Origin of the sequence: Thermomonas sp. S9, assembly GCF_024704365.1 — a bacterium.
Lineage (GTDB): Bacteria > Pseudomonadota > Gammaproteobacteria > Xanthomonadales > Xanthomonadaceae > Thermomonas.
The window spans coordinates 1,460,846-1,518,516 of sequence record NZ_JAJDFY010000001.1; the positions used below are offsets into that span (position 1 = coordinate 1,460,846).

General features: G+C 69.7%; 38 protein-coding genes, 10 pseudogenes and 1 riboswitch (2 of these 49 running past the window's edge). Of the genes and pseudogenes, 29 read left to right on the forward strand and 19 right to left on the reverse strand.

What is annotated here, in order from left to right:
* Window positions 1-630, forward strand: a pseudogene (locus LJB71_RS07260) (phosphoglycerate mutase); it begins 284 nt to the left of the window's first position.
* Window positions 627-2,324 carry a single-stranded-DNA-specific exonuclease RecJ gene (gene recJ, locus LJB71_RS07265; RefSeq protein WP_259303659.1) on the forward strand — a complete coding sequence of 566 codons (1,698 nt, stop codon included), beginning with the start codon at window positions 627-629 and terminating at the stop codon, window positions 2,322-2,324. Before LJB71_RS07260 ends, recJ begins: the two are co-directional and overlap by 4 nt.
* Here recJ and LJB71_RS07270 read toward each other — a convergent pair.
* Window positions 2,269-2,499: a hypothetical protein gene (locus tag LJB71_RS07270; protein WP_259303660.1), complete on the reverse strand. Its 231-nt coding sequence runs from the start codon at window positions 2,497-2,499 to the stop codon at window positions 2,269-2,271. The two genes, recJ and LJB71_RS07270, sit on opposite strands and share 56 nt — an antisense overlap.
* 66 nt (window positions 2,500-2,565) lie before the next feature.
* On the reverse strand, window positions 2,566-2,784 hold the full coding sequence (locus LJB71_RS07275) for a DUF2945 domain-containing protein (protein WP_259303661.1): 219 nt from the start codon (window positions 2,782-2,784) through the stop codon (window positions 2,566-2,568).
* Between the two features lie 131 nt (window positions 2,785-2,915).
* On the opposite strand from LJB71_RS07275, the gene prfB reads away from it, so the two are divergent.
* Window positions 2,916-4,044, forward strand: a protein-coding gene (prfB, locus tag LJB71_RS07280; RefSeq protein ID WP_259303662.1) for a peptide chain release factor 2 whose coding sequence is annotated in 2 segments (ribosomal slippage) — window positions 2,916-2,990 and window positions 2,992-4,044 — 1,128 coding nt in all. Because the reading frame shifts where the segments join, the coding sequence is not laid out codon by codon here.
* 18 nt (window positions 4,045-4,062) lie between these two features.
* Here the strand turns inward: prfB and LJB71_RS07285 are convergent.
* Window positions 4,063-5,100 carry a GGDEF domain-containing protein gene (locus LJB71_RS07285; RefSeq protein WP_259303663.1) on the reverse strand — a complete coding sequence of 346 codons (1,038 nt, stop codon included), beginning with the start codon at window positions 5,098-5,100 and terminating at the stop codon, window positions 4,063-4,065.
* Between the two features lie 179 nt (window positions 5,101-5,279).
* On the opposite strand from LJB71_RS07285, the gene LJB71_RS07290 reads away from it, so the two are divergent.
* From LJB71_RS07290 to LJB71_RS07305, 4 genes and pseudogenes are all read left to right on the forward strand, one after another.
* Window positions 5,280-5,468, forward strand: coding sequence for a hypothetical protein (locus LJB71_RS07290; RefSeq protein WP_259303664.1), 189 nt, complete (start codon window positions 5,280-5,282; stop codon window positions 5,466-5,468).
* 66 nt (window positions 5,469-5,534) lie between these two features.
* Window positions 5,535-7,046 carry a lysine--tRNA ligase gene (lysS, locus tag LJB71_RS07295; RefSeq protein WP_259303665.1) on the forward strand — a complete coding sequence of 504 codons (1,512 nt, stop codon included), beginning with the start codon at window positions 5,535-5,537 and terminating at the stop codon, window positions 7,044-7,046.
* A 126-nt stretch (window positions 7,047-7,172) separates the two neighbouring features.
* Window positions 7,173-8,231: a two-component system response regulator gene (locus LJB71_RS07300; protein WP_259303666.1), complete on the forward strand. Its 1,059-nt coding sequence runs from the start codon at window positions 7,173-7,175 to the stop codon at window positions 8,229-8,231.
* A 4-nt stretch (window positions 8,232-8,235) separates the two neighbouring features.
* Window positions 8,236-10,424: pseudogene (locus LJB71_RS07305) on the forward strand (ATP-binding protein).
* A gap of 9 nt (window positions 10,425-10,433) precedes the next feature.
* Here the strand turns inward: LJB71_RS07305 and LJB71_RS07310 are convergent.
* The 3 genes and pseudogenes from LJB71_RS07310 to acnA form a co-directional block, all read right to left on the reverse strand.
* Window positions 10,434-11,329: pseudogene (locus LJB71_RS07310) on the reverse strand (crotonase/enoyl-CoA hydratase family protein).
* A gap of 192 nt (window positions 11,330-11,521) precedes the next feature.
* Entirely contained in the window at window positions 11,522-13,198 is a 1,677-nt protein-coding gene (locus LJB71_RS07315; protein ID WP_259303667.1) for an AMP-binding protein, read from the reverse strand.
* Between the two features lie 159 nt (window positions 13,199-13,357).
* Window positions 13,358-16,130, reverse strand: a pseudogene (gene acnA, locus LJB71_RS07320) (aconitate hydratase AcnA).
* Window positions 16,131-16,259: 129 nt separating this feature from the next.
* Here acnA and LJB71_RS07325 point away from each other — a divergent pair.
* The 4 genes from LJB71_RS07325 to acnB all read left to right on the forward strand — a co-directional run bounded on the left by LJB71_RS07325 (window position 16,260) and on the right by acnB (window position 20,371).
* Window positions 16,260-17,045, forward strand: coding sequence for a GGDEF domain-containing protein (locus LJB71_RS07325; RefSeq protein ID WP_259303668.1), 786 nt, complete (start codon window positions 16,260-16,262; stop codon window positions 17,043-17,045).
* Between the two features lie 98 nt (window positions 17,046-17,143).
* Window positions 17,144-17,347, forward strand: a complete 204-nt coding sequence (locus tag LJB71_RS07330; RefSeq protein WP_259303669.1) for an AbrB/MazE/SpoVT family DNA-binding domain-containing protein — start codon at window positions 17,144-17,146, stop codon at window positions 17,345-17,347.
* Entirely contained in the window at window positions 17,344-17,742 is a 399-nt protein-coding gene (locus LJB71_RS07335; protein WP_259303670.1) for a type II toxin-antitoxin system VapC family toxin, read from the forward strand. Before LJB71_RS07330 ends, LJB71_RS07335 begins: the two co-directional genes overlap by 4 nt.
* Before the next feature lie 37 nt (window positions 17,743-17,779).
* Window positions 17,780-20,371: a bifunctional aconitate hydratase 2/2-methylisocitrate dehydratase gene (gene acnB / locus LJB71_RS07340; RefSeq protein WP_259303671.1), complete on the forward strand. Its 2,592-nt coding sequence runs from the start codon at window positions 17,780-17,782 to the stop codon at window positions 20,369-20,371.
* A 128-nt stretch (window positions 20,372-20,499) separates the two neighbouring features.
* Here the strand turns inward: acnB and hflD are convergent, their stop codons facing one another.
* From hflD to LJB71_RS07355, 3 genes are read right to left on the reverse strand one after another with little or no spacing between them, the layout of a single operon-like run.
* Window positions 20,500-21,111: a high frequency lysogenization protein HflD gene (hflD, locus tag LJB71_RS07345; protein WP_259303672.1), complete on the reverse strand. Its 612-nt coding sequence runs from the start codon at window positions 21,109-21,111 to the stop codon at window positions 20,500-20,502.
* A gap of 7 nt (window positions 21,112-21,118) precedes the next feature.
* Entirely contained in the window at window positions 21,119-22,228 is a 1,110-nt protein-coding gene (mnmA, locus tag LJB71_RS07350; RefSeq protein WP_259303673.1) for a tRNA 2-thiouridine(34) synthase MnmA, read from the reverse strand.
* Window positions 22,225-22,677: an NUDIX hydrolase gene (locus LJB71_RS07355; RefSeq protein WP_259304760.1), complete on the reverse strand. Its 453-nt coding sequence runs from the start codon at window positions 22,675-22,677 to the stop codon at window positions 22,225-22,227. Before LJB71_RS07355 ends, mnmA begins: the two co-directional genes overlap by 4 nt.
* Before the next feature lie 77 nt (window positions 22,678-22,754).
* Here LJB71_RS07355 and clpS point away from each other — a divergent pair, with 77 nt between their 5' ends.
* From clpS to LJB71_RS07385, 6 genes and pseudogenes are all read left to right on the forward strand, one after another.
* The gene (clpS, locus tag LJB71_RS07360) at window positions 22,755-23,087 is read left to right on the forward strand and encodes an ATP-dependent Clp protease adapter ClpS (RefSeq protein ID WP_259303674.1); all 333 of its coding nucleotides are present in this window, start codon (window positions 22,755-22,757) and stop codon (window positions 23,085-23,087) included.
* A 74-nt stretch (window positions 23,088-23,161) separates the two neighbouring features.
* A pseudogene (clpA, locus tag LJB71_RS07365) lies at window positions 23,162-25,440 on the forward strand (ATP-dependent Clp protease ATP-binding subunit ClpA).
* A gap of 6 nt (window positions 25,441-25,446) precedes the next feature.
* Window positions 25,447-26,157, forward strand: a complete 711-nt coding sequence (locus tag LJB71_RS07370) for a 4'-phosphopantetheinyl transferase superfamily protein (RefSeq protein ID WP_259303675.1) — start codon at window positions 25,447-25,449, stop codon at window positions 26,155-26,157.
* 16 nt (window positions 26,158-26,173) lie between these two features.
* A riboswitch (cobalamin riboswitch) is annotated at window positions 26,174-26,395 on the forward strand.
* Between the two features lie 186 nt (window positions 26,396-26,581).
* Complete coding sequence (locus LJB71_RS07375) at window positions 26,582-28,975, forward strand: ribonucleoside-diphosphate reductase subunit alpha (protein ID WP_259303676.1); 2,394 nt, start codon at window positions 26,582-26,584, stop codon at window positions 28,973-28,975.
* Window positions 28,976-28,992: 17 nt separating this feature from the next.
* Window positions 28,993-29,991 (forward strand): ribonucleotide-diphosphate reductase subunit beta, encoded by a 999-nt coding sequence (locus LJB71_RS07380; RefSeq protein WP_259303677.1) that lies wholly within the window; start codon window positions 28,993-28,995, stop codon window positions 29,989-29,991.
* A complete protein-coding gene (locus tag LJB71_RS07385) occupies window positions 29,981-30,394 on the forward strand; it encodes an acyl-CoA thioesterase (protein WP_259303678.1) in 414 nt (137 codons plus the stop codon). The genes LJB71_RS07380 and LJB71_RS07385 overlap by 11 nt, the downstream gene beginning before the upstream one ends.
* Here LJB71_RS07385 and LJB71_RS07390 read toward each other — a convergent pair.
* The 5 genes and pseudogenes from LJB71_RS07390 to LJB71_RS07410 form a co-directional block, all read right to left on the reverse strand.
* Window positions 30,373-30,561, reverse strand: a complete 189-nt coding sequence (locus LJB71_RS07390; protein WP_259303679.1) for an oxidoreductase-like domain-containing protein — start codon at window positions 30,559-30,561, stop codon at window positions 30,373-30,375. The genes LJB71_RS07385 and LJB71_RS07390 overlap by 22 nt on opposite strands.
* Window positions 30,558-32,885: a Tex family protein gene (locus LJB71_RS07395; protein WP_259303680.1), complete on the reverse strand. Its 2,328-nt coding sequence runs from the start codon at window positions 32,883-32,885 to the stop codon at window positions 30,558-30,560. Before LJB71_RS07395 ends, LJB71_RS07390 begins: the two co-directional genes overlap by 4 nt.
* Window positions 32,886-32,994: 109 nt before the next feature.
* Window positions 32,995-34,278, reverse strand: a pseudogene (locus LJB71_RS07400) (MFS transporter).
* A 44-nt stretch (window positions 34,279-34,322) separates the two neighbouring features.
* Complete coding sequence (gene dinB / locus LJB71_RS07405; RefSeq protein WP_259303681.1) at window positions 34,323-35,411, reverse strand: DNA polymerase IV; 1,089 nt, start codon at window positions 35,409-35,411, stop codon at window positions 34,323-34,325.
* 19 nt (window positions 35,412-35,430) lie between these two features.
* Window positions 35,431-36,834 carry a GntP family permease gene (locus LJB71_RS07410; RefSeq protein WP_259303682.1) on the reverse strand — a complete coding sequence of 468 codons (1,404 nt, stop codon included), beginning with the start codon at window positions 36,832-36,834 and terminating at the stop codon, window positions 35,431-35,433.
* A gap of 154 nt (window positions 36,835-36,988) precedes the next feature.
* Between LJB71_RS07410 and LJB71_RS07415 the strand changes: the two are divergent.
* From LJB71_RS07415 to LJB71_RS07430, 5 genes and pseudogenes are all read left to right on the forward strand, one after another.
* Window positions 36,989-39,219, forward strand: a pseudogene (locus LJB71_RS07415) (TonB-dependent receptor).
* A 120-nt stretch (window positions 39,220-39,339) separates the two neighbouring features.
* Window positions 39,340-40,776: a hypothetical protein gene (locus LJB71_RS14555; protein WP_310649402.1), complete on the forward strand. Its 1,437-nt coding sequence runs from the start codon at window positions 39,340-39,342 to the stop codon at window positions 40,774-40,776.
* On the forward strand, window positions 40,764-42,692 hold the full coding sequence (locus LJB71_RS14560; RefSeq protein ID WP_310649403.1) for a PAS-domain containing protein: 1,929 nt from the start codon (window positions 40,764-40,766) through the stop codon (window positions 42,690-42,692). The genes LJB71_RS14555 and LJB71_RS14560 overlap by 13 nt, the downstream gene beginning before the upstream one ends.
* A gap of 22 nt (window positions 42,693-42,714) precedes the next feature.
* A complete protein-coding gene (locus LJB71_RS07425) occupies window positions 42,715-43,203 on the forward strand; it encodes an 8-oxo-dGTP diphosphatase (protein WP_259303683.1) in 489 nt (162 codons plus the stop codon).
* A gap of 77 nt (window positions 43,204-43,280) precedes the next feature.
* On the forward strand, window positions 43,281-44,333 hold the full coding sequence (locus LJB71_RS07430; protein WP_259303684.1) for an NAD(P)-dependent alcohol dehydrogenase: 1,053 nt from the start codon (window positions 43,281-43,283) through the stop codon (window positions 44,331-44,333).
* A 275-nt stretch (window positions 44,334-44,608) separates the two neighbouring features.
* On the opposite strand, the pseudogene LJB71_RS07435 reads toward LJB71_RS07430, so the two are convergent.
* Window positions 44,609-45,276 (reverse strand): annotated as a pseudogene (locus LJB71_RS07435) (response regulator transcription factor).
* A gap of 4 nt (window positions 45,277-45,280) precedes the next feature.
* Window positions 45,281-46,102 (reverse strand): 3-hydroxybutyrate dehydrogenase, encoded by an 822-nt coding sequence (locus LJB71_RS07440; RefSeq protein ID WP_259303685.1) that lies wholly within the window; start codon window positions 46,100-46,102, stop codon window positions 45,281-45,283.
* Between the two features lie 122 nt (window positions 46,103-46,224).
* On the opposite strand from LJB71_RS07440, the gene LJB71_RS07445 reads away from it, so the two are divergent.
* From LJB71_RS07445 to LJB71_RS07460, 4 genes are all read left to right on the forward strand, one after another.
* The gene (locus tag LJB71_RS07445; RefSeq protein WP_259303687.1) at window positions 46,225-48,030 is read left to right on the forward strand and encodes a D-(-)-3-hydroxybutyrate oligomer hydrolase; all 1,806 of its coding nucleotides are present in this window, start codon (window positions 46,225-46,227) and stop codon (window positions 48,028-48,030) included.
* A gap of 194 nt (window positions 48,031-48,224) precedes the next feature.
* A complete protein-coding gene (locus LJB71_RS07450) occupies window positions 48,225-49,208 on the forward strand; it encodes a poly(R)-hydroxyalkanoic acid synthase subunit PhaE (RefSeq protein WP_259303688.1) in 984 nt (327 codons plus the stop codon).
* 35 nt (window positions 49,209-49,243) lie between these two features.
* Complete coding sequence (locus LJB71_RS07455) at window positions 49,244-50,281, forward strand: class III poly(R)-hydroxyalkanoic acid synthase subunit PhaC (protein WP_259304761.1); 1,038 nt, start codon at window positions 49,244-49,246, stop codon at window positions 50,279-50,281.
* A 2-nt stretch (window positions 50,282-50,283) separates the two neighbouring features.
* On the forward strand, window positions 50,284-50,739 hold the full coding sequence (locus LJB71_RS07460) for a hypothetical protein (RefSeq protein WP_259303689.1): 456 nt from the start codon (window positions 50,284-50,286) through the stop codon (window positions 50,737-50,739).
* 242 nt (window positions 50,740-50,981) lie between these two features.
* On the opposite strand, the gene LJB71_RS07465 is transcribed toward LJB71_RS07460, so the two are convergent.
* From LJB71_RS07465 to LJB71_RS07475, 3 genes are all read right to left on the reverse strand, one after another.
* Entirely contained in the window at window positions 50,982-51,242 is a 261-nt protein-coding gene (locus LJB71_RS07465; protein ID WP_259303690.1) for a DUF4859 domain-containing protein, read from the reverse strand.
* A 179-nt stretch (window positions 51,243-51,421) separates the two neighbouring features.
* Window positions 51,422-51,856 (reverse strand): c-type cytochrome, encoded by a 435-nt coding sequence (locus tag LJB71_RS07470; protein ID WP_259303691.1) that lies wholly within the window; start codon window positions 51,854-51,856, stop codon window positions 51,422-51,424.
* An 8-nt stretch (window positions 51,857-51,864) separates the two neighbouring features.
* Window positions 51,865-52,236 carry a cytochrome c gene (locus LJB71_RS07475; protein ID WP_259303692.1) on the reverse strand — a complete coding sequence of 124 codons (372 nt, stop codon included), beginning with the start codon at window positions 52,234-52,236 and terminating at the stop codon, window positions 51,865-51,867.
* A gap of 441 nt (window positions 52,237-52,677) precedes the next feature.
* Here LJB71_RS07475 and LJB71_RS07480 point away from each other — a divergent pair.
* The 3 genes and pseudogenes from LJB71_RS07480 to LJB71_RS07490 all read left to right on the forward strand — a co-directional run.
* Window positions 52,678-53,649: pseudogene (locus LJB71_RS07480) on the forward strand (efflux RND transporter periplasmic adaptor subunit); the annotation flags it as partial.
* The gene (locus LJB71_RS07485; protein WP_259303693.1) at window positions 53,646-57,140 is read left to right on the forward strand and encodes an efflux RND transporter permease subunit; all 3,495 of its coding nucleotides are present in this window, start codon (window positions 53,646-53,648) and stop codon (window positions 57,138-57,140) included. The pseudogene LJB71_RS07480 and the gene LJB71_RS07485, both read left to right, overlap by 4 nt.
* Before the next feature lie 7 nt (window positions 57,141-57,147).
* Window positions 57,148-57,671, forward strand: a pseudogene (locus tag LJB71_RS07490) (efflux RND transporter permease subunit); it runs 2,558 nt beyond the window's last position.

The window sequence follows — 57,671 nt, forward strand, 5'->3', positions numbered from 1 at the left end:
CCTCGGGCTGGAGCCGGCCGATGCCGAGGCCCTGCTGCCGGCGCTGCGGCCGCTGTTCGGGGATGCCGGGTTCGCGCTGGATGCGCCGCACCCGGCGCGCTGGTACCTGCGGCTGCCGCCGGGCACGCCGCTGCCGGCATTCGCTTCGCCGGACATCGCGCTGGGCGACGATGTGTTCGAGCATGCCGCGCAGGGCGAGAGCGCACGCCGCTGGCGCGCGCTGGAAAGCGAGGCGCAGGTGATCCTGCACCACCATCCGCACAATGCCGTGCGCACGGCGGCCGGACGGGTGGCGATCAACGCATTGTGGTTCTGGGGGGCGGGGCCTTGCCTGATGCGGTGTCGGGGCATGCGCCGATCATCTATTCCGACGACCCCGCGGTGCTCGGCGCAGCGCGGCTTGGCAAGCTGCAGGGCATGGGCGTGCAGGCGTTCCGGGCCGAGGTGGAGGACGCGCTGGTGGATCTGCGCGGCCAGCGTGATGTGCGTGCCCTGGTGTACGAGTGGCTGGAGCCGGCGTTGCGGCGCGCGGAGGCGGTCTTCGATTTCGCCGATGGCCAGGTGTTCCACCTGCATCGCGGCCAGCGCTGGCGGCTGTGGCGGCGGGCGCTGGCGGTCGTCCCGGCATGAGCACGCGGCGTCGCATCCTGCGCCGCCCGGCGGTGGCGCCGGTGGGCGACTGGCCGGCGCACTGGCCCGAGCTGCTGCGGCGGGTGCATGCCGCGCGCGGCAGCGATGCCCGCAGCGCGCTGCCGCGGCTGGCCGATCTGCCGCCGCCGTCGGGCCTGCGCGGGATCGATGCCGCCGTTGCGCTGCTGCGTGATGCCATCGCCAGCGATGCCCACATCCTCGTCGTGGGCGATTTCGATTGCGACGGTGCCACCGCCTGCGCGGTCGGCGTGCGCGGGCTGCGCCTGCTCGGCGCGCGCCGGGTTTCGCACGCGGTGCCCAACCGCCTCGTCCACGGCTACGGGCTGACCCCGGGACTGGTGGAGGAACTGGCGGCGCTGCGGCCCGATCTGGTGGTGACGGTGGACCACGGCATCGCCTGCCACGCCGGCATCGCGGCCGCCAAGGCGCGCGGCTGGCAGGTGCTGGTGACCGACCACCACCTGCCGGGGCCGACGCTGCCGCCCGCGGATGCCATCGTCAATCCCAACCAGCCCGGCTGCAGCTTTCCGGGCAAGGCGCTGGCCGGCGTCGGGGTGGTGTTCTACCTGCTGCTGGCGCTGCGCGCCGCGCTGGAATCGAAGGCGGACCTGGCGGTGCTGCTGGACCTGGTGGCGGTCGGCACGGTCGCCGACCTGGTGCCGCTGGATGCCTGCAACCGCGCCCTGGTCGGCGCCGGCCTGCGCCGGTTGCGCGCGGGTCAGGGCTGCGCCGGGCTGCGCGCGTTGATCGAGGTGGCCGGGCGCCGCGCGGAGGCGCTCACCACTGCCGACATCGGCTTCGCCATCGGCCCGCGGATCAACGCGGCGGGGCGACTGGAGGACATGGGCATCGGCATCGACTGCCTGCTCACCGACGACCCGGCGCATGCGCGACGGCTGGCCGCGGCCCTGCATGCGATCAACGAGGAGCGCCGCGCGCTGCAGGCCGGCATGCAGGATGGCGCCGAGGCGCGGCTGGACGGGATCGACGCCGCGCATGCCGCCTGCCTGTTCGATCCCGACTGGCATCCCGGGGTGGTCGGACTGGTGGCCTCGAAGGTGAAGGAGCGCCTGCACCGGCCCGCGATCGCCTTCGCCCCGGCCGAGCCAGGCAGCGACCTGCTGCGCGGCTCGGCGCGCTCGATTCCCGGTTTCCACGTGCGCGACGCGCTGGCGCTGGTGGAGGCGCGCCATCCGGGGCTGATTCCGCGCTTCGGCGGGCATGCGATGGCGGCCGGCCTGAGCCTGCCGCGCGATGCGTTTCCGACGTTCCGCGACGCCTTCGTGCGGGTCGCGCGCGAGTGGCTGTCCCCGGAGCTGCTGACCGAGGAACTGCACAGCGACGGCGAACTGCGTGCGGGCGACTTGCGGGCGGATGTCGCGCTGGCACTGCGCGACGGCGGCCACTGGGGCCAGGGCTACCCCGAGCCGCTGTTCGACGGCATCTTCGCGGTGCGGGATTTCCGGGTGCTGAAGGAGCGCCACCTCAAGCTGGAACTGGAATTGGACGGCGTGCGCTGCAATGCCATCCATTTCAACGGCTGGGACGGCCAGGCGCCGGCAGGGCGGGTACGGATCGCCTACCGGCTGGTGCCGGACGATTGGCGCGGCGGCGATGCTATCCAGCTTGTGGTGGTGCATCGGGAAGCGGCAGCCGCCTGGCCTCCCGCCTGAGGTCGAACGGCGGCCGCCGCACCGGTGCCCGGCGGATCAGTTCGTAACCGCCGAAACACGCCGCGAAGGTCAGCACCACCAGCAGCGGGCCCTCCAGCAGCGGCGGCAGGGCCCGCGGTTTGGCCGTATGCGCCAGCGCGATGATGACGGTCTGGTGCAGGATGTAGGCCGGCAACACCGCCGACGCCAGGTAGCGCAGGGCGGGCTGTCGATATCGCGCAGGCGGTAGGCAACGTCGATCTCAGTCGATCCTGGTCAGTGCCGCCCCATAGTGCGCGGCCACGTGGTCGCTCTTGTCGCTCTTGATCTCGTACTGCGGCCTGTCCTTGCTGGCGCGATGGGTGTGGCCCTTGTAGTCGAAGTCCGCCGTGTGCACCTTGACGATATGGCCGCTGACGTAGCCGGCCTCGGAATTCCAGCGCACGTGGTCGCCCACCTTGAAATGCGTTGTATGGCTCATGTTCGTCTCCTCGAAACTCGCGCCCAGTCTGATCGAAGAGGCGAAAAGCGCGCGTGAGCGCCGGGGGGCGGCGGCGTGACGGGCTGCCTGCACTGCTAAAATGCCCCATTCACCCGAATACGCGGTTTCCCATGATCGAGCTCAATCCCATCCGAGCACGCATCGCCGACCTGACCGGCCGGCTGGATGCGCTCCGGGGGTATCTTTGACTACGACGCCAAGCGCGAGCGCCTGGAAGAAGTCGAACGCGAACTGGAACACCCCGATGTCTGGAACGACCCCGCCCGCGCGCAGGCGCTGGGCCGCGAGCGCTCGCTGCTGGACAAGACCGTCAACGGCATCCGCGACCTGACCGAGGGCCTGGCCGGCGCCGGCGAGCTGCTGGACCTGGCCGAGATGGAGAACGACGAGGAGACCGCGCTGGCGGTGATGGCCGACGTCGACCGCTACCAGAAGGGCGTGGAGCAGATCGAGTTCCAGCGGATGTTCTCCGGCAAGATGGATGCCGCCAACGCCTTCGTGGACATCCAGGCCGGCGCCGGCGGCACCGAGGCGCAGGACTGGGCCGAGATGCTGCTGCGCATGTACCTGCGCTGGTGCGAATCGCGCGGCTGGAAGGCCGAGCTGATGGAGGTCAGCGGCGGCGACGTGGCTGGCATCAAGTCCGCCACCTTCCGGGTCGAGGGCGACTATGCCTACGGCTGGCTGAAGACCGAGATCGGCGTGCACCGGCTGGTGCGCAAGAGCCCGTTCGACTCCGACAACCGCCGCCATACCAGCTTCACCAGCGTATTCGTCTCGCCCGAGGTGAACGACGACATCGACATCGAGATCAACCCGGCCGACCTCAAGACCGACGTGTACCGTTCCTCGGGCGCGGGCGGCCAGCACGTCAACAAGACCGAGTCGGCGGTGCGCATCACCCACGTTCCCACCGGGGTGGTGGTGGCCTGCCAGACCGAGCGCAGCCAGCACGCCAATCGCGATCGCGCGATGCAGATGCTCAAAGCCAAGCTGTACGAGCTGGAAGTGCAGAAGCGCAACGCCGAGAAGGACGCGCTGGAAGCCAGCAAGTCCGACATCGGCTGGGGCAGCCAGATCCGCAACTACGTGCTCGACCAGAGCCGGATCAAGGACCTGCGTACCGGGATCGAGCGTTCCGACACCCAGAAGGTCCTGGACGGCGACCTCGACGAGTTCGTCGAGGCCAGCCTGAAGATGGGCCTGGAAGCCGGTGCCAAGCGCACCGACGCGGCCTGATCCACCCGGTCCGCGCGCTCAGTGCTGCGCGCGCAGCGCGCGCAGGCTGCGGGCGCGCGCGATCTCGGAGGCGCCGGTCACGATGCGCGGCACGCTGGACATCACGCTGACGATCCCCGGCGCCGCTTCCGGCTGCTCCAGCACCGCCTCGGCGGTGGCGTCGTCCGGCAGCTGCGCACCCCAATAGCCGACCCAGGCGTCACGGTGGCGTTTGGCGGCGTACAGGGCGCGGTCGGCCATGCGCAGGGCGTAATCCCAGCGGCTGGCGGCGGAAGTGCCCGCACCGGCATCGAAGAACGGGATCGGCGCCAGCCCCAGCGAGACCGTCACCGGGCGCGCGGTGTGCGCGGTTTCCAGGGTGTAGGCCATGGCCCGGCGCAGGCGTGCGGCGACCTGCTCGGCCTGCTCGCGGGTGAGGTTGGTGCAGGCCACCAGGAACTCCTCGCCGCCCCAGCGCGCCACCAGGTCGGTGGGGCGGCAGGCCGCCTTCAGGCGCTGCGCCAACGCCACCAGGACCTCGTCGCCGGTATGGTGGCCGTGGCCGTCATTGATCTGCTTGAAGTGGTCCACGTCGATCAGGAACAGCACGTGGCGGGTCCCCTCGGGGCCCGGCTGGGCGGCCATGGCGTTGAGCATGGCGGTGGCCGCGTGCCGGTTGTTCAGGCCCGTCAAGGTGTCCACCTCGCTCAGCCGGCGCAGTTGGCGATGGCGCTTGCGCAGCAGCACCCCGAACCCGGTGGCCAGGCCCAGCAGCAGGGCGAGGATGGCGATTGCGGCCACATAGGCCAGCTGGCGCTTCTCGTTTTGCAGCTGCTCGATCTGGTGGGCATGACGCAGCTGCTCCAGTTCGCGCTGGCTGGCGCTGATACGGGTGCGCGCCTGCAGGTCGGCCAAGGCCCGCGACTGCCGGTTGAGATTGCTCTGCAGGCTCAGGCATTGCGCCAGCTGCAGTTCCGTGGCATCGCCTTGAGGGCCGGGGGCGGCCACCGGCGTCGCCGGCAACAGCAGGGCCAGCACCAGCAGCGGGGCAAAGCGCAAGGCGGGGAAGGGGGCCATGGCGTCGGAAACCGGTGGGATCGGGATGTTTCAAGCAAGAACGGTGCCAACCTGGTGTCGATTCCATGGCACGGGCACGGCGAATTCGTTGCAGGGCGCGCCTCTGCTATGCTTCCGGGCCCTCTCCCCACCTGCGACCGCCGGCCCCGCGCGCTGCCGCGGCAGGCCCCGGATGCCCGATGAACGACCCTGCCGCCCCCCAGCCCGTCGATGAAAACCACCCGATCGCCGGGCGCCGCGCCAAGCTGGCCGCGCTGCGCGCGCAGGGCGTCGCGTTTCCCAACGACTTCAAACGCCGCCAAGCGCAGCGACGCGATCTGCTGTTTTCTGCTGCGATTCCCGCGAAAGCGGGAATCCAGCGACCTTGATCCTTCCCGCAACAAGACACTGGATTCCCGCCTCCGCGGGAATGACGAGCCCAAAAGCGAACCGTCATGACCGATTCCAACACGCCGCATGCGGCCGACGAAAATCACCTGATCGCCGAGCGCCGCGCCAAGCTGGCCGCCCTGCGCGCGCAGGGCGTCGCGTTCCCCAACGACTTCAAGCGCACCGACTACGCCGGCGACCTGCAGGTGGCCTACGCCGACGCCGCGCAGTGGACGGGCGAGGCGCTGGAAGCCGAAGGCCGCCAGGTGGCGATCGCCGGGCGCATGCTGGCCAAGCGGGTGATGGGCAAGGCGGCGTTCGCCACCGTGCAGGACATGAGCGGGCGGATCCAGCTGTTCCTGCAGGCCACCGCGCTGGGCGCGGCCTACGAGGCCTTCAAGGGCTGGGACATCGGCGACATCGTGGCGGCCGAGGGCCGCCTGATGCGCACCAGGACCGGCGAGCTGTCGGTGAAGGTGGAATCGCTGCGCCTGCTGGTGAAGGCGCTGCGGCCGTTGCCGGACAAGTTCCATGGCCTGGCCGACGTCGAGCAGCGCTACCGCCAGCGCTACGTGGACCTGATCGTGACGCCCGAGGCGCGCGAGGTGTTCGTCGCGCGCTCGCGCATCGTCGCCGCGATCCGCCGCTGGCTGGACGCGCGCCGGTTCCTGGAAGTGGAGACGCCGATGATGCATTACATCGCCGGCGGCGCCACCGCGCGTCCGTTCACCACCCACCACAACGCGCTGGACATCGACCTGTTCCTGCGCGTGGCGCCCGAGCTGTACCTCAAGCGCCTGGTGGTTGGCGGCCTGGAGCGGGTGTACGAGATCAACCGCAACTTCCGCAACGAGGGCGTGTCCACCCGCCACAACCCCGAGTTCACCATGCTGGAGCTGTACGAGGCCTACGCCACGTACACCGAGGTGATGGACCTGACCGAGGCGATGCTGCGCGATGTCGCCGTGGAGGCGATGGGCACCACCGTGTTCGAATGGGACGGCCACAGCATCGACCTCGGCCCGGCGTTCCGCCGCTGGAAGCTGGAGGAGGCGGTGCGCGCGTTGAACCCGGAGATTTCCGTCGCCGACTGCCGCGACCGCGAGGCGCTGGCCGCGCACTGCGCGCGCCTGAGGATCCCGGTCAAGCCCGGCGACGGCTGGGGCAAGCTGCTGCTGGAGATCTTCGAGAAGACCGTCGAGACCGGCCTGATCCAGCCGACCTTCATCACCCACTACCCGGTGGAGGTCAGCCCGCTGGCGCGCGAATCCGACAGCGAGCCGGGCATCACCGACCGCTTCGAGCTGTTCGTCGGCGGCAAGGAGCTGGCCAACGGCTTCTCCGAATTGAACGATCCCGAGGACCAGGCCGCGCGGTTCCGCGCCCAGGTCGCGGCCAAGGAGGGCGGAGACGACGAGGCCATGCATTACGACGCCGACTACATCCGGGCCCTGGAAGTGGGGCTGGCCCCTACCGGTGGGCTGGGCGTGGGCATCGACCGCTTGGTGATGCTGCTGACCGGCTCCAGCTCGATCCGCGACGTGCTGCTGTTCCCCTACATGCGCCCGGCCCAGTGAGGCCCCGGGAACCCGCGACCGCGCGCACTGGCCGGGCGTTCTTCACTTGCCAATGTCCGCCGATGCGGTAAGGATGGCCGAGCGGCATGGATTCCCGCGTTCGGCCATGAAGAGAGAGGGCGCTGCATGGACGTGGTAATCGTTGATGACCAACCTTCTGCCCGCACATTGATGCGGCATGTCCTGGCGGACCTTGGTCCGCAGGTGGCGGCGTACGACTTCGGCACGCCGGAGGATGCGTTGCGATGGTGCGAGGCCAACCGGCCCGACCTGCTGCTGCTGGATTACCGCATGCCGGGCATGGACGGGCTGCAGCTGGCGCGGGCGATCCGCAAACCGCTGCACAACCGCGACGTGCCGATCGTGCTGGTGACCGTGGTCGGCGACGAGCCGGTGCGGCAGGCGGCGCTGGACGCCGGCGTGATCGATTTCATCGTCAAGCCGATCCGCCCGCGCGACGTGCGTGCGCGCTGCCGCAACCTGCTGCAGCTGCGCCAGCAGACCGAATCGGTCAAGCAGCGTGCGCTGTCGCTGGAAGAGCGCCTGCTGGCGAGCATGCACGAAGTGGAGGAGCGCGAGCGCGAGACCCTGCACCGGCTGGCGCGCGCCATCGAGTTCCGCGATGCCGGCACCAGCGCCTATCTGGAGCGCATGGCGCACATCGCCGGGCTGATCGCGGAAGGGCTGGGCCTGCCCGAGGAGCAGGTGCGGCTGATCGAGCTGGCGGCGCCGCTGCATGACATCGGCAAGATCGCGATCCCCGATGCCATCCTGATGAAGCCGGGCGCGCTGGACGAGGCCGAGCGCGGGCGCATGATGCAGCACCCGCGGATCGGCTACGAGTTGCTGCAGGACAGCCAGAACCGTTTCATCCAGATCGGCGCCCAGATCGCCCTGCGCCACCACGAGCACTGGAACGGCGGCGGCTATCCCGACGGCCTGGCCGGCGAGCAGATCCCGCTGGAGGCGCGCATCGTCACCGTGGCCGACGTGCTGGATGCGCTGCTCTCGCCGCGCCCGTACAAGCAGCCGTGGAGCCTCGAGCAGGCGCTGGACTTCATCGCCTCGCGCAGCGGCACCATGTTCGACCCGGCCTGCGTGCGCGCGCTGACCGCCGACCTGCCGCGCCTGCGCGAGATCTGCGAGCGGTATTCGCACATCACCCCGCGCCCGGAGTGGCGCTGACCCCATGGCTGGCCTGCGCGCACTGCGCGATCTGCGCAACTGGGTGCTGGCGCGCCTGCGCGGCCGCAGCGACAGCGAGCACGGGCAGGTGGTGGTGCGGATCGCCATCACCTTCCTGTTCGCCATCTACCTCGGCTGGGAAGTGGGGGGCGGCGACTCGCGGCCGGCGCTGGTCGCCACCTGGCTGATCCTGGTCGGGGAACTGGTGCTGTCACTGGGCCTGCTGGCGGCCATCCTGGCCGCGCCGGCGCCTTCGCACGCGCGCCGCTGGATCGGCATGCTGGCCGACTACGCGGCGCTGGCCGGGGTGATGCACCTGCAGGGCGAGCAGGCGGCGCCGCTGTACGCGGTGTACCTGTGGGTGACGATCGGCAACGGCATGCGCTATGGCCCGCGCTACCTGTACGCCGCCACCCTGCTGGCGGTGGCCTCGTTCGCGGCGGTGATGTTCACCACCGCGTACTGGCAGGAAAACGACTACCTGTCCGGCGGCCTGCTGGTCGGCCTGGGCGCGGTGCCGCTGTATTTCGCCTCGCTGCTGCGTGCCTTGACCGCGGCGGTGGAGGACGCACGCCGCGCCAACCAGGCCAAGAGCCGCTTCCTGGCCAATATGAGCCACGAGTTCCGGACCCCGCTGAACGGCCTGTCCGGGATGTCCGAACTGCTGGCCAGCACCCGCCTGGACGCCGAGCAGCGCGGTTATCTGGAGACCATCCAGGCCGCCACCCGCGCGCTGCTGGCGCTGGTGGAGGACGTGCTGGACATCGCGGTGATCGAAGCCGGCAAGCTCAAGTTGCGGGTGGAGGCGTTCGACCTGCACGCGCTGCTGGAGCAGATCAACCTGATGCTGCGCCCGGAGGCGCGCTCCAAGCAGCTGGAATACGAGGTCGCGGTGGCGCCGGACGTGCCCGCCCGCCTGCGCGGCGACGCCGGCCACCTGCGCCAGGTGCTGGTGAACCTGCTGAGCAATGCAATCAAGTTCACCACTTCCGGCGAAGTGCGGATGCGGGTGGAAAGGTCGGCGAGGCCGGACCCGGCCAGGTGCGGCTGCGCTTCACCGTATCCGATACCGGCATCGGCATCCCCGCCTCGGCGCGCGCGCGCCTGTTCGAGGCGTTCGAGCAGGCCGACAGCAGCCTGTCGCGCAAGCACCAGGGCACCGGCCTGGGCACCACCATTGCCAAGGGCCTGACCGAGGCGATGGGCGGCAGCATCGGCTTCGAGAGCAGCGAGAACGTCGGCAGCCGGTTCTGGGTGGAGCTGCCGTTCGAGAGTGCGGTGGGGTTCGTGCCGATGATGGCGGCCGATGCCGAGGCCGCGCCGCCGCCGGAGGCGCTGGAAACCCCGAACGTGATCGCCTTCAGCGACCCGTTCCTGCGCCACCGTGCGCGGGTGCGCTCACTGCGGGTGCTGGTGGCCGACGATCACGCCGCCAACCGGCTGCTGCTGCAGGGCGTGCTGCAGAAGGCCGGGCACCGGGTGATGACGGTGGACGATGGCGAGGCCGCGCTGGATGCGCTGGCGGAAGGCGAATTCGATCTCGCGCTGGTGGACCTGCACATGCCCTCGCTGAGCGGGATCGACCTGCTGCGCCAGCTGCGGGTGATGCAGGCCGGCGCGCAGATCCGCACCCCGGTGGTGGTGGTCAGCGCGGACGCCTCGCCGGAGGCGGCGCAGACCTGCCGCGACGCCGGTGCACGCGCCTTCATCACCAAGCCGTTCACCGCGGGGCAACTGCTGGACACGATCGCCGGGATCGCCGCGGGCGAGGCGCCCGCCACCGCGACCGCCGAACCTGCGCGCGCACTGCTGCACGCCTCGGGCGAGCAGGTGCTGGACGCCTCGGTCCTGGATGAATTCGCGGCGCTGGGCATGGGCAAGGCCTTCGAGGTCGAGTTCGTCGCCCAGTGCATGACCGATGCGCGGGTTGCGCTGGCGCGCATGCAGGCCGCCGGCGAGGCCGGCGATTGGGACCAGTACCGCGAGCAGGCGCATGCGCTGAAGGGCGTCACCGGCAATCTCGGCCTGCTGCAGTGCGCCAGCCTCAGCGGCGCCTTGATGCGGATGACCGGGTTCGAGCTGGCGCGCGACTGGCAGCGGCATTTGCAGGCGCTGGTGCAGCGCCTGCGGCAGGGTGAACAGGCGCTGGCCGCGCGCGGGAGCTGGACGCCCGCGCGCGAGGACAGCCCCTGAGCCCGGGCCTCATGCCTGGCAGGCGGTGCTGCCTGCGTGCCGGCGGTACTGCGCGCGCACCAGCCGCTCCATCGTGCGCATCGACTTTTCGCCGAGCTGCAGGGCGGTATCCACCCAGGTCTCGGTGATCGCCAGCATTTCCTCCAGCGACACCGGCTGCGCCATCGCCCGGACCTTGTGCATCGCGCTGCGGGCATGCGGGATACGGCGGTTGCGGCGGATCACTTCCTCCACCGCCTGCACGCCCTGGCCGCGCGGCGCCAGCACGTCCACCAGGCCCATCCGGTGCAGTTCCTCGCTGGACAGCACCTCGCCGCTGAGCATCAGCTGCTCGGCCTTGTGCGGCGGGATGCGCTTGCACAGGAAGGAATACGCGCCCATGCCGGGGAACAGGTCGAACAGTACTTCCGGCAGGCCCATGCCGACGCCTTCCTCGGCCACGATGGTGTGGCAGCTCAGCGCGGCCTCGAAGCCGCCGCCCAGCGCGTCGCCCTGCACCAGCGCGATGCTGTGCGCGCCCGCGCCGAGGCCGTCGTGGAAAGCGTGCACGCCGCGCACGCACTGGGTGGCGTAGTGCAGCAGGGCCGAGCGGTCCTGGCGGCGGATCGCGTCGCAGAAATACCGAGGTCGCCGCCGAGGTTGAAGGCATCGCAGTCGGAGGCCAGCACCACGTGCTTGAGGCCGGCATCGCCCTGGCGGCGCTCGCGCCACAGGCGCTCGCCCAGGGACTGCTGGTAGCGCAGGATGTCATCCACCAGCGCGGGCTTGAAGCAGGCGCGCCCGGGCGCGTGGGCGAGGTCGGCGTGCATATGGCACCAGTGCACCTCGCCGGCGGCATCGGTGGTGGTGCGCAGGGTGGGATAGCGCGGGACGGGAGTCAGTTTTTCGAGGGTCGCGGTGGCCATGATCGCTCCAGACAGGATGGGCCGGCCCGGGCCATGCCGGCAGGACAGGGGAATGGGGAATGCGCCCGTGCCGCCTCTATGCGCCTAAAACCACGCAAGTGCAAGGAACTCCAGCAAAAAAGCCCCGGCGCGAACGCCGGGGCTTGCCGAATGCGGCGACGCCCGGAATCGGGAGCGCCGGCAGGCGCGGGTTCAGCCTGCGGCCGGTTCGCGCAGTTCCTTGCGCAGGATCTTGCCGACGTTGCTCTTCGGCAGTTCGCTGCGGAATTCCACGTACTTCGGCTGCTTGTAGCCGGTCATGTTCTCGCGGCAGAAGGCCTTCACCGCGTCGGCGGTCAGCGCCGGATCCTTCTTGACGATGAACACCTTCACCGCCTCGCCGGATTTCTCGTCGGGTACGCCGATCGCCGCCACTTCCAGCACGCCCGGCATCATCGCGATCACGTCCTCGACTTCGTTTGGATACACGTTGAAACCGGACACCAGGATCATGTCCTTTTTGCGGTCCACGATGTAGAAATAGCCCTGCGCGTCCATCCTGGCCATGTCACCGGTGTGCAGCCAGCCATCGGCGTCGATGACCTTGGCGGTCTCCTCGGGGCGCTGCCAGTAGCCCTTCATCACCTGCGGGCCCTTCACGCACAGCTCGCCGATCTCGCCGGCGGGCAGCACCTTGCCGTCGTCATCCTTGATGCAGACGTCGGTGGACGGCACCGGCAGGCCGATCGAGCCGTTGTATTCGCGCAGGTCGAGCGGATTGATGCACACCGCCGGCGAAGTCTCGGTGAGCCCGTAGGCCTCGGCCAGGGTGACGCCGGTCACCTGCTTCCACTTGTCGGCCACCGCGCGCTGCACCGCCATGCCGCCGCCCAGGGTCAGGTGCAGGCGCGAGAAGTCCACCTGTTCGAAGCCCGGGGTGTGCAGCAGCCCGTTGAACAGGGTGTTGACGCCGGTGATCGCGGTGAAGCCGGAATGCTTGAGCTCCTTCACGAACCCGGGCATGTCGCGCGGGTTGGTGATCAATAGGTTCTGCGCGCCGAACTTGATGAACACCAGGCAGTTCGCGGTCAGTGCGAAGATGTGGTACAGCGGCAGCGCGGTGACGATCTTTTCATCGCCGAGGCGGATGTTGGCGCTCACCCACGAGGCCGCCTGCTGCATGTTGGCCACCATGTTGCGGTGGGTCAGCATCGCGCCCTTGGACACGCCGGTGGTGCCGCCGGTGTACTGCAGGAAGGCAAGGTCCTCGGGCGCGTTGCGGATCTCGGGCAGCGCGTGCATCCGGCCCAGGGTCAGCGCGTCGCGGAAGCGCACGGCGCCCGGGATGGCGTAGTCGGGCACTATCTTCTTGACGTGCTTGAGCACGAAATTGACGATCGCGCCCTTGGGGAAGCCCAGCATGTCGCCAAGGCCGGTGGTGATGGCGCGCACGCCCGGCATTTCCGCCAGCACGTCCTGCGCCACGTGGCCGAAATTGTCCATCACCAGCAGCGCGCTGGCGCCGGAGTCGGTGAGCTGGTGCTTGAGCTCGCGCGGGGTGTACATCGGGTTGGTGTTCACCACCGTCAGGCCGGCGCGCAGCACGCCGAACAGGGCGATGGGGTACTGCAGGCAGTTGGGCATCATGATCGCCACCCGGTCGCCCTTCTTCAGCTTCAGCTCGCCCAGCAGGTAGCCGGCAAAGTCGCGGCTCAGGCGATCGAGATCGCCATAGCTGATCGCCTTGCCCATGTTGATGAAGGCGGTGTTGTCTCGGTACTTCTGCAGCGCGAAATCGAAGACGTCGTTGATCGACGCGAACTCGTCGAGATCGATCTGGGCGGGCACGCCTTTGGGGTAGTGGGCCAGCCAAGGACGTTCGAGACTCATGCGCTACTCCCCTGCAGTCTGATCCGGCGCGAGAATGCGGCGGCGTATGGATTTGCCCGATTTCAGCACAGCGTCCCGTGGCTGGCAAGGCGAGCGGCATCATGCGCTGCGGGGTCCGGCCGCGGCGGCCGGATGCTGGGGTGCGCGCGCGGGCCGGCCTCAGGCCGCCTTGCCTGCCAGCTGCCGCAGCACGTACTGCAGCAGGCCGCCGTGGCGGGCGTATTCCACTTCCTTGGGAGTGAGCAGCAGTACGTCCACGTCGAACTGCACCTGACTGCCGTCGGCGCGGGTGGCGGTGACGGTCGCCGTCTTCGCTTCGCCGTCGGCCAGCCCGCTGACGGCGTAGGTTTCGCTGCCGTCCAGGCCCAGCGACGGCGCGGTCTGGCCGTCGCGGAAGCGCAGCGGCAGCACGCCCATGCCGACCAGGTTGCTGCGGTGGATGCGCTCGAAGCTTTCGGCGATCACCGCTTTCACCCCCAGCAGGAGGGTGCCCTTGGCCGCCCAGTCGCGGCTGGAGCCGGTGCCGTATTCCTTGCCGGCGATCACCACCAGCGGCACGCCGTCGGCCTTGTATTTCATCGCCGCATCGTAGATCGCCAGCTTCTCGCGGCGGCCATCGCGGCCGAAATACAGGGTGTTGCCGCCTTCCTCGCCACCCAGCATCAGGTTCTTGATGCGGATGTTGGCGAAGGTGCCGCGCACCATCACGTCGTCGTTGCCGCGGCGGCTGCCGTAGCTGTTGAAGTCCACCGGTTGCACCCCGCGCGCGATGAGGTAACGGCCGGCCGGGGAATCCTTCTTGATGCTGCCGGCGGGGCTGATGTGGTCGGTGGTGATGGAGTCGCCGAACAGCCCCAGCACGCGCGCGCCGGTGATGTCATCGATCCGCCCCGGCTGCATGGTCATGCCCTCGAAGTAGGGCGGGTTCTTGATGTAGGTGGAGGCCGCGTCCCAGGCATACCGCTCGCCGTCCGGGGGAGGCGATCCCGTTCCAGCGTGCATCGCCCTGGAACACATGGGCGTAGTTGCGGCGGTACAGGTCCGGGCCGAGGGTGGCGGCGATGGTGTCGGCCACCTCGCGCGCGCTGGGCCAGAGATCCCTCAGGAACACCGGGGCGCCGTTCTGGTCGTGGCCGAGCGGCTCGCTGCCGAGATCGATTCCGGTGCTGCCGGCCAGCGCATAGGCGACCACCAGCGGCGGGCTGGCCAGGTAGTTCATCTTCACTTCGGGGTGGATGCGCCCTTCGAAATTGCGGTTGCCGGACAGCACCGCGGCCACGCACAGGTCGCCGGCGGCGATGGCGGCGCTGACTTCCTGCGGCAGCGGGCCGGAATTGCCGATGCAGGTGGTGCAGCCGTAGCCGACCACGTCGAAGCCCAGCTGTTCCAGCGCCGGTATCAGGCCGGCCTTCTGCAGGTAATCGGTCACCACCCGCGAGCCGGGCGCCAGCGAGGTCTTGACCCACGGCTTGCGGCGCAGGCCGCGCGCGACCGCATTGCGCGCCAGCAGACCGGCGGCCACCATCACCGCGGGGTTGGAGGTATTGGTGCAGGAGGTGATCGCGGCGATCACCACCGCGCCGTCCTTGAGGCGCACCGGCTCACCGTCGATCACGGCCTGCGCCTCGCCCTTGGCGAACTGTTCGTTGCCGACCGCGGCGCTGCCGCCTTCGGCGATGAAATCCGCCACCTCCGCGTTGCGCTGCTCGCGGTTGGCGGTGAGCTGGGCGATGGCGGCGCGGCTGTTGGCCGGCATCTCGCCCAGCAGGACCCGGTCCTGCGGCCGCCTGGGCCCGGCCAGCGAGGGCTGCACCGTGCCCATGTCCAGCTCCAGCGTGCTGCTGTAGTGCGCGTGCGGGCTGTCCGCGTCGTGCCACAGGCCCTGCGCCTTGGCATAGGCCTCGACCAGCGCGATCTGCTCCTCGCTGCGCCCGGACAGCCGCAGATAGGCCAGCGATTCGGCATCGATCGGGAAGATGCCGCAGGTGGCGCCGTACTCCGGCGCCATGTTGCCGATGGTGGCGCGGTCGGCCAGCGGCAGGTGCTGCAGGCCGTCGCCGTAGAACTCCACGAACTTGCCCACCACCCCGTGCTGGCGCAGCATCTGGGTGACGGTCAGCACCAGGTCGGTGGCGGTGGCGCCTTCGGGCAGCCTGCCGGTGAGCCTGAAGCCCACCACCTGCGGGATCAGCATCGAGGACGGCTGGCCCAGCATCGCCGCTTCCGCCTCGATGCCGCCCACGCCCCAGCCCAGCACGCCCAGGCCGTTGATCATGGTCGTATGGCTGTCGGTGCCGAACACGGTGTCGGGGAAGGCCCAGGTGACGCGGTTGCCCGGGCTGTCGGTTCCCTCGCGGGTCATCACCACCCGCGCCAGGTACTCGAGGTTCACCTGGTGCACGATGCCGGTGCTGGGCGGCACCACCTTGAAGTTCTGGAAGGCGTTTTGGCCCCAGCGCAGGAACCCGTAGCGCTCGGCATTGCGTTCGAACTCGATGCGGCCGTTGATGTCCAGTGCATCCGGGCGGGCGAAGGCATCCACCTGCACGGAATGGTCGATCACCAGCTCGGACGGGATCTGCGGATTGATCTGCTCGGGTCGCCCGCCCAGCGCCACCACCGCGTCGCGCATGGCAGCCAGGTCCACCACGCAGGGCACGCCGGTGAAGTCCTGCAGCACCACCCGCGCCGGCATGAATGCGATTTCGGTGTCCGGCTCGGCGGTCGGGTTCCAGTTGGCCAGCGCCTCGATGTGCGCAGGGCCCACGGTGATCCCGCCGTCCTCGTGGCGCAGCAGGTTTTCCAGCAGGATCTTCAGCGAATAGGGCAGGCGGGCGATGTCGAACGTCTTGCCCAGCCTGGCCAGACTGTGGAAAGCGTACTCGCGGCCGTTAACGTGCAGGCGGTCCTGGGTGGAGAAGGAGTTGCGCATGGGGAGACTCCTGAGAGTAAGGTGCCCGCGGGCGCAGGCGATGGGGCTATGGTGCGCCTGCGATGTTAAGCCGGATTGAATTGCGGCATTGAATTGCGACGGGGGCGGTGAGCGATGGCGAACATGCGCATGTCCTGCGGCCTGGCCGCCCTGCTGCCGGCGGGCGCACCGGTTGCCCCCGCGGAGGGGCTGGCCGATGGCTGGATCGCACTGGCGGTGGTGCTGGCCTTCGTGCTGGGTGCCGCTCTGGCGTACGCCCTGGGCGGGGCGACGCGGCGTACCGCGGCGCGGCTGGCGCGCGAGGCCGAGGCCAAGGCCGTCGAGCAGCGCCGCCAGGGCGAGCAGTTGCTGGCCGTGCTGCACGAGCGCGATGCCCTGATGGCGCGCATGCAGGAACGCGAGCGCGATTTCGCGCGACTGGCCGCGGAAGATGCGCTGACCGGCCTGCCCAACGGGCGCGCCTTCGACGAGCAGCTGGCCCTGAACTTCGCCCGGGCCAAGCGCCACGGGCAGCCGCTGAGCCTGGTGCTGCTGGATGTGGACCACCTCAAGCAGATCAATGAAAGCTGGTCGCACGCGGCGGGCGACCGCGTGCTGGCGGAAGTGGCACGGCTGCTGCGCGCGGTCTGCCGGCTGTCCGACCTGCCGGCGCGGCTGGGCGGCGATACCTTCGCGGTGATCCTCACCGATACCGGCCGCGACGGCGGCTGGCGCCTGTGCGAGCGCCTGCAGCATGCGTTCGCACGGCATACCGGCTGGGCGGCCGCCGGTGCCGGGCCGAACTACGTCACCTTCAGCGCCGGACTGGTGGAGCTGGGCGCGCAGGATGAGGCCCCGGCCCAGTTCTTCCAGCGCTGCGACCGCGCCCTGTACCTGGCCCGGCATGCCGGCGGCGCGCGCACCGGGCTGGGCTGAACGCCACCGTCTCGCTGCATGCATGGCCTGGCCGCGGTCAGAGGTATGCAATAAAAAGTATGTATAATTCCGGCCTACCGTAGAGCCGGAGCGCGCCCGTGGAAGCCATCGTCGCCGAACGCGGCCAGATCACCCTGCCCAAGCCCGTGCGCGACGCGCTGGGCCTGACCAAGGGCAGCGTGCTGAAGGTGGAGCTGGACGGTGGCCGCATCGTACTGAGCAAGCATGTGGACGACGCCCTCTCGCGCGTGCGCGGCAAGTTCGCGCTGGAGGCGCCGGTCGGCAAGGGCAGGGGCGCGTGATCGCGGTCGATGCCCCGGTGCTGGCCGAGCTGCTGGCCGACGGCCCGCGCGCCGACGCGGTGGAAGCCGTCCTGCGCCAGGCGCTGGGCAGCGGCCGGGTGGTGGTCTGCGATGCCGCGCTGGCGCAGCTGTCGGCCAGCCTGCGCAACGGCGCCGAGGTATCGAGCGCGCTGGAAGAGATGGGCATCCATTTCAGCGCGGTCGAGGCCAAGTCGGCGCTGCGCGCCGGCGAGATGCAGCGCCGCCAGCGCCAGCGCGGCGAAGCGCCGCGCGCACTTCACGAGTTCCTGATCGGCGCGCACGCCCTGCTGCAGTGCGATGCGCTGATCACCTTCGATGCCGGATTCCACCGCGATTACTTCAAGGGCCTGAAGCTGATCGTTCCCAGGGACTGAAGGCCCATCTTCCTCACCGCACTCAAGGACATTCCCCATGCTGGACGCCTACCGCAAGCACCAGGCCGAGCGCGCCGCCCTCGGCATCCCGCCGCTGCCGCTGACCGCGCCGCAGACCGCCGACCTGATCGAACTGCTGAAGGCGCCGCCGGCCGGCGAGGAGGCCTTCCTGCTCGACCTGCTGGTCAACCGCGTGCCGGCGGGCGTGGACGACGCCGCCAAGGTCAAGGCCAGCTACCTGGCCGCGCTGGCGTTCGGCAGCGAGACCAACCCGCTGATCCCGCGCGCCCGCGCCACCGAGCTGCTGGGCACCATGCTGGGCGGCTACAACGTGGCGCCGCTGGTGCAGCTGCTGGACGACGCCGAAGTGGGCGCCGTGGCCGCCGATGCGCTCAAGCACACCCTGCTGGTATTCGATGCGTTCCACGATGTGGAGGAAAAGGCCAAGGCCGGTAATGCCAACGCCCGCGCCGTGCTGGAAAGCTGGGCCAACGCCGAGTGGTTCACCAGCAAGCCGGAAGTGCCGGCCTCGCTGACCATCACCGTGTTCAAGGTGCCGGGCGAGACCAATACCGACGACCTGTCGCCGGCGCCGGACGCCACCACCCGCCCGGACATCCCGCTGCACGCGCTGGCGATGCTGAAAAACAAGCGCCCGGACGCGCCGTTCGTGCCCGAGGAAGACGGTAAGCGCGGCCCGATCGGCGAGATCCTGAAGCTGAAGGAGAAGGGTCACCTGGTCGCCTACGTCGGCGACGTGGTTGGCACCGGCTCCAGCCGGAAATCGGCCACCAACAGCGTGCTGTGGTGGACCGGCGATGACATCCCCTACATCCCCAACAAGCGCGCCGGCGGCGTGTGCCTGGGCGGCAAGATCGCGCCGATCTTCTACAACACGATGGAAGACGCGGGCGCGCTGCCGATCGAGCTGGACGTGTCGCAGATGGAGCACGGCGACGTGGTCGAGCTGCGCCCCTACGAAGGCAAGGCGCTGAAGAACGGCGAGGTGATCGCCACCTTCGCGCTGAAGTCCGAGGTGCTGCTGGACGAGGTGCGCGCCGGCGGCCGCATCCCGCTGATCATCGGCCGCGGCCTGACGGCCAAGGCGCGCGAGGCGCTGGGCCTGCCGGCGACCGACCTGTTCCGCCTGCCGGTGACCCCGCCGGACACCGGCAAGGGCTTCACCCTGGCCCAGAAGCTGGTCGGCCGCGCCTGCGGGTTGCCGGAAGGCAAGGGCATGCGCCCGGGCACCTACTGCGAGCCGAAGATGACCTCGGTGGGCAGCCAGGACACCACCGGCCCGATGACCCGCGACGAGCTGAAGGACCTGGCCTGCCTGGGCTTTTCCGCCGACCTGGTGATGCAGAGCTTCTGCCACACCGCGGCCTACCCGAAGCCGGTGGACGTCAAGACCCACCACACCCTGCCGGAGTTCATCTCCACCCGCGGCGGCGTCTCGCTGCGCCCGGGCGACGGCATCATCCACAGCTGGCTCAACCGCATGCTGCTGCCCGACACCGTGGGCACCGGCGGCGATTCGCACACCCGCTTCCCGCTCGGCATCTCGTTCCCGGCCGGCTCCGGCCTGGTCGCGTTCGCCGCCGCCACCGGGGTGATGCCGCTGGACATGCCGGAATCGGTGCTGGTGCGCTTCAAGGGCACGCTGCAGCCGGGCGTCACCCTGCGTGACCTGGTGCATGCGATCCCGCTGTACGCCATCAAGCAGGGCCTGCTGACGGTCGCCAAGCAGGGCAAGAAGAACATCTTCTCCGGCCGCATCCTGGAGATCGAGGGCCTGCCGAACCTGAAGGTGGAGCAGGCGTTCGAGCTGGCGGATGCCTCCGCCGAGCGTTCCGCCGCCGCCTGCACCGTGCGCCTGGACAAGGCCCCGATCATCGAATACCTCAACAGCAACATCACCCTGCTGAAGTGGATGATCGCGCAGGGCTACCAGGATGCCCGCACCCTGCAGCGCCGGATCGCCAGGATGGAAGCGTGGCTGGCCGATCCGCAGCTGCTGGAGCCGGATGCCGACGCCGAGTACGCGGCGGTGATCGAGATCGACATGGACGAGATCGTCGAGCCGATCGTGTGCTGCCCGAACGACCCGGACGATGCCAAGACCCTGTCCGAGGTGGCCGGCGCCAGGATCGACGAGGTGTTCATCGGCTCGTGCATGACCAACATCGGCCACTTCCGCGCCGCGGCCAAGCTGCTGGAAGGCAAGCGCGACATTCCCACGCGCCTGTGGATCGCGCCGCCCACCAAGATGGACGCCGCCGAACTGACCAACGAAGGCCACTACGGCACCTTCGGCACCGCCGGCGCGCGCATGGAGATGCCGGGCTGCTCGCTGTGCATGGGCAACCAGGCGCAGATCCGCGAGGGCAGCACCGCGATGTCCACCAGCACCCGCAACTTCCCCAACCGCCTGGGCCGCAACACCAACGTGTACCTGGGCTCGGCCGAGCTGGCGGCGATCTGCGCGCGCCTGGGCCGGATCCCGACCCGCGAGGAGTACCTGGCGGACATCGGCGTCATCAACGCCAATGGCGAGGCCATCTACCGCTACATGAACTTCGACCGGATCGAGGAGTACCGGCAGGTGGCGGATTCGGTCGCAGCCTGATCGCCCTCCGCCAATCCCGCATGACGAAACGCCCGGCCGCGATGCCGGGCGTTTTCGTTTGCTCATTGCACTGGTTCCACCGGGCTGCTGCGCGCGCCGGCGTCGCCCGGCGGCGGGCGTGAGCCCCCTCACCCCAGCAGCGCATCCAGCGCGGCCGCCATCTGGCGGCGGGCGAACACGAAATCCCACAGGCTGCCGCCGAGCTGGCGCCACAGCACGGCGGCGCGCAGGGCGGCCAGCAGCAGGGCGCGGATCTCGGCCACCACCCCGGCCTGGCCGAGGTAGTGCGGGTTGCCCTGCACCATCACCCGCGGGCGCAGGGTGCTCAGAGTCTCCGCGTACAGGCGGGCGAGGTCGGCGATCACGTCCGGATGCGCGCTGCCGAGGGAATCCGCGCGCGGCGCGAGCCGGCGCAGGCCGGCCTGCACCTTGTCCGCGATCGCCGCGTTGCGGATGAAGCGGCGTTCCAGTTGCAGCACGGCCAGGGCGAGCTTGCCCAGCGCCTCGTCCTTGCTGCCGCTGGCGAGATAGTCGCGCAGCTGGCGCAGGCCGATGCGCAGCTCGCGCGCGCTGCCGAACACGCTCTCGGTATCGCGGGCGTCGATCCGGAACACGCTCTCCAGCGCAGTCTGCACCTGCACCTGGTCGGATTGGCCGGTGTCGGCGATCCGGCGCACCTGCGCCAGCGCCTGCAGCAGGCCGGCCAGGGCCAGCACGCGGTCTTGATAAGGATGGGTCATGCGGTCTTCACGGTTTCGGGTCGGGAACGGGGGCGTCGGTGGCGGCGATCACCGCACCGCCCAGGCACACCTCGCCATCGTAGAGCACCACCGATTGTCCGGGTGTGACCGCACGCTGCGGGTGCAGAAAGCGCACGGCCAGGCTGCCGTCATCGCGGACCTCGACTTCGCAGGGCTCGTCCGGCTGGCGGTAGCGGGTCTGCGCGGTGCAGGCAAAGCGCGCGGCCGGGGGCGCCCCGGCCACCCAGTGCGCCGGCTCGCTGCGCAGGACGTGCGACAGCAGCCACGGGCTGTCGTGGCCCTGGTCCACGTACAGCAGGTTGCGCGCTACGTCCTTGGCCACCACGAACCACGGCGCCTGCGCGCGGCCGCGCACGCCGCCGATGTTCAGACCTTCGCGCTGGCCGAGGGTGAAATAGAACACCCCGGGATGGGTGCCGATGCGGGTGCCATCGGGGGTGCGCAGCTCGCCTTCCTGCGCCGGCAGGTACTGCGCCAGGAAGCGGCGGAAATCGCGTTCGCCGATGAAGCAGATGCCGGTGGAATCCTTCTTGCCCGCGGTGCGCAGGCCGTGCTCGGCCGCGATGCGACGGACCTCGCTCTTGGACAGCCCGCCCAGCGGAAAGCGGGTGGCCGCCAGCTGCGTCTGCCCCAGCTGGTGCAGGAAGTAGCTCTGGTCCTTGCCGCGATCCACCGCGCGCAGCAGACGGAAGGCATCGCCCTGGCGCTGCACCCGCGCGTAGTGGCCGGTGGCGATCGCCTCGGCGCCGAGCTCACGCGCGGCGTCGAGGAAATGCTTGAATTTGATCTCGCGGTTGCACAGCACGTCCGGGTTGGGGGTGCGGCCGGCCGCGTATTCTGCGAGGAAGTGCCGGAACACCGCGTCCCAGTACGCCTTCGAAAAATCGCGGAAGCGGATCGGAATGCCCAGTGCGCCGCAGACTGCCACCGCATCGCGGCGGTCGTCCTCGGCGCGGCATTCGCCCGAGCCATCGTCCGCCCAGTTCTGCATGAACAGCCCGGTCACCGCATGCCCAGCGTCGCGCAGCAGCAGGGCGGCGACCGAGGAATCCACGCCGCCGGACACCCCGACGACGATGCGCGCGGCAGGGCTCATGCGATATGCCGGGCCAGCGCCAGCGGGTAGCGGCTGCCGCCGAGGTAGTCGGCGGCCGTGCGCCAGACCAGCGGGCTGCGGTGGCGCGCGGCCTCCGCCTGCAGCTGCGCGGGGCTCAGCCATAGGGCGCGCACGATGCCGGTGTCCAGCACCGCGCCGAGGAGCTCGTGCAGCGGCTCGGCGGCGAAGGCGACGCGCAGGTAATGGCGGCCGCTCTCGGGCGCGCGCCACTGGTAGGTGCCCACCAGATGAGTCAGGCGCACCTCCCAGCCGGTTTCCTCGCGGGTCTCGCGCAGGGCGGCGTCCTGCAGGGATTCGCCTGGCTCCAGGTGGCCGGCCGGCTGGTTCAGCACCAGCCGCCCGTCGGCGTGCTCCTCCACGCACAGCAGCTTACCGTCGCGCACCACCACGGTGGCGACGGTGACATCGGGTTGCCAGGGGAGCTGGATGAATGGTGATCGGACATACAGGCATTGTCCGCATGCGCGCCGGCGCCGTCCATCGGCCGGCTTCGTATAATCGCCGCATGCCAACCCAGCCAGACAAGCCGCAGCACTCGCAGTCCGACCACGGGGTGGCGGTGGCCCCGGCGCGCCCGGAGGTGACCCGGCCGCCGCTGTACACCGTCCTGCTGCTGAACGACGACTACACCCCGATGGACTTCGTGGTGGACGTGCTGATGCAGTTCTTCGCCCTGGACCTGGAAAAGGCCACCCAGGTGATGCTGCACGTGCATACGCGCGGACGCGGTGTGTGCGGGGTGTACACCCGCGAGATCGCCGAATCCAAGGTGGCCCAGGTCAACGAATACGCCCGCCTGAACCAGCATCCGCTGCTGTGCACGATGGAACGCAGCTAGCCCGTCCGGGGGCTTGTGCCGGCGGGGAATGCGCCTTACATAGGAAGCACGCGTCCCCCCCAAGAGCCTCCCCCATGTTCAGCAAGGATCTCGGCAAACCATCGGCCAGTGCTACAAGCGCGCCCGCGAAGCGCGCTACGAGTTCATGACGGTCGAACACCTGCTGCTGGCGCTACTGGACAACCCGTCGGCGGAGGCGGTGCTGCGCGCGGTCAACGCTGATCTGCCGCGCCTGCGCGACGAGCTGGAAAACGCGATCGAGGTTTCGGTCAACCGCCTGCCCGAGGACGACGGCCGCGACACCCAGCCCACGCTGGGCTTTCAGCGCGTGCTGCAGCGCGCGGTGTACCACGTGCAGTCCTCCGGCAAGAAGGAAGTCACCGGCGCCAACGTGCTGGTGGCGATCTTCGGCGAGAAAGACTCGCACGCCGTCTATTTCCTCAACCAGCAGGACGTGCACCGGCTGGACGTGGTGAATTACCTCTCGCACGGCATCTCGCGCCAGGACGAGGAGCCGGGCCAGCCGGCCGCGGATGGCGAGGCCAAGCCCGAGGGCGGCGAGGGAGAAGGAAAGTCCGACCCGCTGGCGGAATTCGCCAGCAACCTCAACGCGCTGGCCGCGGCCGGCAAGATCGACCCGCTGGTGGGCCGCGCCGAGGAGATCGAGCGCACCATCCAGGTGCTGTGCCGCCGGCGCAAGAACAACCCGCTGTACGTGGGCGAGTCCGGGGTGGGCAAGACCGCGCTGGCGGAAGGCCTGGCCAAGCGGATCGTGGACGGCGAGGTGCCGGAGGTGCTGGCCGAGGCGGTGATCTATTCGCTCGACCTCGGCGCGCTGGTCGCCGGCACCAAGTACCGCGGCGACTTCGAGAAGCGTCTGAAGGGCGTGCTGGCGGCGCTGAAGAAGCAGCCGAACGCGATTTTGTTCATCGACGAGATCCACACCATCATCGGCGCCGGCTCGGCCAGCGGCGGCACCATGGATGCCTCCAACCTGATCAAGCCGGTGCTGGCCAACGGCGAGCTGCGCTGTATCGGCTCGACCACGTTCCAGGAATACCGCGGCGTGTTCGAGAAGGACCGCGCGCTGGCGCGGCGCTTCCAGAAGATCGACATCGTCGAGCCGACGGTGGGCGAGGCGGTGGAGATCCTCAAGGGCCTGAAGGCCAAGTACGAGGCCCATCACGAGGTGGCCTACGCCGACGACGCCATCCGCGCCGCAGTGGACCTGTCGGTCAAGCACATCGGCGACCGCCTGCTGCCGGACAAGGCGATCGACGTGATCGACGAGGCCGGCGCCCGCCAGCGCCTGCAGCCGCCGGAGGTGCGCAAGCACGTGATCGACGTGGAGGAGATCGAGACCATCGTGGCGCGCATGGCGCGCATCCCGGCCAAGCAGGTCAGCGCCTCCGACAAGGACGTGCTGCAGCACCTGGAGCGCAACCTGAAGATGGTGATCTTCGGCCAGGACCCGGCGATCGAAACGCTGGCCAGCGCGATCAAGCTGGCGCGCTCGGGCCTGGGCAATCCGGACAAGCCGATCGGCAGCTTCCTGTTCGCCGGCCCCACCGGCGTGGGCAAGACCGAGGTGACCCGTCAGCTGGCGATGCAGCTCGGGATCGAGCTGATCCGCTTCGACATGAGCGAGTACATGGAGCCGCATTCGGTGAGCCGCCTGATCGGCGCGCCGCCCGGCTATGTCGGTTTCGACCAGGGCGGGCTGCTGACCGAGAAGATCGTCAAGACGCCGCACTGCGTGCTGCTGCTGGACGAGATCGAGAAGGCGCATCCGGACATCTTCAACATCCTGCTGCAGGTGATGGACCGCGGCGTGCTGACCGACACCAACGGACGCGAGGCCAATTTCCGCAATGTGGTGCTGGTGATGACCACCAACGCCGGCGCGACCCAGGCGGCGCGGCGCAGTATTGGCTTTACCAAGCAGGACCACAGTCCGGACGCGATGGAGGCGATCCGGCGCGGCTTCACGCCGGAGTTCCGCAACCGGCTGGATGCGATCGTGCAGTTCCAGGCGCTGGGCTTCGAGCACATCCTGCGGGTGGTGGACAAGTTCCTGATCGAGCTGGAAACCCAGCTGCAGGAAAAGAAAGTCATGCTGACGGCCACCGCGGCCGCGCGCGAATGGCTGGGCCAGCAGGGCTTCGACCCGCTGATGGGTGCACGCCCGATGGCGCGCCTGATCCAGGACAAGATCAAGCGCCCACTGGCGGACGAGCTGCTGTTCGGCAAGCTGCTCAACGGCGGCCGCGTGACCCTGGACGTGGTCGATGGCGAGCTGGCGCTGGACGTGCAGGCCGAGCCGGAGAAGCTGCTGCCGGCGGTGCTGGCGTAAGCGCGGATGCCGGCGGCGCAGGTCGAGCTGCGGAGGATCGCCGACCTGGCCGCCGAGGCGCGGGCGCAAGGGCTTGAGTGGCTGACGCCTGCCGAGCGGGAGCGGTTGCGGGCGATCACCGCGCCGGCGCGGCAGGCGGCCTTCCTGGCGGGGCACTGGCAAGCGAGAGCGCGGGTCGCGCAGTGGCTGGGGCTGGCGCCCCACCGGATCGAATGGGCCACGGAGGCGCAGGGCCGCCCGCGGCTGTGCCTCGCAGGCGAGGCGCTGCCGCTGCATGTGTCCTTGAGCCATAGCGGCGACTGGCTGGCGCTGGTGCTGGCAGAGGTGCCGGTGGGGATCGACCTGGAATTGCCGCGGCGTGCGCGTGACTGGAGCGCGCTGGCGGCATTCGCCTTTGCCCCGGAAGAGTGCGCGCGCGTGGCGGAAGCCGGGGTGTCGATGCGCAAGGCGTTGTTTCATCGCCTGTGGGCGCTGAAAGAAGCGCACGCCAAGCGCAGCGGACAGGGACTGGGCGTGCGCGCTGCGCGCGCGCTCTGCGCCAGGCCGGCGGCAGCAGCGTTCGCCGACGCCTGGACCTGGGATATCGGCGCTGGCGCGCTGGCGCTGGCCGGCGCGCCCGGAGTGCAGGTGCAGTGGCTGGCCTGGGAGTGGGCGGATCCGCCGGCTGCCCCGGTGGGCTGGCATTACGTCGGCCCGTATGCTCGCGGCCGGGATTGACCCGGCGACGGGTTCCCAATATCTTGTGGCTGTCGGTTCCGTCGGCCACAAGCTGTCGGATGAAAAGGGAAGCCGGTCCACGTGCGCAGGCACGGAATCCGGCGCTGCCCCGCAGCGGTAGGTGGAGACGAGGTCGCGGCGACCACTGGGACGGCGGTCCCGGGAAGGTGCGACCGAGGTGACGGCAGGGCCGTCGCATCCACGAGCCCGAAGACCTGCCGACAGCCGCGCGAAGCACGCCGCGCGGTGCCGGCCGCGGAATCTCCGGGGGAGATGGCCGGTGCAGCAGGGGCCGTCTGCGTGCCGTCGGTGCGCAGGTCTCAGCCCATGCGACACCGCGCCGTCAGCCTTGGGAGCTCCGATGCCATCCGCGCCTGCGAGGGACAGGCCCGGGGTTCGTGCATCACGCATGGAGATCCCAACGATGTCTGCATCCGATGCTGCTGCGCTGGCCGCCGCGCCTGCCGCGCCCGCGTTCGACCTCACCCCGCCGCCCACCGCCACCGGCATGCGTGTCACCAAGCGCAACGGCCACAGCGAGCCGGTGGACCTCAACAAGATCGTGCGCGCCATCACCCGCGCCGCCGAAGGCCTGCACGCGGTGGAGCCGATGCGGGTGGCCACCCGCACCATCTCCGGCCTGTACGATGGCGCGACCACCGCCGAGCTGGACGAGCTGTCGATCCGCACCGCCGCGCTGCTGACCGGCGAGGAGCCCGAATACGGCCGCCTTGCCGCGCGCCTGCTGGCCGGAGTGATCGCCAAGGAAGTGGCGGGGCAGGAAATCCACGCCTTCTCGCAGTCGGTGCAGCGCGGCTTCGATGTCGGGCTGGTCAACGAGCGCCTGCTCGGCTTCGTGCAGGCCAATGCGCGCAAGCTCAACGACGCCATCGATCCCGCGCTGGATCGCGAGTTCGACTATTTCGGCCTGCGCACCCTGTACGACCGCTACCTGCTGCGCCATCCGCACACCCGCAAGGTGATCGAGACGCCGCAGCAGTTCTGCATGCGCATCGCCTGCGCGCTGAGCCAGGACGTGGGCGAGGCGGTCGCGCTGTACCAGGGCATGGCGCATCTGGAGTACCTGCCATCCAGCCCGACCCTGTTCAACGCCGGTACCCGCCACGAGCAGCTCTCGTCCTGCTTCCTGCTGGATTCGCCGCAGGACTCGCTGGAATCGATCTACCAGCGCTACGGCCAGATCGCGCAGCTGTCCAAGTTCAGCGGCGGCATCGGCGTCAGCTACAGCCGGGTGCGCGCACGCGGGGCGCTGATCCGCTCCACCAACGGGTTCAGCAACGGTATCGTGCCGTGGCTGAAGACGCTGGATGCCTCGGTCGCCGCGGTCAACCAGGGCGGCAAGCGCAAGGGCGCAGCCTGCGTGTACCTGGAAACCTGGCACGCCGACATCGAGGATTTCCTGGAGCTGCGCGACAACACCGGTGACGAGGCGCGGCGCACGCACAACCTCAATCTCGCCAACTGGGTGCCGGACCTGTTCATGCGCCGGGTCGAAGCCGACCAGCCGTGGTCGCTGTTCGACCCCGCGCAGGTGCCGGAGCTGGTGGATCTGTACGGCGACGACTTCGAGCGCGCCTACGCGCAGGCCGAGCAGCAGGGCAAGGCAGTGCGCCAGCTTCCGGCGCGCAAGCTGTACGCGCGGATGATGCGCACCCTGGCCGAGACCGGCAACGGCTGGATGACCTTCAAGGACAAGTGCAACCGCGCCTGCAACCAGACCGCGTTGCCTGGAAACGTGGTGCACCTGTCCAACCTGTGCACCGAGATCCTGGAGGTCACCTCCGACGCAGAAACCGCGGTGTGCAATCTCGGTTCGATCAACCTGGCGCGGCATTTCGATGCCGAGGGCCAGTTCGATTTCGAAAAACTGGCCGAGACCGTGCGCATGGCGGTGCGCCAGCTGGACCGGGTGATCGACCTCAATTTCTATCCGGTCGAGCCGGCGCGTCGCGGCAACCTGCGCTGGCGCCCGGTGGGGCTGGGCTGCATGGGCCTGCAGGACGTGTTTTTCCGCCTGCGCCTGCCGTTCGACAGCGAGTCGGCCCGCGCGCTGTCGCGCCGGATCGCCGAGGAAATCTACTTTCATGCGCTGGACACCTCCTGCGAGCTGGCGCAGGCGCTGGGCGCGCACCCGGCGTTTGCCGACACCCGCGCCGCGCGCGGCGAGCTGCAGTTCGACGCCTGGGACACCATGCCGGACGATCCGGGACGCTGGGATGCGCTGCGTGCGCGCATCCAGGCGCACGGCCTGCGCAACTCGCTGCTGGTGGCGATCGCGCCGACCGCGACCATCGCCTCGATCGCCGGCTGCTACGAGTGCATCGAACCGCAGGTGTCCAACCTGTTCAAGCGCGAGACGCTTTCCGGCGACTTCCTGCAGGTCAACCGATATCTGGTGGAGGAGCTCAAACGGCTGGGGCTGTGGACGCCGGAAATGCGTGATGCGATCAAGCTGGCAGACGGCTCGATCCAGGGCATCCCGCAGATTCCCGAGGTGCTGCGCCAGATCTACCGCACCGCCTGGGAGCTGCCGATGCGCAGCCTGATCGACATGGCCGCCGAGCGCGGCGCCTTCATCGACCAGTCCGCCTCGGTCAACCTGTTCATGGAAAGCCCGAACATCGGCGCACTGTCGTCGATGTACATGTATGCCTGGAAGCAAGGGCTCAAGACCACCTATTACCTGCGCTCGCGCCCGGCCACCCGGATCGCCAAGACCACCGTCGGCAGCTACACCCCGGCGCAGGCGGTGGCCTGCTCGCTGGAAAACCCGGAAAGCTGCGAGGCCTGCCAATGAACAGCGACCATTCCGCCATGCTGCTCGACCCGGGTTTCGACCTCACCCTGCGGCCGATGCGCTACCCGCAGTTCTACGAGATGTACCGCAACGCGATCCGCAACACCTGGACGGTGGAAGAGATCAATTTCGAGATCGACCTCGGCGATTTGCGCCACAAGATGACGCCGGCCGACCGCCACCTGATCCACCGCCTGGTGGCGTTCTTCGCCACCGGCGATTCGATCGTGGCCAACAATCTGGTGCTGAACCTGTACCGGCATCTCAACGCGCCGGAAGCGCGTATGTACCTGTCGCGCCAGTTGTACGAAGAGGCGCTGCACGTGCAGTTCTATCTGACCCTGCTGGACAACTACCTGCCGGACCCGGAGGAGCGCTTCCGCGCGTTCGCCGCGGTGGAGAACATCCCCTCGATCCGCAAGAAGGCCGAGTTCTGCTTCAAGTGGATCGACTCGATCCATGCCCTCGACCGGATCCAGACCCGCGCCCAGCGCCGCCAGTTCCTGCTCAACCAGATCTGCTTCGCGGCCTGCATCGAAGGGCTGTTCTTCTTCGCCGCGTTCGCTTACGTCTATTACCTGCGTTCGCGCGGACTGCTGCCGGGGCTGTCCTCCGGCACCAACTGGGTGTTCCGCGACGAGAGCTGCCATATGGAGTTCGCGTTCGAATGCGTGCGCACCATCCGCATGGAGGAGCCGGAGCTGTTCGACGAGGCCATGGAGCAGCAGGTGCGCGCGATGCTGGCCGAGGCCATCGAGTGCGAGCTGCAGTTCGCCGAGGACGTGCTCTCCGGCGGGGTGGCGGGCATCTCCACCCGCGACATGCGCCAGTACCTGCAGCATTGCGCCGACCAGCATTTCGAGCGCCTCGGGATGGCCCGCCAGTACCACGTGCGCAATCCGCTGCCGTTCATGGAGCTGCAGGACGTGCAGGAGCTGACCAATTTCTTCGAGCGCCGGGTGTCCGCCTATCAGGTCGGCGTGCAGGGCGAGGTGGCCTTCGATCATGCCTTCTGATGCCAGGCCGGTGCACGCGCACCTGCAGGAAATCGTGTTTCCCGACCACGCCAACCACCTCGGCACGCTGTTCGGTGGGCAGGCGCTGGCGTGGATGGACAAGGCGGCGTTCATCGCCGCCTCGCGCCACGCGCGGCGCACCGTGGTGACCGCGCGCTCCGAGCGGGTGGACTTCCGCCGCCCGATCCGGCAAGGGCAACTGGTGGAGGTGGAAGCGAGGATTGTCAGTGTCGGCACCAGCGCGATGCAGGTCGAAGTCGAACTGCACGCCGAGGATCTGCTGGCCGGCGAGCGCGTGCTGTGCACGCGCGGGCGGTTCACCATGGTCGCGCTGGACGCGCAGGGCCGGCCGGCCGCGGTGCCGCCGATCCCGGGGCATGGTCAGTCGCCGGCGTCGGGATGACGCGCCCGCCAGGCCGCCAACGCCTGGCGGTAGTGCTGAAGTTCCTCGGCGTAGAGGTCATGCACGCAGGGGTCGCAGCCGCTGTCGCAGCAGTCGCCGGGCAGTGGAGGCGTGGGCGGCATCGGGCGCGGATCGGGGTCCGGCGCGGTCGGCGGTGGCGTGCTCATCGCTTCAGGCCCCGCAGCGCGTCGGCCAGCGCGCGGTTGAACGGGGCTTTCGCCGGCTGCACCTGCGGCGTCGCGGGGCGCGGGCCGCGTGCGGCCTGGCCGTCGCGGCGCGTCTCGCCGCGTGCTTCGCCAACGGGATCATCCAGTCGGCGGGTAAGGGCGATGCGGCGGCGCGCAACGTCCACCTCCAGCACCTTCACCTTGACGATATCGCCGGCTTTCACGACGTCGCGCGGGTCTTTCACATAGCGCTCGGACAGCGCCGAGATATGGATCAGCCCGTCTTGATGCACGCCGATATCCACGAACGCGCCGAATGCGGCGACGTTGGTCACCACGCCTTCCAGCACCATGCCGGGGCGCAGGTCACGGATGTCCTCCACGCCGTCGGCGAACTGCGCGGCGCGGAACTCCGGACGCGGGTCGCGGCCGGGTTTTTCCAGCTCCTTGAGGATGTCGCGCACGGTGGGTTCGCCGAAGCGTTCATCGGTGAACTGCGCGGCTTCCAGCGAACGCAGGAAGGCGGTGTCGCCGATGATCTGCTTCACCGACTTGCCGCCGGCCGCGAGGATGCGCTCCACTACCGGATACGCCTCCGGGTGCACGGACGAGGCATCCAGCGGCTGTTCGCCGTCCATGATGCGCAGAAAGCCGGCGCACTGCTCGAACGTCCTCTCGCCCAGGCGCGGCACCTTCAGCAGCGCCTTGCGCGACGGGAAGAAGCCGTGCTGGTCGCGGTAGGCGACGATGTTCTCCGCCACCGTCGCCGACAATCCGGAGACGCGCGCCAGCAGCGGGGCAGAGGCGGTATTCACATCCACCCCGACCGCGTTCACGCAGTCTTCCACCACGGCATCCAGGCGCCGGGCCAGCTGGTACTGGTCCACGTCGTGCTGATACTGGCCGACGCCGATCGACTTGGGTTCGATCTTCACCAGCTCGGCCAGCGGGTCCTGCAGGCGGCGCGCGATCGACACCGCCCCGCGCAGCGAGACGTCGAGATCCGGAAACTCCTTCGCGGCCAGTTCCGATGCCGAATATACCGAGGCGCCGGCCTCGCTGACCACGAGTTTCTGCAGTGCGAGTTCAGGATGGCGCTTGATCAAATCGCCGGCCAGCTTATCGGTCTCGCGGCTGGCAGTGCCATTGCCGATCGCGATCAGCGCGACCCGATGCGCGCGGCACAGCGCGGCCAGGGTGGTGATCGACGCCTCCCACTGCCGCTTGGGTTCGTGTGGGTAGATGGTATCGGTGGCGACCAGCTTACCGGTGGCGTCCACCACCGCCACCTTTACGCCGGTGCGCAGCCCAGGATCGAGGCCCAGCACCGCCTTCGGGCCCGCCGGCGCGGCCAGCAGCAGATCCTTCAGATTGCGTCCGAAAATCTCGATGGCCTCGGTCTCGGCTTTTTCGCGCGCCTGGTTGAACAGGTCCAGCAGCAGGTGCATGTGGATCCGCGCGCGCCAGGCCAGGCGTACCGCATTGCGCAGCCAGGCATCTGCCGCGCGCCCGCGCTCGGCGATGCCCACGTGCCGGGCGATGCGTCCTTCGGCATAGGCATGCCCGGCTTCGGCATCCGCGCCGGGGTCGAGGTCGAGCTGCAGGATCTCCTCGCGCCGGCCGCGCAGCAGCGCCAGCATGCGGTGCGAGGGAATCTTCGCCAGCGGCTCGGCGTGGTCGAAATAATCGCGGAACTTCTCGCCCGCGGTCTGCTTGCCATCCACCACCTTTGCGCGGATCAGCCCTTCGCGCGCCAGCCAGTCGCGCAGCTCGCCCAACAGCGCGGCGTCCTCGCTCCAGCGTTCGATCAGGATCGCGCGCGCGCCTTCCAGCGCGGTTTTGACATCGGCGACACCCTTGTCGGCATCGATGAAACCGGCGGCGTACTCCTCTGGCACCTGATCTGGATTGGCCAGCAGGCCATCTGCCAGTGGCTCCAGCCCGGCTTCGCGGGCGATCTGGGCGCGGGTGCGGCGCTTGGGTTTGTAGGGCAGGTACAGGTCTTCCAGCCGTGCCTTGTTGTCGGCCGCCTCGATCTCGGCGCGCAGTGCGTCGGTGAGTTTGCCCTGTTCGGCGATGCTGGCCAGGATCGCTGCGCGCCGCTCTTCCAGTTCGCGCAGGTAGGCCAGGCGGATTTCGAGATTGCGCAGCTGGGTATCGTCCAGCCCGCCGGTCACTTCCTTGCGGTAGCGCGCGATGAACGGAACCGTGGCGCCTTCGTCCAGCAGCTTGACCGCGGCCTGCACCTGGGCAGGCCGCGCGCCGATGTCGGCGGCGATGGTGGTGGCGATCTTGTGGCTAGAAGCAGAAACGGCATCAGTCATGCGGCAGACTCGCGAGAACACTCTGCGTGCATTGTCGCCGCGCAGTTCGACCGGCGACAGCTTGACAAGCCAATCGCGGCGCACTCAATGGCCAGTCCGCTATGCGGACTCAAGCCGCGGGCATGCGCTGGTCGCGCCAGGCGGCCCCGATTGCGAGCGCGATCCCCAGCGTCGCCATGCCGGCGATATAGTGCACGGGCGCGGTCGGGCTGTCTTTCATCGCCAGGCTGAGCAGCACCGGGGTCAGGCCGCCGGCGATGGCGTAGGCGAGGTTGTAGGCCAGCGACAGCCCGGAGAAGCGCACCGCCGGGGAAAACCGCCGAGGATGATGGCGGGGATCATCGCGGTCAGGCCCACGGCGCTGCCGGCGAGTGCATACAGTGCGTGCGAATAGGCCCCGCCTTGCGCCTCGCGGTAGAACCACCAGAACGCCACGCCCAGCAGCAGGCTCCACAAGGCGAGCAGGCGGCCGGCGCCGAAGCGGTCGGCCAGCGCGCCGGCAACCAGGTTCGCCGCCATCGCCGCCAGCACCGCCAGCGCGTTGCCGGCCAGCGCGGCGTCGCGGCTGACCCCCATGCCCTGCAGGAAGGTGGGCATCATCAGGATCGTGACCACCACCGCGGCGGTCAGCAGCCAGGTCAGCAGCATGCCCAGCGCGATCGCGCCGGGATGGTCGCGTACCACCGCCTTCAGCGGCAGCTCCGCCGACAGCGCGCGTTGCTGCTGCAGTTCGGCGAACACGGGTGTTTCGTGCAGCTGGCGGCGCAGCCGCATCGCCAGCAGGCCGAACACGCCGCCCACCAGGAAGGGCAGGCGCCAGCCCCAGGCCATCAGCTGCGCCTCGTCCAGCATGGCGTTGACCGCGCGTGCCACCAGCGCGCCCAGCAGGATGCCGGCCAGCAGGCCCAGCGACAGCGAGCCGCAGGCGAGGTTGCGGTGCCGCGGCGAGACGTGTTCGCTGACGAAGACCCACGCGCCCGGCGCTTCGCCGCCGATCGCCGCGCCCTGCAGGATGCGCAGCGCGAGCAGCAGCAGCGGCGCCGCGACGCCGATCTGGGCATAGGTCGGCAGCAGGCCCATCAGCAGGGTGGGCAGCGCCATCAGCAGGATGCTCAGCAGGAACATCCGCTTGCGCCCGGTGAGGTCGCCGAAATGCGCCATCAGCACGCCGCCCAACGGGCGCGCGAGGTAGCCGGCGGCGAAGATGCCGAAGGTCTGCACCAGCCGCATCCATTCGGGCATGTCGGCGGGGGAAGAACAGCGCGCCCATGGTGGTGGCGAAGAACACGAACACCACGAAGTCGTAGAACTCCAGCGCGCCGCCGAGGGCGGACAGCACGAGCGTTTTGAGTTGCTGGCGCGACAGCCCTCCAGCCTGCGCGGGATGTGCCATGGAATCGATGGTGCCCATCCACCTAGCGTATGCGAACGCGGGCTTCAGGCGAACAGGTCGTCCTGGGCGCGGCTGCCGTCGGGTTCGGCAAACCCGGACAGGCCCACGCCGGCCAGCCGGTAGCGGGTCGCGGCGGGCAGGCCCACGCGCGCGCGCAGGGCGCAGGCGGTATCGGCCAGCGCCTGTTCCGAGGTCGGCGGCTGCGCTGCGGTCAGGCTGCGGGTGAGGGTGCGGAAGTCGGCGGTCTTGAGCTTGAGCACCACGGTGCGGGCCACCCGGTCCGGACGGCGCGTGCGTTCGCGCAGGTAGCCGGCCCAGGTCTTGCCCGCCAGCCGGCGCAGGTGCGGTTCCAGTGCCTCCAGCGGCAGGTCGTCGGGGAAGGTGTCCTCGCTGGAGACCTGCAGGGTGGGGCGCTCGGATTCCACCTCGCGTTCGTCGATGCCCTGCGCCAGCGCGTGCAGGCGCAGGCCCCAGCGCCCGAAGCGCGCCTGCAGCGCCTCCGCGCCGAACGCGCGCAGGTCGGCGCAGGTGGCGATGCCCAGCGCCGCCAGCTTGGCCTCCATCACCTTGCCCACCCCAGGCAGCTTGCCGACCGCCAGCGGTGCCAGGAATGCCTCCACCCTCGCCGGCTTGATGACGAACTGGCCGTCCGGCTTGTTCCAGTCGCTGGCGATCTTGGCCAGGAACTTATTGGGCGCGATCCCGGCGGAGGCGGTGAGCCGCGTTTCGTCGCGGATGGCGGCACGGATCTCGCTGGCGATGGCGGTCGCGCTGCCGAGGTCGCGCTTGGGTCGGGTGACATCGAGGTAGGCTTCGTCCAGCGACAGCGGTTCGATGCGCTCGGTGTAGCGCGCGAAGATGGCGCGGATCTGCCGCGACACCGCCTTGTAGCGGGTGAAATCCGGTGGCACGAACACCGCCTGCGGGCACAGCCGCTCCGCGCGCAGCGCGGGCATGGCCGAGCGGATGCCGAAGGCGCGCGCCTCGTAGCTGGCGGCGCATACCACCGAGCGCGCCCCGCGCCACGCCACCACCACCGGCCGCCCGCGCAGTGCAGGATCGTCGCGCTGCTCCACCGACGCGTAGAACGCGTCCATGTCCACATGGATGATCTTGCGTTGCGGGGCGCTCACTGCGCCATTGTAGGCAGGCTCACACCAGCCCGAAGGCGTAGTACAGCCCGATCACCACGAACACCGCCAGGGTCTTGACGCAGGTGATGGCGAAGATCTCCTTGTAGGCTTGGCGGTGGGTCAGGCCGGTCACCGCCAGCAGGGTGATCACCGCCCCGTTGTGGGGCAGGGTGTCCATGCCGCCGGAGGCCATCGCAGCGACCCGGTGCAGCACCTCCATCGGGATCCCGGCGGCGTGCGCGTTGGCGATGAAGGTGTCGGCCATTGCCGCCAGCGCGATGCTCATGCCGCCGGAGGCGCTGCCGGTGATGCCGGCCAGCGCGGTGACCGTCACCGCCTCGTTGACCAGCGGGTTGGGGATGCTGCCCAGCGCGTGCGCCACCACCAGGAAGCCGGGCAGGGCGGCGATCACCGCGCCGAAGCCGTATTCCGAGGCGGTGTTCATCCCGGCCAGCAGCGCGCCGCCGATCGCGGACTTGCTGCCTTCGGAGAATCCCGCCTTGACCGGCCGCCAGGCCAGCAGCAGCACGCAGGCGATGCCCGCCAGCAGCGCGCCTTCCACCGCCCAGATCGCCACCAGCTTTGAGGTTTCCTGCACCACCGGCGCGGGGTTGCCGATCACCGCCGGCACGAAGCGGGTGCTGTCGCCGTAATGCAGCGGGATCCACAGCGTCAGCAGCTTGTTCACGATGCCGACCACCAGCAGCGGCAGCACGGCGACCAGCGGGTGGGCAAGCCTGCCGCCGGTGAACGCGGCCGGCTCGTTCGCCAGCGTGGCGGCATCGCCATAACCCTCGCCGTTGCGCGCGGCCACCCGGCGCCGCCAGTCCAGGTAGGCCAGGCCGGTGATCAGGATGAACACGCCGCCCAGCGTGCCCAGCCACGGCGCGGCCCAGGTGGTGGTGCCGAAGAACGTGGTGGGGATGATGTTCTGGATCTGCGGCGTGCCGGGCAGGGCGTCCATGGTGAAGGTGAACGCGCCCAGCGCAATGGTGCCGGGGATCAGCCGCTTGGGGATGTTGCCCTGGCGGAACAGCTCGGCCGCGAACGGGTACACCGCGAACACCACCACGAACAGCGAGACCCCGCCGTAGGTCAGCAGCGCGCACACCAGCACGATCGACAGCATCGCCCGCTGCGCGCCGACCGCGCGGATGGTGGCCTGCACGATCGCCTTGGAGAACCCCGACAGCTCGATCAGCTTGCCGAACAGCGCGCCCAGCAGGAATACCGGGAAGTACAGCTTGAGGAAGCCGACCATCTTGTCCATGAACAGCCCGGTGAACATCGGCGCGACCAGCTGCGGATCGGTGAGCAGCACCGCGCCGAGGGCGGCCACCGGCGCGAACAGGATCACGCTGTAGCCGCGGTAGGCCACCAGCATCAGAAAGCACAGCGCGGCCAACACGATCAGAAACGACATGCCCATTCCCGGCGATGGATGCAGGGCTGCGAGTGTCCGGTCCCAAGGCGGGGGCGGCCCATTGTCCGAACGTCCAATGCCGCCGGCGGGCGGCGGCGCTTACCGTGCCCGTCATTGGTGGTAATCGTGCCGCCCGCATACCCGGAGGGGACAGATGAAACGCAAGCAGTTGAGCATGGCGATCCACGGCGCGCTGGCCGTGTCGCTGCTGGTCGGCGCCCCGGCGCTGGCGCAGGACGCGCCGAAGGCGAAGACCAAAGAGGGCGAGCAGGTGACGACGCTCGAATCCGTCAAGGTCACCGCGCGCAAGCGCGAGGAGACGCTGCAGGACGTGCCGGTCGCGGTGACGGCGTTCACTGCCGGCCAGCTGGATCGCCTGGACGTGAAGGACTTGTCGAATCTCGACGGCCAGGTGCCAAACCTTACGATCTATGCGGCGCGTGGTTCCAATACCACCCTGACTGCCTACATTCGCGGCGTTGGCCAATCGGATCCGCTGTGGGGCGTTGATCCGGGCGTTGGGCTCTACATGGATGACGTCTACATTGCCCGTCCACAGGGCGCGCTGCTCGATGTCTTCGACGTCGATCGCATCGAGGTTCTGCGCGGTCCGCAGGGAACCCTGTACGGCAAGAACACCATTGGTGGCGCGATCAAATACGTCTCCAAGGGACTGCGGCCGGATTTCAACGGGTTTGGCTCCGTTGCGATCGGCAATTACGGCCAGCGTGATTTCAAGGGCGCGATCGGTGGCAGCCTGGGGGAAGCGATGCGTTGCGTGCCAGGGTCTCGGTGGCCAGGCTGAAGAATGACGGCTTCGGCAGGAACATCGTCACCGGGGACCGCGTCAGCGACAAGGATGCCACCGCATGGCGCGTGCAACTCGGCGCGTACTTCAACGATGCGTTCGATGTGCAGTTTGCCATCGACCATGTGAAAGATGCATCCGGGGTTCGCGGGGCCAGGATGCTGGAGGCGAACCGGTTCGTTCCCAATACGCCGCCATTGGCGAGCCGCTATGACGTGCGCAATGGGATGCCGAACGTCAATGAGACCACCATGAGTGGTGCGTCGATGACGGCCCATTTCCGTGCCAGTGATGACTGGACCTGGAAATACGTGCTGGCGAAGCGGAAATCGGATACCGAGACGAACATCGATTTCGATACCACCCAGGCCAAGATCGCCGATGTCAAGGCGTTCTACAGCGACCAGCAGCTGACCAACGAACTGCAAGCCAACTACGATGCCGGCGACAAGCTGCATGGCGTGATGGGGCTCTACTCTTTCGACGGCTGGGCCGGCGGCCGTGTCCTCAACAACTTCTTCAACTTGCTGTTCGGCGATACCCAGGGGAAGGTGTACACCAAGAGTTATGCCCTCTACGCCGATTGGACCTACGACGTAAGCACGGACTTCAGCGTTGATTTCGGCGTTCGCTACACGAATGAGGAAAAGCACGCGATCGTGCTCAACCGGGGGTATTCCGATGCCACCTTCACGCAGCCGGTCTCGGTCGCGGCGAACTTCGACAAGAGGATTACGTTCAAGAACGTTTCCCCGAAGATTTCGCTGGACTACCGGCTGAGCCAGGCGGTGATGCTCTATGGGTTGTACACGCGTGGCTTCAAGTCCGGCGGCTACAACATCCGCGCCCAGGCTGTCGCGGTTCCGCGTTCCGCGAATCCGTTCCGCGACGAGAAGGTAGACAGCTTCGAGGTCGGCAGCAAAATGGCGCTGCTGGGTGACAGCCTGTTCCTCAATCTGGCCGCGTTCCACAACCGCTACAAGGACATCCAGCTGTCGGTATTCACCGCCTACGACAGCAATGGTGACGGGACGGACGATGCCTTTTTCGGCGATTTCACAAATGCCGGCTCCGGGACGGTCAACGGCTTGGAGATCGAATATCAGTGGAAACTGGCGGAGAACTGGTCGCTGGCCGGCAATCTTGCCTGGCTGGATGCCAAGTATGACCGTTTCATCTATGCCGGGGTGAACATCGCCAGCGAGCAAAAGTTCACCAATGCGCCGCGCTTCAACGGCGGGATCAATCTCGAATACCGGCATCCGGCAGGCCAGGGCGACGTGTTTGCGCGGATCGGCTACACCTATCAGACCGATGTCGTGGCCACCACCGAAATCCTGCGCGCGGAGGTGCCGCCGTTCGGACGTCCGCCGATCAGCCAGGGGCCGTACGGCCTGCTCGGTGCGACCGTGATCTGGACCATCAATCCGGCCTGGACCCTCTCACTGCAAGGCAGCAATCTGCTCGACCGACGCTATCTGACCACCGGCTACAATCTCAACCGTGCGCTCGGTGTGTATACCGGCTTCTATGGGCCGCCGCGGCAGGTCAGCCTCAGCGTGCGCTACAACTTCTGACCCACGCACCTCCGGGCCGGTACGTCGCGGCGGCGGGCGCAAGCCCGCCGTCGCGCTATCCTCGCCGGCGATGTCCGTCCATGCGCGAGTCCGCATTCCTCCATGCCTGAAGGCGGCGCCATGCTGAGCGTCGCCACGGTGGTGGCCGCCGCGCTGCTGTGGCTGGGCCTGCTGTTCGGCACCGGCCTGTACGCGGAGCGCCACCCGCACGTGTTCGCCCGCCACTGGCGGCATGTCTATGCGCTGTCGCTGGCGGTGCACTGCACCTCGTGGACCTTTTATGGCACGGTGACCCAGGCGGCGCGCTACGGCTGGCCGCTGCCGCCGACGTTCGTCGGCGCGATCCTGTTCTATGTACTGGCGATCGCCTTCATGGTGCACCTGGTGCGGCTGGCGCGCGAGAGTAACGCGACCTCGCTGGCCGACCTGATCGCCACCCGGTTGGGCAAGGACGCGTGGCTGGCGGCGGTGGTGACCCTGGTCGCGGTGCTCGGCCTGATTCCTTATATCGCGCTGCAGCTGCAGGCGATCACCATGAGCCTGGCCACGCTCACTTCCGGCATCGCCAGCGCGGATGACGGCGCGCCGCCGGCGTGGCGCGACGGGGCGCTGTACGTGGCGCTGGCGATGGCGGCGTTCGCGATCCTGTTCGGCACCCGCCGGGTCAGCGCCGCCGGGCACAACCGCGGGCTGGTGCTGGCGCTGGCGTTCGAATCGCTGTTCAAGCTGGTGGCGATGCTGGCGCTGGGCGGGTTCGTGTGGTTCGGCCTGCGCGGCCTGCCGGAGCTGCCGCCGCCGCCACCGCCCGCAGCCACGGGCGGCTTCATGCCGCTGGTGATCCTGGGCGCGTTGGCGATGTTCGTGATGCCGCACCAGTTCCACGTCGGCGTGGTGGAATGCCGCGACCAGGCCGACGTGCGCACCGCGCGCTGGCAGTTCCCGCTGTATCTGCTGCTGATCGCGCTGCCCACCCTGGCGCTGGCGCGCGCGGGCGCGGCCCTGCTGGGCAATAGCGTGCCCACCGACATGTACGCGCTGGCGCTGCCGCTGGCGCAGGGGCATGCCGGGCTGGCCCTGCTGGTGTTCCTGGGAGGGTTGAGCGCGGCCACCGGCATGGTGATCGTGAGCACGCTCACCCTGAGCCTGATGATCGGCAACCACTGGTTCGCACCCGGCCTGCTGCGTGGGGCCTGGGCCCGCGCGCAAGGCGGCGACCGCCGCGGCGATCTGCTGCGGCTGCGGCGGGTCGGCATCCTGCTGCTGATGCTGCTGGGCTGGGGCTACAGCCGCCTGCTGAGCGGCAACCAGGCGCTGGCCGACGTGGGCGCGGTGTCGTTCTCCGCGCTGGCCACCCTGGCTCCGGCGCTGGCCTTCGCGGTCTTTCGCCCACAGACGCCGGCGATCGCGGCCAGCATCGGGGTGCTGGCGGGATTCGCGGCCTGGGCCTGGGTGATGCTGGTGCCGATGTTGGCGGCGGCGTTGGGCGGCGACCCGCACTGGCGCGCGAAGGGCCGCTGGGTCTGGCCTGGTTGGCGCCGGAGGCGATGTTCGGCCTGACCGGCTGGAGCCGGCTGGCGCGGGCGGTCGGGGTCAGCCTGTTCACCGGCACCGCCGCCACCTGGCTGGTGGCGGTGCTGCGCGGGGTTCCGCGCCAGCGCGCCACGCGCGGGGCCGACCTTGAGACTTTGCGCAGCGCCGGACTGCGGTTTTTGCCAGCGGAACGGGTGGAGGCACTGCTGCGCGACGCGCCGCCCAGCGGCCTGGTGCCGGCGCGGTTGGAGTCGCGGCTGGAGCACGAGCTGGCCGCGGTGCTCGGCAGCGCCTCGGCGCGCCTGCTGCTGGATGCCGCGCGCCGCGCCGCGCCGGGCGCCGACCTCGACACGGTGGCTGCGATCGTGGGCGAGGCCTCGCAGGACCTGCGCTTCAACCAGCGGGTGCTGGAGGCGGCGCTGGAGAACATGAGCCAGGGCATCAGCGTGGTCGATGCCCAGCTGCATCTGGTGGCCTGGAACCGCCGCTACGAGGAGCTGTTCGGCTATCCGCGCGGGATGCTGCGGGTGGGCATGCCGATCGCGCAGGCCGCGCGCTGGGCGTTGCGCCACGTGTCGCGGATCGATTCCACGCAGTTGGATGCGGCGTTGGCGCGTCGGCTCGCGCACATGCGCGCCGGCACCCCGCACCTGTCGGAGCGGGTGTTCCCGGACGGCAGCATCGTCGAAATCCGCGGCAACCCGATGCCGGGTGGCGGCTTCGTCGCCACCTTCACCGACGTCACCGCGTTCCGACAGGCCGAGGCCGGGCTGATGCGGGTAAACGAGACCCTGGAGCAGCGCGTGGCCGAACGCACCGCGCTGCTGGAAGCCGCCAAGCGCGAGGCCGAGCAGGCCAACGACGCCAAGAGCCGCTTTCTGGCCGCGATCGGGCACGACCTGCTGCAGCCCCTGCATGCCGCGCACCTGTTCGCGGATACGTTGCAGCAGCGCGGCGACGCCGAGCAGCGCGAGCTGGCGCGGCAGATTTCCTCGGCGCTGGATTCCACCGCCGACCTGCTGACCACCCTGCTGGACATGTCGCGGCTGGAGGCCGGCGGCCTGGTGCCGGAGCCGCGCGCCCTGCCGCTGGCCGAGGTGCTGGAGCCGCTGGTCGCGCAGTTCCGGGTGCTGGCCGCCGAGCGCGGGTTGCAGCTGCGCCATGTCCCCACCCGGGCCTGGGTGCACAGCGACCCGCAGCTGCTGCGGCGGGCGCTGCAGAACTTCCTGGCGAATGCCGTGCGCTACACCGCGCGCGGGAAAATCCTGATCGGCGTGCGCCGGCGCGGCGGCTGGCTGTGCATCGAGGTGCACGACACCGGGCCGGGCATCCCCCATGCCCAGCGCGAGGCGATCTTCGAGGAGTTCCGCCGCGGCGACGGTGCGTCGGGGCAGGGCTTGGGGCTGGGGCTGGCGATCGCGCGCCGGATCGCGGGCCTGCTGGGCAGCGAAATTTCCCTGCGCTCGCAGCCGGGCCGCGGCAGCTGCTTCGGCCTGTGCCTGGCGGCGGCCGGGGCGCAGCCGCAGCGGCCGCCGGTGCGGGCCGCCACCCGCGGCCTGGCCGGCCTGCGGGTGCTGGTGGTGGACAACGAGGCGCCGGCGCGCGAGGCCCTGTGCCGGGTGCTGGAGGGCTGGGGTTGCCGGGTCCGGGCCGCTGCCGATGGCGAGGCCGCCGCGCGTCTGCTGGGCGATGCTGCGTGCGATTTGTGGCTGCTGGATTACCACCTGGATGCCGGCGAGGATGGCGTCCGCCTGCATGCGCGCCTGGCCACCCGCTACGGCGCCGTGCCGTGCCTGATCCTCAGCGCCGACCAGACCGGCGCGGTGCGCAGCGCGGTGCAGGAGGCGGGGCTGTCGCTGCTGGCCAAGCCGCTGCGCCCGCTGGCGCTCAAATCGATGCTCGACCGCCTGCTGGCGGCGCATCCGCCGGCGACCGTGGAGTAGCTGCGCCGGCTACACTGCGCGCATGCCCTATACCCCGATCCTGGCCACCCTCGGCTATGTGCTCTCGCCGGACCGGCGGCGAGTGCTGATGATCCACCGCAACGCACGCCCCGGCGACCAGCATCTCGGCAAGTACAACGGCCTCGGCGGCAAGCTGGAGCGGGACGAGGACGTGCTGGCCGGCCTGCGCCGCGAGCTGCGCGAGGAAGCCGGGATCGAATGCACCGGCGTGCGCCTGCGCGGTACCCTCAGCTGGCCCGGCTTCGGCAGGCAGGGCGAGGACTGGCTGGGCTTCGTGTTCGTGGTCGAGGCCTACACCGGCACCCCGCTGCAGCGCAACCCGGAAGGCACCCTGGAATGGGTGGAGCGCGAGCGCCTGCTCGACCTGCCGCTGTGGGAGGGCGACCGCCACTTCCTGCCGCTGGTGTTCGACGACGATCCGCGCCCGTTCCACGGGGTGATGTCGTACCGCGATGGGCGTATGCAGTCGTGGGCCTTCTCGCGCCTGTGATCCGTGGCCGCCACTGATGTTCGCACCGAGGCGAGGTCTTCCGGCGCACAATGCGCGTCCCCCCCAGGAGCCATGCCATGACCACGATCGTCAAAGCCCGCGGCGCGCACGCCGCCGACCAGCCCGTCGTCGCCCTCGACATTCCGCGCCGCGCGCCGGGTGCGCGTGATGTGCAGATCGAGATTGCCTACTGCGGCATCTGCCATTCCGACCTGCACACCATCCGCTCGGAGTGGCCGGGCACGCGCTACCCCTGTGTGCCAGGCCATGAGATCGTCGGCCACGTCAGCGCGGTCGGCAAAGATGTCACCCGTTTCAAGGTGGGCGACACCGTCGGCGTGGGCTGCATGGTCGGCAGCTGCCGGCGCTGCGCGGCCTGCGCGGAGGGGCTGGAGCAGTATTGCGAGAACGGCATGGTCGGCACTTACAACGGCCCGACCACGGATGCCCCCGGCCATACCCTCGGCGGCTATTCGCAGCGGATCGTGGTGGACGAGAAGTTCGTCCTGCACGTGCGCCATCCGCAGGACCAGCTGGCGGCGGTGGCGCCGCTGCTGTGCGCCGGCATCACCACCTATTCGCCGCTGCGCCACTGGCAGGCCGGCCCCGGCAAGAAGGTCGGAGTCGTCGGCATCGGTGGGCTGGGCCACATGGGCATCAAGCTCGCGCATGCGATGGGGGCGCACGTGGTGGCGTTCACCACCAGCGAATCCAAGCGCCAGCAGGCGCATGCCCTAGGCGCTGACGAAGTGGTGAACTCGCGCGACGAGACGCAGATGGCCGCGCACCGCGGCAGCTTCGACTTCATCCTGGACACGGTGGCGGCACCGCACGTGCTGGATGCGTTCACCGCGCTGCTCAAGCGCGACGGCACGTTGTGCCTGGTCGGCGCCCCGGCCACGCCGCATCCCAGCCCGGCGGTGTCGGGCCTGATCTTCGGGCGCAAGTCCATTGCCGGTTCGCTGATCGGCGGGATCAAGGAGACCCAGGACATGCTGGATTTCTGCGCCGGGCACGGGATCGTGGCCGACATCGAGCTGGTGCGCGCGGACGAGATCGAGACCGCCTACGAGCGCATGCTCAGGAGCGACGTCAAGTACCGCTTCGTGATCGACATCGCCACCCTGTGAGCAGGCGCAACGTGCGCGCCGGTTCTCCACAGCCGCTGTGGATGAAATCCGGATAAGCATGTGGATAATAGCCTGCACGCCTTGCGCGGTGCGGCTGATCAAGAGGAGTGGCGAAAAAATCGCCACGTCTTTTTTGTGAGGATCGGCCGCGAAATTCGGGTTCTCCACAGCGGCTGTGGATGGAAATCGTATAACGATGTGGACAATCGCGTGCGCGCCTTGCGTGGTGCGGCTGTCAATAGTATTGGCGAAATATTCGCCAGTCGTGCGCTGGGTCAGACTTCGACCTGGCGGGCCGGGTCGCTCAGTTCCAGCGAGCGCAGTACCACCCCGGCCTGGGTGCGGTTGCGCACGCCCAGGCGTTCGAAGATCGCGGTCAGGTGCGCCTTCACCGTGCGCTCCTGCACGCCGAGGCGGTCCGCGATCTGCTTGTTGAGCAGGCCGTCGGCGACCAGCGTGAGCACCCGGAACTGCTGCGGCGACAGGCTGGCCAGCCGCGCGGCGAGATCGGTATCGCCCGGCGCGCTCTGCGCGCGCGCCACGCTGGTGCGCAGCGCCGGCGGCAAGCCAGGTCTCGCAGGCCAGCACGGCGGTGATCGCCGCGCGCAGTTCATCCAGCCCGGCGCTCTTGGGCAGGTAGCCGGCCGCGCCGTGGTCCAGCGCGCGCCGCACCACCCGCGGATCGTCGTTGGCCGAGACCACGACCACTGCCACGCCCGGGAACTGCGCACGGATTGCGGCCAGCCCGGCCAGCCCGTGGTTGCCCGGCATGTGCAGGTCCAGCAGCACCAGGTCCACCTGTGGCTGCGCCTCCAGCAGCGCCAGCGTCGCCTCGATGGGTACCGGCTTCGAACAGCTCCACCGCGCCCAGCGCCTCGCGCGCCGCCTGCTTGAGCGCAGCGCGGAACAGCGGATGGTCGTCGGCGATCAGTAGCGAGGGCATGGGCTCACTGCGCCGTCCAGCCGCCGTCCACCGGCAGCGCGGTGCCGGTGATGTTGTGGGCTTCGCGCCGGCACAGGAACACCGCCAGCGCGGCGATCTCCTCCGGCAGGGTCATGCGCAGGCTGGGCTGCTTTTCGGCCAGCAGCGCGCGTACGCCGTCCTCGCGCGAGCCGCCGCGCATGCGCGCCTGGATCTGCGGCTCGATCAGCGGCGTTTCCACCCAGCCCGGGCAGATGCAGTTGACGGTGATGCCGCCGGACTCGCGGTTGCCCTGCGCCGCGTATTCCAGCGCGGCGACCTTGCTCAGGCCGACGAGGCCGAACTTGCTGGCCGCGTAGGGCGCCTTGTCCTTGGAGGCCACCAGCCCGTGCACCGAGGCGATGTTGACCACCCGCCCATAGCCGCGCGCGGCCATCGCCGGCAGCGCCGCGCGCATGGTGTGGAAGGCCGACGACAGGTTGATGGCGAGGATGTCGTTCCACCTCGAAACCGGCATCTCGTGCAGCGGCACCGCGTGCTGGATGCCGGCGTTGTTCACCAGCACGTCCACGCCGCCGTCCGACCAGGCGGCGAGATCGCGCATCATCGCCGCGATGGCGTCGGGGTCGCGCAGGTCGGCGCCGAAGTGGCGCACGTGCGCCGGTCCGGTGCCCGCGTCCGCGGCCTCGACCTCGCGGACCGCGCTGGCGATCTGTTCCGGCGTGCCCAGGCCGTTGATCGCCACCCGTGCGCCGGCCGCAGCCAGCGCCTTGGCGATCGCCAGGCCGATGCCGGAGGTGCTGCCGGTGACCAGGGCGGTGCGCCCGCGCAGGAAGGATTCGCTCATGAGGGAGCTCCGCGACGCCGTGGGGGAGCCATACGCTAGCAGGATCGCGCCGGTGCGGCGGTCGCGCGCGGCTGGTACGAAAGTACGATGCGGGAGATTGCGGCAGGGGGTAAGGTCGGTACATGCATACACCCCGCCATTGCGCCCTCGCCGCGGCCGGCCTGCTGCTGGCCGCCTGCGCCGGCCTGCCCGCGCAGGCCCCGTCGAACCAGGAAGCCCGCCCCATGTTCAGCCCGTCCGCCGTCACCGCGCATCGCGGCGACGATGATCTCCTGACCGCCGGCCTCGGCCTGCAGGGCCTGCGCGCGCTGCTGCCGCCGGCGTTCGCGGAGGCCGCGCATCCGACCCCGGCCGAGCTGCGCCGGCGTGCGATCTGGTCGAACTGGCGCGGGATCGCCGACCTCGCGCCGGGCGGCGGGTATGGCGAGCTGTACGGCAGCACCGCGGCGGTGCCGGGCCGCGAGTTCAGCGCCTATGCCCGACTGCCCGGCGCGAAGCAGCCGCATCGCGTGCTGGTGCAGCTGCCGGATGAGTTCGATACGCGCAAGCGCTGCGTGGTGGTGACCGCCTCCTCGGGTTCGCGCGGCATCTACGGCGCGATCGCGGTGGCCGGCGCCTGGGGCCTGCCGCGCGGCTGCGCGGTGGCCTACACCGACAAAGGCGCCGGCACCGACTATTTCGACCTGGAGGCCGGGCAGGGCATCGCGCTGGATGGCACCGCCGCCGCCGCTGGGGGCGATGCCGCGCTGGCCTTCACGCCCGTGCCGGCCTCCGGCCACGGCGTGGCCTTCAAGCACGCGCATTCGCAGGACAACCCCGAGGCCGACTGGGGCCGCCATCTGAAGCAGGCGGCGCAGTTCGCGCTGGAAGTGCTGAGCGCGCAGTATCCGCAGCAGGCGCCGTTCACGTTCGCGAACACCCGCGTCATCGCGGTCGGCATTTCCAACGGCGGCGGCGCGGTGCTGCGCGCGGCGGAAGACCCGGAGCCGTGGCTGGACGCGGCGGTGGCCGGCGAGCCCAGCGTGCTGGTGGACGGCCACGGCGCGCGCGCGCTGTACGACTACGCCAGCGAGGCCGCGCTGCTGATGCCCTGCGCGCTGCCGCAGCTGGGCATCCCGGCGATGCCGGGGCTGGAGATGAGGTGCGCGGCGCTGGCGGCGCGCGGAGTGCTTTCGGGCGCGACCCTCGATGCCCAGCAGAAGGACGCGCTGGCGCGCCTGCGCGCGGCCGGCTGGAGCGATGCCGGCCTGCGCGCCGGGGCGATCAGCGTCGGCTTCGATCTGTGGCGGGCGATCGCGGTGGCCTACGCCTCGGCCTACGGGCGCTATCCGCACGATGCGCACCCCTGCGGCTACCGCTATGCCGCGCTGGGCGCGGACCTCGCACCGCGCAGTGCCACCGCCGCCGAGCGCGCCGCCTGGTGGGCCGATGCCAGTGGCATCCCGCCCGGCGCGGGCGTGGCCATCGTCGATCCGCAGCCGCCTGCCGATCTCGGCCTGACCGGCCTGCAGTGCCTGCGCGGACTGTGGACGGGCGAGGGCGCGGATGCCCGTCGCGTGCGCCAGGGCATCGCCACAACCCGCGCCGCGCCGCCGCGCGCCGGCCTGCCGCTGGTGGTGATCCACGGCAGCGACGACGGCCTGGTGCCGCCGGCCTTCTCCAGCGCGCCCTACGTGGCGATGGCCAGGACCGCCGGGCGCGACGTGCGCTACTGGCAGGTAGGCAACGCCCAGCATTTCGATGCCTTCCTCGGCCTGCCGCACATGGCCGCGGCCTACCTGCCGCTGCTGCCCTACGTGTACGCGGCGCTGGATCGGGTCGATGCCTATCTCGACGGCAAGGCCGCGCTGCCGGAGGACGCGGTGATCGCCACGGTGCCGCGCATGGGCGCGCCGCTGGCGCCGGCGAACCTGGCACTGCCGCGCTGAGTTGCGCTGAATCGACTCCGCAGCGTCATGGCGGTGCCGCATCCGCGTTGCTAGCATGGCGCCCATAGCGGAGGAGCCATGACGGACGCACCCAATGATTTCATGGCGCTGGCGCGCCAGTACTGGACGCAATGGGGCGAGGCATTGCAGGGCGCATCGGCGGCCAGCCGTAGCCGGATCCCGGCCTGCAGGACGTGCTGCAGGCGTGGCGTGGCCGGCTCGACGCTGGCGCGTTCAACGCGGCGTTCGACCACCTGCAGCGGCAGGCCGGCGCCTGGCTGGCGCAGATGCAGCAGGTGGCGGCGCAGTTCGCCGGGCGCCCGCATTCCGCACCGGACGTGGCACGCGCCTGGCGCGACGTGGTGGGCGGCAATCCGTTCGCCGGCATGGTGCAGGGCATGCAGGGGCCGGGGCTCGGCAACCTCGCGCAGTGGGGCGAGCTGGCCGCGCCGTGGCTGCACGGCCTGCGCGCGCAGGCGGAAGGGATGCTGGGCCTGCCGGCCTTCGGACTGGCGCGCGAGCACCAGGAACGTGGGCAGGCGCTGGGACGTGCACTGCTGCGCCTGCAGCGCGCGCAGGACGCCTGGAATGCGCTCTTGGCCAGAGCCTCGCAGGACGCATTCGCACGTTTCGAGGCCAGGCTGGTCGAGCATGAGGCGCCGGGCCGCCAGCTCACCAGCGTGCGTGCGCTGTTCGATGTGTGGGTGGATGCCGCCGAGGAGGCCTGGGCCGAGCTCGCACTGTCACGCGAGTACCGCCATGCGCTGGGCGAGCTGGTCAACGCGCAGATGCAGGCGCGTGCCGCGGCGCAGGCGATCGGCGAGCAGATGGCCTGCGCGCTGGGCCTGCCCGGGCGGATGGAGCTGGACAGCGCGCACCGCAAGCTCGCGGAGCTCGAGCGCGCGCTGCGGCGGATGCAGGATGCGCCGGCGGCGGATGCGGAGGCGACGCAGTCGCGGCCGCGCCCGAAACCGGCCGCGCGCCCGCTGGGCGCTGCGAACAAAGCGGCCGGCAAAGCCGTGAAGACGGCGGCCGTCAAGACGGCGAAGGCAGCGCCGGCCAGGGCCGCCGGGCGTACGACCAGACCGGCCGCAAAGTCCGCTGCAAAGCCCGCCGCCAAGACCATTGCCAAGACCGCGACCAAGACCGCGACCAAGACCACCGCCAGGAAGCGCTGACATGTACGGCCCGCTCGCCATCACCCCCGGAAACGCTGGCCGAAGAGGCCGGCAAGCTGCAGCGCAAGCTCGCGGCCGGCCTGCACACCCTGCGCGAGCTGGACGATGTCCACGTGGGCGCGACGGCGCGCGAGGAAGTCTGGCGCGACGGCAAGGTGGTGCTGTACCGCTTCCGTGGTGCGCGCGCGCCCACGGCCAGGGTGCCGATCCTGATCGCCTACGCGCTGGTCAACCGCCCGTACATGGTCGACCTGCAGGACGACCGCTCGCTGGTGAAAGGACTGCTGGCGCGCGGCGAGGATGTCTACATCATCGACTGGGGCTATCCCGACCGCTCCGACCGCTTCCTGACCCTTCAGGATTACATCGAGCGCTTCCTCGGCGGCGCGATCGAGCATCTGTGCCGCGCACACGGCCTGCCGGCGATCCACCTGCTGGGCATCTGCCAGGGCGGCGCGTTCTCGCTGTGCTACGCGGCCTTGCACCCGGAGCGGGTGAAGAACCTCATCACCATGGTGACGCCGGTGGACTTCCATACCCCGGACAACATGCTGTCGAACTGGAACCGCGAGATCGACGTGGACCTGCTGGTGGACACGCTCGGCAACGTGCCGGCCGACATGATGAACTTCACCTACCTGATGCTCAAACCCTGGCGGCTGTTCGCGCAGAAATACGTGGGCATGCTCGACATCCTCGACGACCGCAAGGCGATGGAGGATTTCCTGCGCATGGAGCAGTGGATCTTCGATTCGCCCGACCAGGCCGGCGAAGCCTTCCGCGAGTTCAGCAAGCAGTTCTTCCAGGAGAACCGCTTCGTCACCGGCGGCGCCAAGGTGGGCGATCGCGAGGTGCACCTGGGGCTGGTGGAGATGCCGGTTCTCAACATCTACGCCGAGCAGGACCACCTGGTGCCGCCGGATGCCTCGCGCGCGCTGCGCACGCTGTGCGGCAGCCGCGACTACACCGAGTATTCCTTCCGCGGCGGCCACATCGGCATCTACGTCTCCGGGCGTGCGCAGAAGGACGTGCCGCAGGCGATCCACGACTGGCTGGCGCAGCGGTCGCGCTGAGCATGCGCGCGCCGCCGCGCTGGCTGCTGCGCCTCGCGCAGGGCCTCGGCATCGTCTGGGCCTTGCCGGTGACGATGCTTGGCCTCGCGGCGGGGCTGGCGGCACTGGCTGCCGGCGCCCGGGTACGCCTCAGCCGGCGCGATCTGGCCTGCGTGTTCCAGCGCGTGCCGTGGGGGCCGGGCGGCGCGCTGACGCTGGGCAACGTGATTCTGGATACCGGCGACGATCTCGGTCGACCCTGCCGCACCTATGCGCACGCGGCCGGTCTTGCGGTGCAGCCGCGCATCCGGCTGGCCGACCACGAGCGCGCCCACGTCTTCCAGTACATGGTGCTGGGCGCGCTGCTGCCGCCGCTGTACCTGCTGCATGGCGGGGTGTCCGCGCGCAACCGCTTCGAGCATGCGGCCGACCGCTACGCGCTGACCGGCCGCGGCTGGTGGCCGTGGGCACACGACTGACACGACTGAATGCGGCTTGTCGACGGACGGCATCGCGGCGCGGGTGCATTTAGCGTTTTGCTAATGTCGCCGGTCCTATGGTGTTCGGCACCGGAGAAAAACTGTCCGGCGCGCAAGGCGCCCTGCAGAATCGCTCCGGCCACGACCCGGTCCCCTCCAGGCGCAACGCCCGCGAGACCGGGTCTTTTCTGTCAGCGCCTGGCTACCGCGCTGGTGCGCAGGGAGATGGGTGCGCGCGCACGTCATTCGCGGACTTCGATCGCACCCTGCAGGCGCCCTTGCCGGTCGACCACCACCCGCACGCGCCGGCGGCCATGGTAGAAGCTGGCGCGATACAGGCCCGCGTCCTCGCCGGTGCCGCGCTCGCACAGCTGGCTGATGCGGCGCTGCCGCAGCAGGCGCAGGAACGCTTCCGGCGTCAGGCCGAACGCGCTGGCGATCGGGGCGGCGTCGATCTCGATTTCGAGCGCCGGTTGCAGGGCGATGGGAATGGCATCACGCATGGTTCAAACCCCGCCGCGGCGGCGGACGAGGAGGTGCCTGCATTCTCCGCAGGCGGCATGATGCCGGCCATGACCGGGATCAACAGCGGGCCGGAAGCGCTCCGCGTCGCGTCCTGCAGGCCCGGCATGCAAAAGGGGCCCGCAGGCCCCTTCGCATCGAGCGCCGGCGCGGGCCGGGATCAGTTCACGTTCGACAGGTCGCGCAGTTGGGTGGGCATGCTGTGGAAATAGGCGGCCAGGTCGGCGATCTGCTGGTCGCTCAGGCCCTTGGCCTGGGCCGCCATCACGTCGGCATTGCCGCCGGCGCGCGCGCCGCTGCGGTAGGCCTGCAGGGCGTGTTCGAGGTAGTCGGCGTACTGGCCGCCGATCTTCGGATAGATGTCGCCGATCGGGGCATTGCCCTCGGCGCCGTGGCAGGACGTGCAGGGCGCGATGCCTTGGCCGCCGTTGGTGGCCAGTTCCTGGCCGGCGCGGATGTCGCCCTTGGGCAGACCGGCGGACGAGGACGTGTGGGCGGCTTCGCCAGCGGCCTCGGCATCCGGCTTGCCGGCACTGCAAGCGGACAGGGTGAGGGCGCAGGCCAGGGCCAGCAGGGTCAGGGAGGTCTTGGTCATGGCGCGGTTCACTTCAGGCTGGACAGATAGGCGGCGATGTCGGCGATGTCCTGCTCGGAAAAGCTTTGCGCCTGGGCCTGCATGGTCGGGTGCTTGCGATTGCCGTTGCGGTACTCGTTCAGCGCGTTGCGCAGGTAGGTTTCCGACTGCCCGCCGATCAGCGGCACGTGGTAGCTCGGATAGGCGTTCTTGTAGCCGGTCAGGCCGTGGCAGCCGCGGCAGGTATAGGTCAGACCCTTGCCACGGGCGGCATCGCCCTTGGCAACGGCCGGCGCGGCGGTTGCCGGGGCCGCGGCGGCGGGCGCGGGGTCCTGGGCGGTGGCGGAGAAGGCCGCCAGCAGCAGGGCAAGGCTTGCGGCAATCGACAGCGGTCGCGTCATCGGCGGTTCCCGTGGTGATTTCGAAAGGTGAGCGTTGGAGGCGAAGCCGCCGTGTCAGGCAGCTTCCGTTCAGGGAGTATAGCGGCGATTTCCCGTCCCAACACCGGCGCGCCATCCATATGGTGCGGGCCTGCGTAGCAATTGGATTGCGCTGCCATTTCCGCCGCCCGTCCAGCAACCCGTCCATCCTGCCCGCGCCCCCTGCCATCCATGACCTTCGGCGCATGGCAGGCGTGATTGGCTTGGTGACATACTTGACTACAACACCAGACACTGGCGACCTCCCCATGCATCACACCCCCACGGCCACCGCCTTCCGCCCTGGCCGCACCCCCGCCCTGGTCCGTGCCGGCCTGTTGCTGATCGTCCTCGGCCTGTCCGCCTGCAAACCTTCCACAGGCCCAGCTGGCAAGCCGGATGGCCAGCAGGGCAAGGGGCCCGGAGGCGGTGCCGGTGGAAGTGGCCCGTGCCGAACGGCGCTCGATCTCGGCCAGCTACAACGGCACCGCGCCGCTGGAGGCGCGCGCCCAGGCACAGGTGGTGGCCAAGACCTCGGGGATCGCGCTGAAGGTGCTGGCCGATGTCGGCCAGCACGTGACGGCCGGGCAGACCCTGGTGGTGATCGACCGCGACCGCGCCCTGCTGCAGGTGGCGCAGGCCGAGGCGCAGGTGCGCAAGCTGGAAGCGAACTACAACCGCGCCACCCAGCTGGCGGCGCAGAAAATGGTCAGCGCCAACGACGTGGACCAGCTGCGGTTCGACCTCGACAACGCCCGCGCCACCCTGCGCATGGCCAGGCTGGAGCTGTCCTACGGCAACGTGACCGCGCCGATTTCCGGGGTGGTGGCCAGCCGCGACATCAAGCCCGGCAACTTCGTGCAGATCAATACGCCGATCCTCACCATCGTGGACACCTCGCGCCTGGAGGCCACGCTGAACGCGCCCGAGCGCGAGATCGAGAAGCTCAAGCCCGGGCAGGCAGTGGAGCTGACGGTGGACCCGCTGCCGGGCCGCACCTTCAAGGGCCGGGTGGACCGGGTGGCGCCGGTGGTGGACGCCGGCAGCGGCACCTTCCGGGTAATCTGCGCGTTCACGGCCGATGGCGGCCTGCAGCCGGGCATGTTCGGGCGCATCCGCATCAACTACGACCAGCGTGCGGACGCACTGGTGATCCCGCGCACCGCGCTGCTGGAGGACGGCGGCGACCCGGCGGTGTTCGTGGTGCGCAACGGCAAGGCCGAGCGCGCCACCCTCAAGCTGGGCTATGACGACGGCCCCTGGGTGGAAGTACGCGCCGGCCTGAAGCAGGGCGAGCCGGTGGTGGTCGCCGGCAAGGCCGCGCTGCGTGATGGTAGTGCGGTAAAGGTGCTGGATACGGGCGCGGGCGCGGCGCCAGCGCAGGCGGCCCGATGAGCGCGCCGTCCCCGCACGACCCGCTGGGCGCGCCCACCGGCCGCTTCAGCCTGGCCGAGTTCTCCACCCGCCGGCGCGTCACCATCGCGATGATGACGGTGACCCTGGTGCTGTTCGGCCTGATCGCGCTGGGCAGCCTCAAGGTCAACCTGCTGCCGGACCTCAGCTATCCCACGTTGACCGTGCGCACCGACTATCCCGGCGCCGCGCCGGCCGAGGTGGAAACCCTGATCTCGCAGCCGGCGGAAGAGGCGCTGGGCGTGGTCAAGGGGTTGCGCAAGCTGAAGTCGGTTTCGCGCACCGGCCAGTCCGACGTGGTGCTGGAGTTCGCCTGGGGCACCGACATGGACCAGGCCAGCCTGGACGTGCGCGACAAGATGGAATCGCTGCAGCTGCCACTGGAGGCCAAGCCGCCGGTGCTGCTGCGCTTCAATCCGTCCACCCAGCCGATCATGCGCCTGGCGCTGTCGCCGAAACAGGCCGGCCGCGGCGATGAGGAGCTGCGCCAGCTGATGGAGCTGCGCCGCTACGCCGACGAGGACCTCAAGCGCAAGCTGGAACCGTTGGCCGGGGTGGCCGCGGTCAAGGTCGGCGGCGGTCTCGAGGACGAGGTGCAGGTGGAGGTGGACCAGCGCAGGCTGGCCCAGCTGGGGCTGTCGATCGACACCGTGATCCAGCGCCTGCAGCAGGAGAACGTGAACATCTCCGGCGGCCGCCTGGAGGAAGGCGCGCAGCGCTACCTGGTGCGCACCGTCAACCAGTTCGCCAACGTCGATGAAATCCGCAACATGCTGCTGACCACGCGCGCGGCGGCGTCCAGCAACCCCGCCGAGCAGGCCGCGATGCGGGTGGCGGCGGCCAGCGGCAACGCCAGCGTGATGGCTGCGCTGGCGCAGGGCGGCGGCAACGGCGCCCGCAGCGGTAGCGAGGCCCTGCGCCTGGGCGACGTGGCGCAGGTGCGCCAGGGCTACAAGGAGCGCGACACCATCATCCGCCTGAACGGGCGCGAGGCGGTGGAGCTGGCGATCTACAAGGAAGGCGACGCCAACACGGTGGCCACCGCCGATGCGCTGCGGGCGCGGCTGCAGCAGATCCGCGAGCAGCTGCCGCGCGATGTCGAACTGAGCGTGATCGAGGACCAGTCGGTCTTCATCCGCAATGCCATCCGCGATGTGAAGGTGGACGGCGTGATCGGCGGCGTGCTGGCGATCCTGATCATCTTCCTGTTCCTGCGCGACGGCTGGAGCACGTTCGTCATCAGCCTGTCGCTGCCGGTGTCGATCATCGCCACCTTCTTCGTGATGGGCCAGCTGGGGCTGAGCCTGAACGTGATGTCGCTGGGCGGCCTGGCGCTGGCCACGGGGCTGGTGGTGGATGATTCCATCGTGGTGCTGGAGTCGATCGCCAAGGCGCGCGAGCGCGGCCTGGGCATCCTCGAAGCGGCGATCGCCGGCACCCGCGAGGTGAGCATGGCGGTGGTCGCCTCGACCCTGACCACGATCGCGGTGTTCCTGCCGCTGGTGTTCGTGCAGGGCATCGCCGGCCAGCTGTTCCGCGACCAGGCGCTGACGGTGGCGATCGCGATCGCGGTGTCGCTGGTGGTGGCGATGACCCTGATCCCGATGCTCAGCTCGCTCAAAGGGCGCGCGCCGCTGGGCTTCCCGGAGGAGCCGCCACATCCGCGCTGGCAGGCCGAAAAGGCCTGGCAGAAGCCGGCGATGTACGCCGGGCGAGGGATCGGTGCGCTGGTGCGCTACGGGTTTTTCGGCCTGGTGTGGCTGGTGGTGCGCGCCTGGCGCCTGCTCGGTGCGCTGGTGGGGCCGGTGATGCGCAAGGCCAGCGAGCTGGCGATGGCGCCGTATGCGCGCGCCGAGCGCGCTTACCTGCGCATCCTGCCGGCGGCGCTGGCGCGCCCGGCGCCGGTGTTGCTGGTGGCGGGCATCGCGTTCGCGGCGACGCTGGCGGTGCTGCCGCTGCTGGGCACCGACCTGATCCCGCAGCTGGCGCAGGACCGCTTCGACATGACGGCCAAGCTGCCGCCGGGCACGCCGCTGGCGCGCACCGATGCGCTGATCCGGCAAGTGCAGGCCGCGCATGCCGGGGACGCGGGCGTGCGCCTGCTGTACGGCGTCTCCGGCACCGGCACCCGGCTGGACGCCAGCCCCACCGAGAGCGGCGAGAACATCGGCAAGCTGTCGGTGGTGATGACCGACAACGCAGCGGAAGGCCCGCTGACCGAGGCGCTGCGCAAGACCATGGCGGCCCATCCGGGCGTGCAGGTGGATTTCAGCCGGCCCGAGCTGTTCTCGCTGTCGCCGCCGCTGGAGATCGAGGTGGAGGGCAATGACCTTGACGCCATCCGCGCCGCCGGCAACAGGCTGGCCGCGATGCTGCGCGCGAACGGCCACTACGCCGACGTGAAATCGACGGTGGAGCAGGGGTTCCCCGAAATCCAGATCCGCTTCGACCAGGACCGCGCCGCCGCGCTCGGCCTGACCACCCGCCAGATCGCCGATGCCGTCACCAAGAAGGTGGCCGGCGAAGTGGCCACCCGCTACAGCTTCCGCGACCGCAAGATCGATGTGCTGGTGCGCGCGCAGGAAGGCGACCGCGCCTCGGTGGAGGACATCCGCCGCCTGATCGTGAATCCGGGCAAGGGCGCGCCGGTGGAGCTGGCCGCGGTGGCCAGCGTGGTGGCGACCTATGGGCCCAGCGAGATCCACCGCGCCGACCACCGCCGGGTGGCGATCGTCTCCGCCAACCTGCGCGGGATCGATCTCGGCACCGCGATCCGCGAGGTGCAGGCGATGGTGGCCGAGCACCCGCTGGGCGTCGGCATCGGCATGCAGGTCGGCGGCCAGGGCCAGGAGCTGGACGATTCCATCCGCTCGCTGCTGTTCGCGTTCGGGCTCGCGGTGTTCCTGGTGTACCTGGTGATGGCCTCGCAGTTCGAATCGCTGCTGCACCCGTTCGTGATCCTGTTCACCATCCCGCTGGCGCTGGTGGGCGCGGTCGCGGCGCTGCTGCTGACCCGCTCGCCGGTGTCGGTGGTGGTGTTCATTGGCCTGATCCTGCTGGTGGGCCTGGTGGTGAAGAACGCGATCATCCTGATCGACAAGGTCAACCAGCTGCGCGAGGCCGGGGTGGCCAAGCGCGAGGCGCTGGTGGAAGGCGCGCGCTCGCGTCTGCGCCCGATCATGATGACCACCCTCACCGCCGTGTTCGGCTTCCTGCCGCTGGCGCTGGCGTTCGGCGACGGCGCCGAGGTGCGTAGCCCGATGGCGGTGACGGTGATCGGCGGCCTGCTGGTGTCCACCCTGCTCACCCTGGTGGTGATCCCGGTGGTGTACGACCTGCTGGACCGCAAGCCGGATGGGTATTACGCCGAACGCGGCCGGCGCGCGCGCAGGGATGCAGAGGCGGTGGCCGAGGTGCTGGCCCACGAGCACGACCCGCTGGCCGCACCCGGCCGTGGCGAAGCGAAGGCGTGAGCCGACGATGAACATCACCGAACTCTCCATCCGGCGGCCGGTCACCACCATCATGCTGTTCGTGTCGATGGTGGTGATCGGCCTGATCGCCGCGTTCCGGCTGCCGCTGGAGGCGCAGCCGGAGGCCACCGCGCCGTTCTTCTTCGTGCAGCTGCCGTACGCCGGTTCCACCCCCGAGGAGGTGGAGCGCAACCTGGTGCGGCCGGTGGAGGAAGCGCTGGCCACCATGTCCGGCATCAAGTCGATGAACGCCAACGCCGGCGCCGACGGCGGCGGCGTGTTCGTACAGTTCACCGACTGGGGCCGCAACGTGGCGGTGGCGGCCTCCGAGGCGCGCGAGCGGATCGACGCGATCCGCGACCAGCTGCCGTCCGATTTCCAGCGCTACTTCGTGCGGCGCTGGAGCACCGGCGACCAGGAAGCGATCAGCCTGCGCCTGACCAGCAGCGAGAACCTGACCGCGCGCGGCGAACTGATCGACCAGAGCATCAAGCGCCGGCTGGAGCGCCTGCCCGGGGTGGCCCGGATCGA

Coding starts and splice junctions, on each gene's coding strand:
- recJ (WP_259303659.1), top strand. CDS start 627: ATGAGCACGCGGCGTCGCATCCTGCGCCGCCCGGCGGTGGCGCCGGTG.
- LJB71_RS07275 (WP_259303661.1), bottom strand. CDS start 2,784: ATGAGCCATACAACGCATTTCAAGGTGGGCGACCACGTGCGCTGGAAT.
- LJB71_RS07285 (WP_259303663.1), bottom strand. CDS start 5,100: ATGGCCCCCTTCCCCGCCTTGCGCTTTGCCCCGCTGCTGGTGCTGGCC.
- LJB71_RS07290 (WP_259303664.1), top strand. CDS start 5,280: ATGAACGACCCTGCCGCCCCCCAGCCCGTCGATGAAAACCACCCGATC.
- lysS (WP_259303665.1), top strand. CDS start 5,535: ATGACCGATTCCAACACGCCGCATGCGGCCGACGAAAATCACCTGATC.
- LJB71_RS07300 (WP_259303666.1), top strand. CDS start 7,173: ATGGACGTGGTAATCGTTGATGACCAACCTTCTGCCCGCACATTGATG.
- LJB71_RS07315 (WP_259303667.1), bottom strand. CDS start 13,198: ATGAGTCTCGAACGTCCTTGGCTGGCCCACTACCCCAAAGGCGTGCCC.
- LJB71_RS07325 (WP_259303668.1), top strand. CDS start 16,260: ATGTCCTGCGGCCTGGCCGCCCTGCTGCCGGCGGGCGCACCGGTTGCC.
- acnB (WP_259303671.1), top strand. CDS start 17,780: ATGCTGGACGCCTACCGCAAGCACCAGGCCGAGCGCGCCGCCCTCGGC.
- hflD (WP_259303672.1), bottom strand. CDS start 21,111: ATGACCCATCCTTATCAAGACCGCGTGCTGGCCCTGGCCGGCCTGCTG.
- mnmA (WP_259303673.1), bottom strand. CDS start 22,228: ATGAGCCCTGCCGCGCGCATCGTCGTCGGGGTGTCCGGCGGCGTGGAT.
- clpS (WP_259303674.1), top strand. CDS start 22,755: ATGCCAACCCAGCCAGACAAGCCGCAGCACTCGCAGTCCGACCACGGG.
- LJB71_RS07370 (WP_259303675.1), top strand. CDS start 25,447: ATGCCGGCGGCGCAGGTCGAGCTGCGGAGGATCGCCGACCTGGCCGCC.
- LJB71_RS07375 (WP_259303676.1), top strand. CDS start 26,582: ATGTCTGCATCCGATGCTGCTGCGCTGGCCGCCGCGCCTGCCGCGCCC.
- LJB71_RS07380 (WP_259303677.1), top strand. CDS start 28,993: ATGCTGCTCGACCCGGGTTTCGACCTCACCCTGCGGCCGATGCGCTAC.
- LJB71_RS07385 (WP_259303678.1), top strand. CDS start 29,981: ATGCCTTCTGATGCCAGGCCGGTGCACGCGCACCTGCAGGAAATCGTG.
- LJB71_RS07390 (WP_259303679.1), bottom strand. CDS start 30,561: ATGAGCACGCCACCGCCGACCGCGCCGGACCCCGATCCGCGCCCGATG.
- LJB71_RS07395 (WP_259303680.1), bottom strand. CDS start 32,885: ATGACTGATGCCGTTTCTGCTTCTAGCCACAAGATCGCCACCACCATC.
- LJB71_RS07410 (WP_259303682.1), bottom strand. CDS start 36,834: ATGTCGTTTCTGATCGTGTTGGCCGCGCTGTGCTTTCTGATGCTGGTG.
- LJB71_RS14555 (WP_310649402.1), top strand. CDS start 39,340: ATGCTGAGCGTCGCCACGGTGGTGGCCGCCGCGCTGCTGTGGCTGGGC.
- LJB71_RS14560 (WP_310649403.1), top strand. CDS start 40,764: ATGTTCGGCCTGACCGGCTGGAGCCGGCTGGCGCGGGCGGTCGGGGTC.
- LJB71_RS07425 (WP_259303683.1), top strand. CDS start 42,715: ATGCCCTATACCCCGATCCTGGCCACCCTCGGCTATGTGCTCTCGCCG.
- LJB71_RS07430 (WP_259303684.1), top strand. CDS start 43,281: ATGACCACGATCGTCAAAGCCCGCGGCGCGCACGCCGCCGACCAGCCC.
- LJB71_RS07440 (WP_259303685.1), bottom strand. CDS start 46,102: ATGAGCGAATCCTTCCTGCGCGGGCGCACCGCCCTGGTCACCGGCAGC.
- LJB71_RS07445 (WP_259303687.1), top strand. CDS start 46,225: ATGCATACACCCCGCCATTGCGCCCTCGCCGCGGCCGGCCTGCTGCTG.
- LJB71_RS07460 (WP_259303689.1), top strand. CDS start 50,284: ATGCGCGCGCCGCCGCGCTGGCTGCTGCGCCTCGCGCAGGGCCTCGGC.
- LJB71_RS07465 (WP_259303690.1), bottom strand. CDS start 51,242: ATGCGTGATGCCATTCCCATCGCCCTGCAACCGGCGCTCGAAATCGAG.
- LJB71_RS07470 (WP_259303691.1), bottom strand. CDS start 51,856: ATGACCAAGACCTCCCTGACCCTGCTGGCCCTGGCCTGCGCCCTCACC.
- LJB71_RS07475 (WP_259303692.1), bottom strand. CDS start 52,236: ATGACGCGACCGCTGTCGATTGCCGCAAGCCTTGCCCTGCTGCTGGCG.
- LJB71_RS07485 (WP_259303693.1), top strand. CDS start 53,646: ATGAGCGCGCCGTCCCCGCACGACCCGCTGGGCGCGCCCACCGGCCGC.